The sequence below is a fragment of the Corallincola platygyrae genome, from assembly GCF_039544265.1.
Lineage (GTDB): Bacteria > Pseudomonadota > Gammaproteobacteria > Enterobacterales > Neiellaceae > Corallincola > Corallincola platygyrae.
Genome location: NZ_BAABLI010000017.1, coordinates 1 through 57,671, shown reverse-complemented (window position 1 = coordinate 57,671; position 57,671 = coordinate 1). Strand labels below are relative to the sequence as shown.

The window sequence follows — 57,671 nt, the reverse complement described above, 5'->3', positions numbered from 1 at the left end:
TTATAGGTACCAGCCCTGAAATGACCCGGGTCGTACGATTAACTGAGCGCGTTGCCCCAACGGAGGCAACCGCACTGCTTTTAGGTGAAAGCGGAACGGGTAAAGAGGTATTCGCTCGCGCAATTCACCAGCTGAGCCCTCGTAAGAATGCGCCTTTTGTTGCCATTAACTGTGCTTCAATTCCTGAAAATTTGCTCGAAAGTGAGCTGTTTGGGTTTGAAAAAGGTGCGTTTACCGGAGCCCACAAGAAAACACCTGGGAAGATCGAGTGTGCTCAGGGCGGCACGCTGTTTTTAGATGAAATCGGCGACATGCCAGGCGCTCTCCAGGCCAAATTACTCAGATTCTTGCAGGAACGAGTCATAGAGCCTGTCGGTGGCCGTACGGAAATTCCTGTGGATGTTCGCGTGGTTTGCGCCACCAACAAGGATCTTCAGGAAATGGTCGCGAATGATGAGTTTCGTGAAGACCTGTTCTATCGCATCTCCGAGATCACCTTTAACTTGCCAGCCCTGCGAGAACGCGAGGGTGATGTTGTGTTATTGGCTCGTTCATTTTTGCATAGCTACAACCAGGAGCTGGGACGCAATATTCTAGGGTTCAATGATGATGCGCTGAAAGCAATATGTAATTACTCCTGGCCGGGAAATATTCGTGAGCTGCAGAATAAGGTCAAGTCGGCCGCCATCATGGCAGATGGCAAACTAATCACAGCTGAAGATTTGGGCTTAGACGCGCTGGCTGAAAAAGATATGGCGTTTAATCTGCGCGCTGTGCGTGAAGAAGCAGAGAAGAAGCTGATATTCAAAGCATTCAGTTACACTGATTACAATATATCTCGCTCGGCAGAGCTGTTGGGAGTCACCCGTCCAACTCTCTATTCATTGATGGACAAGTACAACATTACCGACGAGCGAAACAAAAAAGCGCAGTAAGCGCAGGCTGGCAAGGAAATGCAGAGGGAGAGATTGAAAATGGTTGCAGGCAAGGGAAAACGTCACTTGTGGCGGGTTAGTTTGTTAGCAGGGGCTATCGCACTGGCCGGTTGTGGCGAAAATAGAACCGAAGAAGATTATTTAAATTCGGCTTCGGGATATATCGAGCAGGGGCAACCCTCCGCAGCCATTATTGAGTACAAAAATGCGCTCAAACTCAATCCGAAGAATGCCCAAGTCCGTTTGCTTCTCGGTAAAGCTTATCTGTTACAAGGTGATGCAGAAGGCGCCAAGAAAGAATTGGAGAGAGCCCTTGAGTTGGGCGTTGAGCGATCTGAAGCGCTTGTTCCCTTGGCGAAAGTTTTGAATCAGACTGCGCGTTTGGATGAACTGCTTGAGCTTACTCAAGACTTGAGCGAATTGCCTGCCGATACTCGCCTTTTACTTCATGTGATGCGCGGACAAGCGTTGGTCAATCAGAACAAACCTGATGATGCGCGATTAGAATTCGAGCTAGCCAACGAGATGGATCCCAGAGCGCCAATGGGACAGCTGGGTGGGGCCTATCTGAGTACATTAGACAACAAGCTAGAAGATGCTCTCGCCAGTCTGGATAAGCTACTTGCTGAACAACCCAATTTTATTGAAGCCTTGGTACTTAAAGGGCGATTGTTGCTGGCAGGTGGTGAGTCAGAAAAAGCCGCGGTTACCTTTGCTCACCTGGTCAGTGTTGAGCCAAAAATCATGGGTTATCGCTTGCTGCAGAGCGAAGCTTTGATTGCGGCTAAACAGTACGACAAAGCTTCGGAAGAGCTGACTACCATTCGCAAGACGTTACCCAAGCATCCTGTCCCTATCTATTACGAAGCCGTTATTGCATTTGAACGTAAAGACTGCCCCTCAGTGCTTGAGCGAACGACCGAAGTCCTTCAGATCCTCCCTGAGCACTTCAACAGTCGCATGCTGTCAGGTTATTGCCACTTCCTTGAAGGTAATAATGAACAGGCATATCAGCTGCTTAGCGGTGTCGCGCCGCTAACGCCCTCTAATCATCTCGCGCGCAAAACATTGGCGATAACCCAGTTCCGGTTGGGCTATCACGACCAGGCAGCGGACACCTTGCGTGGTTTAGAGTTAGATAATGAAAACGATATGGCGTTGCTCTCGCAGATGGGCGAAGAGTTCATGAAAAGTGGCGAACATGAGCAGGCCAAAGAATTGTTTGAGCGAGCTCTTGGTGGGAATAGCGACCCGGCCAACATGCTTCGACTGGGCATGGCCAAACTGTCGATGGATGATGCCGGTGGGCTGGCTGACCTTGAACAGGTTTTGGAACAAAATCCGGAGATGAAGAGCGCTCGGTTGTTGCTGGCACTGAACTTGGTAAAACGAGACCGGGCACCAGAAGCGCTGGAAGTGGCTCAAAAGTGGGCCAAAGAAGCACCAGAAGAGATTGATGCTGCCAATTTACTGGCAACAATTTATCGAAGCATGGGTGATTTCGATAAAGCTAAGCAGGAGCTGGATCGTGCTCTGTTGTTAGAGGGTGACAAACGCAATACCTACTATCAGGCTGCGCTGGTTGCTGCAGAGCAAGACGATGTCGCTACTGCAAGAGATATGTATCAGCGTTTGCTCAACGACGCTCCACTTAATCTCAGGCTGCTCCGTGAGTGGTTTCTGGTTGAAAGAGACAACGGTAACTCTCAGTTGGTTGGCGAGTATTTGGATAAGGCCGTTGCTGAAAACCCTGAATTAGCGCAGGGCTCTCTGGTTAAAGCGCAGTTTTTGCTTTCTCAAGGGAAGCGAGATGAAGCCGTCGACCTGCTTGATAGCTATAAGCCTGGTGCTGAGTTTTACGGCGAGGCGGCAATGGCTAAAGGGCGATTGTTAACCAAAGAGAGGAAGTTAGGCGAAGCGCAACAGGTGTATCAAGCCTGGCTGGAAAATGCGCCAGATGATTTTCGTCCTTCGCTGTTCCTCGCTGAAAATCACGAATTCCAGCAGCAGTTCGATAAAGCGATCAACGTGACTCGGGGGGCGTTAACTAAGTTCCCTAATGAAACGCTGCTGTCGCTGATGATGGCAAACCTGCAGTTGAAAGCGGGCAAGATCCCTGTCGCGGCTCAAGAAATTGAATCACTCAAAGCGAAAGGTGTAGACAGCACCTATATGCAGGAGCTTGAGGGGCGGCTGGCAATGCACCAAGGGCAATGGGTAAGTGCCATTCGCATTTTAAGCAACGTGCAACGGGAAGAACCGACTGCACAACGAGCGCTTTATCTGGGCCATGCATATATTCGCTCAGGCAACACTGAACAGGCGCAGCGCCACTTGGAAGCCTGGTTGAAAGATCATGAGAATGATCAAGGTGCACGTAGCTTGTTAGCCCAGCTCTATCTGCCAAAAGACCAGGACATGGCGATTGACCAGTATCGAACCTTGATTGAACAAAACGATGGCAATGTTATTGCGCTGAACAATCTGGCTTGGCTTCTATCTGAGAAAGGCCATTTAGACGAAGCTGAAAAGCACGCCCGTAGCGCAATGGCGAAGGTGAGTGGCAACGCCATGATCCAGGATACGCTGGCAACTATTCTCCTCGCCAAGGGTGAAAACGAAGAAGCTTTGGCTCTTTTACAAAAAGCGGCGACATCAGCCAGTGACGACTTGGGGATTCAGTTTAATTATGCCAAAGCGTTGGCAGCAGTAGATAAACCAGAGGATGCGGAGAAAGTGCTCGACTCCATGCTGGCAAAACCTGCCGCTGCCCAGTTCCAGAAACGAGAGGAAGCGCTGGCATTATTGGAAAAGGTTCGTGCAAAAGGATAGCCCTATGTCGCAGTTGCAAGGCGCGATGACTATCGATGTGGAAGACTATTTCCAGGTAGAAGCGTTTGCAGGCATTGTAAAGCGAAGCGAGTGGGACAACTATGAGCGTCGTGTGGCTATCAGCACCCGCAAAGCGCTCGCTTTGTTCGCTGAGCATGACGCCAAAGCTACCTTCTTTATTCTTGGTTGGGTGGCTGAGCGAGAGCCCGAGTTAGTTCGAGAAGTTGTCGCGGCAGGCCATGAGGTCGCCAGCCATGGCTACGGGCATGAACGTGTATGTGGGCTAACGCCAGAGCAGTTCGCCGCAGATGTAGGTCGTGCAAAAAAGCTACTAGAAGATATCAGTGGCAAAGCGGTAGAAGGGTATCGAGCGCCTTGTTTTTCCATAAGTCAGGACAATCAATGGGCACACGATATTATTCTGGAAGCCGGGCACAGTTATAGCTCCAGCATCTATCCGATTAAACACGACCTTTATGGCGTCCCCGATGCACCGACGACGCCATTCAGGTTGCCAAATGGATTAATCGAGATCCCTGCCAGTACCTTAAAGATGGGTGGCCATAACCTACCCATATCGGGCGGCGGTTATTTTCGTCTGTTGCCATTATCTCTTACCCGTTGGGCGTTGAAAAAACATGCCAGAGAACAGGGACAGGTAGTTTTCTACTTTCACCCCTGGGAGCTCGATACCGCCCAGCCTCGAATGATACAGGCTTCTCGAAAATCAAAGTTCCGGCACTATTTGAACTTGGAGCGCATGGAGCCCAGATTATCGGCATTGCTGTCAGAGTTTAACTGGCAGACCATGGCGGATTTGTATTTGCAGCAAAGGGATAAATACCCTGTCGTAGATTGGCAGAGTCTGTCGCCAGCGTGATGTAGCGGCGTATGAAGGAGGATATCGGTCATGGAAACGGCTAAGAAAATCCCTTGGAATGTGATAGTGCCACCCATGCTAGTCGTACTGGTGGGTTGGCTTTATTGGTCTACCATGGGCACGCTTTGGCAGCGCTGGTGGGAGTTTGATGAAAGCTACGGCCATGGCTTGCTACTTATGGGGGTGATCCTCTGGTGGTGTCATGACCAGAGAGTCGTTTTTCGATCTCTGCCCTTATCTCCTCTCCTCATTGGTGTCGTGCCTTTACTGATAAGTGTGGGCTTATGGTGGGTAGCTGCGGCAACTGATATTTTGGTTGTTCAACAGGTGCTTTTACCTTGGATCTGGTGGTCTGCTGTATTATTGGTGGCGGGCCCACACATAGCTAAACAGTGTTTCTTCCCCGCATTACTGTTTTGTTTTGCTGTACCCATCTGGGATCACATCAACGATTATTTGATTGATCTAACCGTGGTAGTTACCACATCTCTACTCTCTCTGCATTCAATGCCGGTTCTGATTCAGGGAAATGAAATTCACCTTCCCAGCGGCATTATTACTGTCGCGGATGGCTGTTCTGGCTTGCGCTATCTCATCATTGGCATGGCGTTTTCACTGCTTAGTGGTCAACTGTTCTTCAAGAGCTGGCGTTGGCGACTGAGTTTACTGGGTTTGGGCTTGTTTCTCGGCCTGTTTACCAACTGGTTACGCGTCTATAGCCTGATTATTATCGGTTACGTAACCGAGATGCAGAGCGGTTTGCTTGAGGATCATGAGCTATACGGCTTTGTGCTGTTTGGCATTATCTTCAGCATCATGTTTTTCCTTGTTCGCTGGCGAGGTGACAATTCAGCGCCTAAGCCAGTCGAAGGCATGCCAGCTTCCCGCACACCCGGCTTGCCACAAACCATCATGGGATTCGTCATTGTGGTTGTGGCACCCCTATCGCTCGCTGTTTTAATCAAAACACCTCCAGTGGCAGAGTTCAGGTCGCCAGTCTTGGTTTCAGAATATCCTGAAGTCATTCAGCCTCCCGCTGCCATGACGCCGGCTTATTTCAGACCGATTGAGCGAGCAGAGCGCGTAACGCAATGGTTTAAAGTGGCCCAGCAGCCTGTGTTGCTTGAGCGGTTTTATTACTGGCAGCAGCAGGAGCGTCAGGACTTTATGCCGTATCGCTGGCTGTTTGCGCGCAATCAGTGGGTGACGCTCGCTTCTGAGCAGAGATTACTGGCTGATGGAACGCCCATTATTGTTAAAGAGATGGAGCCTCGAACTGGTCCACGCCAGGTATGGTTGGTTGGGTATTGGATGACAGTAGGGGGGGCGCCACAGACCAACCCTTATATGGCGAAGTTAGCAGAGTTGCCGGCGCTTTGGCGGCAACGGCATGACGCTGCGTTGGTCTCTTTACAGCTGCCATGCAAGTTTGATTGTAGTGAGGCCCGTCAGGCGTTGGCGCAAGTATTATCATCCCAGGGCGAACAGTTGCAGCAGCAATTGGCGTCTCGTTGGCAGTTAAAGCAGTAGTATGGAATGACATGATGGAACTTCTCTTTTGGCTACTCTTAGCACTACTGATTTACATCTATTTTGGTTATCCGACGCTGGTTGCCTGGATGGCAGAATTCAAACCGCGTCCAGTTGCCAAAGCAGAGATAACACCCAAAGTGTCAGTGCTGATTGCTGCATTCAACGAAGCTGACCATATTGAAGAAACGGTCAGAAACAAACTGGCACAGGATTACCCCAACGAATCCCTTGAAGTGATCGTTATTTCTGATGGGTCAGATGATGGCACAGATGAAATTGTTCAACAGATCTCCAATGAAGACGCCAGAGTGAAACTTCTGGTACAAAGCCCCCGAGCGGGGAAAACGTCAGCATTGAATATGGCGGTGCCGGAAGCGAGTGGTGAGTTGATTGTGTTTTCAGATGCCAACTCTGTGTACCGACATGATGCTATTCGCAAGTTAGCTGCCAATTTTGCCGACCCAGAGGTGGGATATGTCACCGGGCAGATGATCTACGGTAATCCTGAATCGAGCATGACGGCAGATGGTTGCAGTGCATATATGAAATATGAGAATGCATTGCGTCGCTGGGAAACCGGTATAGGCTCAGTAGTAGGGGTCGATGGCGGTATCGATTGCATGCGCAAAGCGCTCTATCAGGAGATGAATGCCGATCAATTGCCGGACTTTGTACAGCCATTGAAAGTCGTTGCACAGGAGCATCGGGTCGTTTACGAGGCTGATGCATTGCTGGGAGAGGATGCTCTGGACGATAGTGGTCGCGAGTATCGCATGCGCGTTCGCGTTGGGCTAAGAGCTTTGTGGGGTATGTGGGATATGCGGGCGTTGTTCGACACCAGTAACAACGCCTTGTTCAGTTGGCAGCTTTTCAGTCACAAGCTGCTGAGGTATCTGGCATTTATTCCGCAAGCATTGCTACTGCTGGTGCATCTTCCATTGTCTGTGCAGGGCGGCTTTTTTGGCTTCACATTTATCCTGCATTTAGCGTTTTATGGATTGGCTCTGATTGGCCATCTTCGACCCGGTGGTGGGGCGCTGGTCAGTATTCCTTACTACTTTACGCTGATTAATGTGGCATCAGCTCATGCTTTTCTTCGATTTGTGAAGGGAGAAAAAGTGGTGCTGTGGAAACCTCGCGTAGGATAAGTCGATGCATGTGATGCACTTGATCGACAGTGGCGGTCTTTATGGCGCTGAAAAAATGCTGCTTGGACTGGCTAAGGCATCCTTAGCCAAAGATGCGCAAGTGACGCTGCTCAGCGTTGGCGATATCGGTGTGCCTGAAAAGCCGATAGAAACCATGGCAAAGTCATTGGATCTGCCTTTGATTTGCTTGCGGATGAAGAATGGCCTGAATCTCGCTCTGGCGCGCAAGGTGGTTGATGAGGCTCGCCGCCTGGGAGTCGATCTGCTGCATAGTCATGGCTACAAGTTCAATATCCTGATGGGGCTGCTACCCAAAACGCAACGTCTCCCCTGCCTGTCTACGGTACATGGCTATGTGCACTCTCCTGTTGGGACCAAAATGTGGTGCTACGAATGGCTTGACCGCAAGATGCTCAAGCGACTGGAGCGTGTAGTTTTTGTCAGCGAAGAAACCTGCAAGCATCCAAGGGTGCGGTCTCTGAAAGTGGCGGGTGGTCAGGTGATTGCCAATGGTATGGATTGGCAGTCAGAGATAACTCCTTATCCGTTGCCCAAAGATATTGAAACGTTTATCCAGGGTGCCGAGCATCTGTTGCTTGCTGTTGGGCGTTTATCTCGCGAAAAAGGCTTTTCACATCTGTTGCACGCGATGGCCGACATGGAGCAAAGCCACCCCGGTACTAAGTTACTTATTGTTGGTGAAGGTGGTCAGCGAGAGTTTTTAACTGAGTTAACTGATCGGCTCGGATTAAATCAACGAGTGTTGATGCCAGGTTTCAGTGACCAGATACCAGCACTTCTGCAACGAGCAGACCTGTTTGTCATGCCCTCCCTAACCGAAGGTTTGCCGATGGCCTTATTGGAAGCCATGGCCAGTGGCACCCCTGTGGTGGCATCCGCTGTGGGTGGCATTCCTGACGTGCTGGAACAGGGAAAATGTGGTGTGCTGGTCCCTCCTGCGGATGATGTTGCGTTGAGCAAAGGGATTGCGTCTTTACTCGACGATCCAGAGAAAGCTGCCATTACCGCAGCAAAGGCCAGGGTTCGTCAGCTGGAAAACTACAGTGTTGGTGCAATGACAGACGCATACCTGGCGCTCTATCAAGATCTGCTGGCAGGGAGTCATTAGATTCATGTCTCCCTGGATGGAAAAACTCTATTATGCGTCACCAGTTTGGTGCCAGAATCTGCTGGTCTCCATGTATGGCCTGAAACTTCGAAAGGAGCGTTTCAGCCCTGATGCCGAACGCTACCTGAAATCCTTGCTTGCCAGTGAAAATCGCGATCAAGAGGCGATGAAACAGCTGCAGTCCGAGAAGTTTGTCGCACTGGCAAAAATGGCCGTTACCCATGTTCCCTACTATCGAAACTGGGCAAAAGGAGAGGGGCTGGCGGCTGACGACATCAGGGATTTAAGCGCACTCGAATGCTTTCCGATTTTAGAAAAGCAGCAGCTAAGAGAAGATCCTCAATCTCTGGTGGATGAGCGTGTAATTGCCAGTGGTCGTTATTTTACGCTCAATACCAGTGGTAGTAGTGGCTCTCCTATTACGATTTACAGCGACGTTGATAGTCGCACAGAGCATTATGCTTTCTGGAGCCGATTAAGACATTGGTTTGGTGTGGGCCCTCTCGGCAGAAGAGCTACACTGTTTGGCCGCATTATCATGGCTCCTGAACAAAGTCAGCCGCCTTTCTGGCGCTATGACAGAGCCCAGCGAAATCTACTGATGTCTTCTTACCATCTGGCCGATGAAAATCTCGCGGCTTACTATCAGCAACTGGTCCGCTATCAACCAGAAGAGATCGTTGGTTATCCCTCCAGTATTTACCCGATTGCCAGATACATAGCGCAGAACAAGTTACCCAGGTTAAAGCCGAAAGTGGTTTTTACCACCGCCGAAACCTTATTGGGGCATCAAAGAGAGATGATAGAAGCCAGCTTTGATGCTCCGGTGATAGACCAATATGGCTGCACAGAAATGGCACTATTTGTTTCTCAATGTGAGCACGGTGGTATGCACCTGCACCCAGAGCACGGCATCTTGGAAATACTCAATGATGAGGACCAGCCAGTGGCGCCGGGTGAAACGGGCCAGGCGATATGTACCGGCTTGGTAAACAGAGCCATGCCCCTGATCCGTTACCGCTTGGGTGATTGTTTGACGCCCTCTGATGTTGATTGTGAGTGCGGCCGTGCTTTTCCAGTGTTGCAGCAGTTAGAGGGCCGAGTGGATGACATTCTGGTTACCCCTGACGGGCGCCCTCTTGGTCGCATGGACCCTATCTTTAAGGGGATGCGGGGGATTTACGAAACGCAAATCATACAAAAAGCCAGAGACCAACTATTGTTCAGGCTGGTAAGAGATGAGCAATATGACCAGTCTGCGGAAGATGAACTTCGTTATGAAATCACTAAACGCACGGGTCCTCAGATGCAGATACAGTTTGAATATCTGGAGAGCATACCTAAGAACAGCAATGGCAAGTTTAAAGCCGTGATTTCGGAGCTGGCATCATGAGTTCCAGTTCCACTGCGCCAGCCATTCTTCATTTTGTTCATTGGCCAGTCAGCGGCATCATTGCACTACTAAAAGCATTGCTTCAGCAGTCAGATATGCAGAAGTACCGCCATTATTTGCTGTTATGTGAAGGAAACAAATCTCACCTGGAGTTTTTTGATGGACTGATAGAGGCCGGCGCTGTTCTGGAAAGCCATGGCAAACTCGCTGTCATGACCAAATTGCCAGAGCTGTTAAGACAGTGGCAACCTTCATTGATACACAGTCACTCTTTCCAGCCGTCATTCTGGACCCGTTGCTGGCGAACTGCAGATGTTCCACATCTCCGAACCATACATAACTGTTATCCCTACTTCACCGACAAGGGGGTGGCTGCGGCAGTCAAACGAAAGCTAGAGCATTGGGCGCTGTCTGGAAGTAACACTAAAACGGTTGCTGTGTCAGATCAGGCAAGTCAACAATTTGCTGATGCCTATCAGCTGCCAGTGGAAACATTGGTGAACGGCGTTAATCGCCGTGCGGTACTTGAGGCCGCTACGCATGCGCCAACTGACGCAGATCAATGGTTGGCGCGCCGCAACGACAAACGCGTCCTTGTCAGCTGCGGTCGTTTGCATCCTCAAAAAGGCTTTGATCTGGCGATTGAGGCGTTTGCCAGACTGCGGGAGACCCATCCCAAACTGGAGCTTTGGTTGATTGGAGAAGGGGAGCAGCGCACGCAATTGGAAAGTAAGGCGTCGGCTCTGGGTATTGAGAACCAAATCGTATTGTTGGGTCATCAGAGCAATCCATACTGGTTCTTGTCGCAAGCGGATATTTATCTGGCCTGTAGCCGTTATGAAGGGTTTGGTTTGGCGACTCTGGAGGCCATGTGTCTGGGACTGCCCGTCGTGGCATCTCCTGGTGCCACTGAACCATTGGGGCTGTCTAGCGAAAGTGCTTTTTGCTTAAGTGAACTCACAGCGACAGATCTCGCAAAAGGGATCAGTGAAGTGCTAAACAGTGATCAACTGCAGACAAAACTAGCAGAGCAAGCCAGAGTGTTTTCGCAACACTATAGTATTAGTTATACCGCTGATGCGTATTTGCAACATTATGCTGGCATGATGGGCGAAGCGTTGGCTGAATCAGGGAGTGTGTAGTCCGTGTTACCCTTTGTATCCATTGTGATCCCCGCCTTTAATGAAGAGCGCTACATTGCCCGTTGTCTGCAGTCTCTGGCTAAACTGGATTACCCCAGGGACCGTTTTGACATTCGTGTAATAGACAATGGTTCACAAGATCGTACGGCTGAGATCTGTCGCGAGCACGGTGTTGAGGTTGAAGTGCTGGAACGCTGTCTGGTGGGTGCCGTACGCAATCACGGGGTGGCTGAGAGCAAAGGCGAAATTGTTGCCTTTGTCGATAGTGACTGCGAAGTGGATCCGCGCTGGCTTTCTGCGGCGGTGGAGGAACTGAACAACCCTGAGACTGGCGCCGTGGGCGGTGTTTATCTGGTTGAAAAAGATGCCTGCTGGGTAGAAAAAGCCTGGATCACTGAGCAGGTGTCGGAACGACGTGAAACCGACTCTCTGGCGGGTGGTAGCTTTATCATGCGTCGTGCATTGTTTGAGGAGCTCGGTGGCTTCGATACTTCACTGTCTGCAGGGGAAGATGACAACCTATCCCATCGAGTGCAGCTTGCAGGCTACAAAGTGATACAGCTGAAAGATTGCGCTGTGGTACATCTGGGATATCCGAAAACGCTGTCAGGCACTATGCGTCGTCAGATGTGGCATGGCAGTTATCAAATCGAATCGGCACGCTCATTGTCAGATAAACTACTCTGGCTAACCCATCTCTACACACTCGCTGGCCTGCTCCTCATTCCTACTATATTGGCATCCTGGTTTGTACCAGCGATGGCCGTTGTTGCTTTGCTTTGCGCTCTGAGTTTACTGGGAATTCCCGGGTTGGCAGCAACTCACAGGCTTATTAAGTATGAGGGCAATCGTTTAGAGTTGGTGAAGTTGGCGCAGCTTTACGTCATCTACCAAGCCTATTTTGTGGGACGTATGTTTGGTTTGATTAAGAACTATCGTCGCCGCTGGTTCAGCCCGCGCAATTCTGCGGTGGGAGCAGGCGGATGACCTTTGCCTCCAAAGAGTACCTGTTCTTTTTTGTCACCGTATTAGTTTTGTACTGGTTATTGTCCCGTCGTCGGCAGAACCATATGCTGCTGGTGGCCAGCTATGTCTTTTACGCAGCGTGGGATTGGCGTTTTCTTAGTCTGATTATTATCAGCACATTGGTTGACCACTATGTCGGCCATAAGATATGCGATGAAAAGCGTACTCGGATCCGCAAGCTCTGGTTGACCTCCAGTTTGGTGATCAACCTGTCAATACTGTTTTACTTCAAGTACTGCAACTTCTTCATCGATAGTCTGCAAGGCATGCTTCAAGGCTTGGGCATAGAGACTGGGCTGCAGACGCTTAACATCATCCTGCCTGTGGGGATTTCCTTCTACACCTTCCAGAGCCTGAGTTACAGCCTCGATATCTATCGTGGGAAACTCACCCCCCACAAGTCATTGCTCACGTTTGCTACCTTTGTTGCTTTCTTCCCGCAATTGGTGGCGGGCCCCATCGTAAGGGCGCGGGAGTTTTTGTATCAATTAGATGCGCCTCGGAAATTCCACTGGGCGACGTTTGAAGATGGTGCGCTTCGCTTCCTGAAGGGGTTGTTCTGTAAGGTCTTTATTGCCGATAACCTGGGGATCTACCTGGTGGACCCTGTTTTTGTCGATACCGCCGGTCACAGTACAGGTATGCTGTGGCTTGCAATGATTGGCTATGGTGTTCAGATCTATGCCGACTTTTCGGGTTACTCGAATATGGCAATCGGTAGCGCCAAAATGTTGGGCTTCTCATTGCCGGAAAACTTCAACTTCCCTTACCTAGCTACCAGCATTGTTGATTTCTGGCGCCGCTGGCATCTGACTATGTCCCGCTTCTTCCGCGACTATGTCTATATCAGCCTGGGAGGCAACCAGTGCGGGCCCTGGCGAAACTTTTTTAATGTCACTGTGACCACTTTGATCAGTGGTTTGTGGCATGGTGCGAATTGGACCTTTGTTATCTGGGGTGGCCTGCATGGCCTGTTGGTGTCGCTGACCCATGTGTGGCAGCGATTGACCGATGGCAGTGTGATTGGACAGTTCCTGACAAAAGCCTGGTGGCTCCGTTGGGCTATTACTCAGTTGGCTGTGATGCTGCTTTGGGTGGTGTTCCGCAGTGATTCCATGGTGTCTGCTGTCGATTTTTACACAGGCTTGTTTGTGGTGCAGCAGGGGGCAGTATTGGCGTTGCCTGCCATTGTCTGGTTAGCATTTGTTGCGTTTTTGATTGAGCATGGGGTTGGTTGGTCTCAGGAGCATAGCTCCGATAAGTCGGATAATGTATCGGCCAGACCAGTGATGTGGGTGCGAGCAGGTGTTTATGTGGCGATGATGGTCGCCCTCACCCACGGCATGCCCAGCGGGCAGACCCCCTTTATTTATTTTCAGTTTTGAGGTCGGCAGTGTTTAGGTTTTGGCAACGATTATCACTTGATGCTCCGCTTCTTAAACGGGTGTTACTGGTCTGGATCGGCCTTGAGCTCTGCGTTGCATTCATCTTGCCGTCGGTATTGCCTACCCGTTGGTATTTTGATCTTTATCTACCGGACAAGGCAGTAGAAAGCACGCATAAGTTTTTAGCAGGCGAAGGTTATTTGAAGCCTGATGTGAATGTTGGCTGGGTAAACCAAAGTAATCTGCATGAGCATCACTGGCAGACCGATCAGTTTGGAGCGCGCACCACGGCAACATATGCCATGGAGCGTAATGGTCGTGGTCGTGTGCTGTTTGCCGGCAGTTCGATGATTAACGGTGGCCATCTCGCTTCCAACGCAGAAACTATCTCAGGTTTTCTTGCCAGCAATGAGCTGGAAACCATGAATTTTGGCACCATGTTGCACGAGATGGATCAGGTGCTGATCTACTACCGGCACTACCTCAAACAGTTCCAACCTGACCTGCTGGTGGTGGGGATCAATCCGGACCCAGTGTCTGGCTTAAAAAATTTGTACATTCCTTTGCGGCGTCCAAAAGAGGTTTACATGCCTTACCTGAAGCCGCGATTTGAATACAAGTTGGGCGTGCTCGCTCTGCTAAGCGTTGACCCACAGTGGTTATCTCCACTACCAAACCAACAACTACTGCATATTTTAGGCGAACACGATGCCTACTATGGCCGATTCGAGCGATATCAGCGCACACACTTTATGCCACTTTCCCGTTCTGTGGATTATCTCCGCAAGCAGTTTTCAAGGGTGTCAAAGCTGTGGCAAGGCAGCGACGAAAATGCTGAGCACCTGCTGGAGCTGTTGATGCAGCTTCTAATCAATGAAGCTGCTGCTGCCGGCACCAAGGTGGTATTCCTGGCAATGCCTGATGCCGCGCAATTTCGCGGTGGCTGGAAACAGAAGTTACACGATGATTATGGTGACCGCCTGGCCCGATTGAAAAAACGTTACCCGGTTATCGACGTGCGGAAACTGTTTAGAGAGAGTGGTTGGCGTCAAAAGCAGCTGTTTCAAGCGGATAGAGTGCACTATCAGCCAGCAGCGAACGAGTTGATTGCTGATGCCTTGCGTCAGTCAGATTTAAGTTGCCACATCCTGCATAGCTGCCAGCAACAAGCAGTTAGACAGTAAGCGTAAGCAAATAGGAAGAGGTGAAAGATGGAACTTGCGGCACCGCAATTGGCCGATAAGATCCGAGCCGCCAAGCCAGCATTGGTGCAAGCCTGGTATGAACATCAGTTTTCTCCATCATGGGTTGCCAACTGGCAGATCTCTGGTGTCAGAGAAGGTGATCGAGAGCGGCTGACAGAGCGTTTTCTTGCGCCCTTGGTCGAGCTGTTGTGTCGCTGTTTGGGTGGCGACCAGACTATGTCAGCCATCTATCTGGATGAACGCCTCAGGTATGCCCCTCATCGCGAGGCCATGTCTCGTCGTGCTGAATTTTTCCAGCAGCTATTAAATCAGGATCTGGCATCCCTGAGAAAGACATTGTCTCTGGCGCCTCCTGAAGAAGCCGTACTGGAACAGTATTGGCAGGAGCTGCATGCTCCGTTGCTGCGAGCATCAGAGCTGCCTGTATCACTGCTGGCATTAGGTGACTGTCTAATGAACGAGATCCGCGTGTTTCTGCCTGCGTTATGCGCTCAGCAGAATATCGCTTTGGATATGCGTTGTATTTACTTCAGTAATGCGCAGCAGCGAGGCTTGTCTCTGGATGATGTGAAAGCTTTTCTGTCTGTTAATCAGGTTGATCTTATCGGTATCAGCTTTTTTAGCTTTTCTGGCATCCCGGCTTATTCGTTAGTCCTGCGAGAAGCTGACCAACTCGATCAAGATGGCCTGCAGTCCAGAGTCGACATGCTGCTGGCGCAAGCGAGGGATTTTATCGCTGAGCTGCGCAAGCTAACCAATGTGCCGGTGCTACTGCATAACGTAAGTGGCTTGCCGCTGACCCGTTGGCGCCATCACCTGCCGGTTTTGCCTCCTCTCTCCAGAGGTCGAAAGCGTTTAATGGCGCTGCTTAATCAGGGGTTAGGTGATCTGGCAGAACATACTGAAAATTGCCTGTTAATCGATGAATGGCAAGCGGTAAACCAGTATGGCTGGCGTCCGGCATCCAAAAATTTGTTGCCAAAAGCACTCCGCACTATGGCTCATACGTCTGCATTTGGTCAGATGCTCTCACCTCAATATCTGAAGCCAATTCGGGCATTTCAGCACCTTAAGAAAACCAAGGCATTGTTGCTCGATTTTGATAATACGCTTTGGCGAGGCGTGATGGCGGATGAAGAGGTAGAACAATTTCATGGCCGACAAAAGCTGCTAAGAGAACTGAAAAACGCGGGTCTATTGCTAATTGCTGTAAGCAAAAACAGCGAGGAAAACATACGTTGGCAGGAGATGACGCTGCAGCCTGAAGATTTTGCTGCAACTAAGATCAACTGGCAGATGAAGCCACAGAATATCGCTGAAGTGGCTCATGAGCTTAATCTTGGGCTAAACAGTTTTGTGTTTATCGATGACAACCCGGTTGAGCGTGAGTTAGTTGCTAACGAACTCCCCGATGTGGTGTGCCTGGATGCTGAAGCTGATTGGGTTTGGCAGTCCCTCGAACTACTGTTTGAGTTTCCCAATACTCAGCAAACTGAAGAAGCCAGCAAGCGTACCGAGATGTATCAGCAACAAGTGGCGCGGAAACAGAGTATGGGTGGTCAGTTAGACTATCCGGCGATGATGGCTTCTCTTGGACTAACGATGCGCTTCAGCGAGGCGCTGGATAAAGATCTCGATCGCGTCAGTGAGTTAGTGTCACGAACCAACCAGTTCAATACTACTACCATTCGTTATGACAAATCAGAATTGGCAGAGATGATGACAAGCCCTAATTTCCGGATTTTTGTGGCTGAGCTGGGCGATAAATTTGGGGAGCTGGGTATTGTTTGTGTGGCTGTGATCGAGTGTAAGGACAATACTTGGTATATCGCTAATTTCATAATGAGCTGCCGCGCGATGGGCTTTAATCTCGAGCTTGCCATGTTGCATCAGGTTGTGAAATTAGCCCAAGCTGCTGATGTTTCAGCAGTAACTGGGCGCTATGTCGCCAGTGACAGAAACCTGCCTTGTGCACAGCTGTTCGCCAATGCAGGATTTGAAAAGAGCAACGACATTGATTGGCAATTGGAAGAGGCGTCTTTTGATGCACTTCAAGCCGTCGAATGGATTACACAAAAACCGCGAAGTTGAAGCCGCGAGTTGGTGATGCTTTGCTAAACTGAGCATAAGTAGAGACAGGATGTAGGTGATAACTATGGGTCCATTGAGTGGGTTAAAGGACCGGGCGTGGCATGTATGCAGTTGCACACTGGTCCTGACGTTAATGACCGGAGTGGTGAATGCGGCTCCGACCATCAACAGCGTTCAAGTCGAAGGCGATGATATTCAGCAAGGCGTTAAAATCACTGTCATGGGCAGTGGCTTTGGTGAGAAAGATCAAGCAGCGCCAAAATTGTATGATAAAACCGATCTGGTGTATGAAAATGGGGTACCTAATGACCATTACACCAGCTATGCCAATGGTGCAGATATTGTCAGGGACAACGTGGACCCTGATGCGCTCTGGACCAAATCCAGTGAATATAACTGGGATGGGGTGCCGCCGCGAATCGAGCGAAGCACGGCACGTACCGAACATCTCTCGGCCTATTACTCTATGCCAGGCATTAAGTCTTATCTTGGCTGGCCAAGGGCTATATCTGGTGCGAACACGGTAAGAGGAGCTCGCCACTTCTATATCTCTTGGTGGATGCGAGTAAAAGCACATCCACAGAACTACTACCAACACGTTATTTCTCCACCTGAAGGCGGCATGTTTGAAACCGGCGCGCCTGAAGATGTGGGTGAAGAGGTGCTGGTCATCGATACCACCGGCAAGAAACCCGATAAGACGGCGCGTCTGCTTCACTATGAGGTGATCGAGGATGCTGACGGGCGCCGTGAAGTGGTACATATCGATATTGACGATGCCAAGAAGACAGAAGACCTGGGGCGTTTGATCCAGACGATTCGTCCTTCTGGTGATCAAGTGACTGCAACTATCCTCGACCAGGAGAAAAGTTACGGTTCTAACAAGTTTATTCGTGTTTGGGATAACCCCGGTGGCGAAAACCTGCGTATCTCCTGGACCAACGACGAAATGAGCGGTATGGGTGGACGTTCATATACCGACTGGATAGGTGTCTCAGGAAAATGGACCCATATGGAAGTATGGGGCAACCTGGATACGCGTCAGCTGGTTGCGTTGGTGGACAATGAAGTCAACCACGACATCCAGATGATTGATGTGAAAGAAGATCCGAATTTCAGCGCTAACATTGGTCTGATTGGGTTTGACGGCAAGGTGCAGTACCTGCAGCAGACTGATGTTTCCGAGATTTACCTGGATTATACCTTCCAGCGCATCATGATTGGTGACGCACCTAACTGGTCAGAAGTGAAACATGCTGAGATCCAGTTGCCCACCGAATGGACGCCAACAAACATCAGCTTCAACCTTGATCAAGGCAGCTTCGAGAAGGTTACTGGCTCACTGTTTGTTTACGTGTTTGACAAAGGCAATCTGGTTAATGAAACCGGATTCAAGTTGTGCCTGGACTGTAAGGCAAAGCCCAGCCCAGTTGAGTTTAATTAGCTTTCAGCTGCTGTTATCATAATGTTAAAAATGCATCAGGCCCGTATTTAGTCGGGCCTGATGCATACTGGAGCGGCATTAAAAGGAGTTGTGCGTGTCAGTGTTGGTATCTGTGATCATTCCCGCCTATAACCGGGACAGCTATATTGCTCACACCGTAGATTCTGTACTCAACCAGACTCTGACTGATCTTGAGCTCATTGTGGTCGACGACGGCAGCAGTGATGACACGCGAGCCATCCTCGATGCCTATCAGGATGAGCGTCTGACCGTCCTGGAGCATCCGGGGCGTGTCAATAAAGGTCAGGCCGCGGCTATCAATGTCGGCCTTCGTCATGCCAGTGGCGAATATCTCGCTATTCTCGACAGTGATGATTATTGGGCTCCGGAAAAACTGGAAACTCTGGTTGGTTATCTGCAGCAGCATCAGGATATTGGCCTGGTCTATAGCAATGGATTTGCAGTGGATCCGGAGAACAAGCCTATCTATCCGATTTATCGCGAGGGTCATCAGGAGCTTAACGAACCCTCACGTGTGCTGATCGACTGCTACTTCCTGCTGCCAAACAACGCGGTATTGCGCAGGGATATTATGACTCAGGTGGGGGAGTTCGATGAGTCGCTGCGAGCAGCACAGGATCATGATATGGCGATCCGGGTTGCTGAGGTTACTAAGATGGCATATCTGGATCTTCCCCTATTTTTCTACCGCCGTCATCCTGACTCCATCAGCAGCAAACGTAAGCATATTCGCTGGCAGAATGGCTTCTATATTCTTGATAAAGCGGTTAAACGTTTTGGCTATCCCAACGGCGTCATACGCCAGCGCAAAGCCGTTTTGCATTACCGTCTGTATCAATGCCGCAAACAGGGCGGTCAATGGCTAGCTGCAATTGGTCACTTGTTAATGGCAGGTCTATTGGACCCGGCAAGGGCCACTCGAATCATTACTCGCAAGGAAGTGGCCTACTAGGCTCGCAGGAAGTTGTTGATCCATGGACAAGCTCAATATTGCATACCTGATTGATACCTTGGGGAACCCTAATGCGGGTACCGAAGGGCAGTTTATCAAGTTGGTGCAGGGGATGGCTGAACGAGGCCATAACGTACGCGTCTATGCGCTGCGAGGCAGTGGTTTTCTCGCTAGTGGCAGTCTTGGAGTGGAAGTTGAGATACTCAATGTTACTCGCATGGCATCCCCCGCGACATTTTGGAAAATGTTCCAATTAGGCCGTCAACTCAAGCGCCAGAAAACTCAGCTGGTCCAGACGTTTTTCAACGACGTTTCAGTTATCGCGCCGCTGTTTCTAAAACTCGCGGGCTGTCGGGTGCTGATTTCACGTCGAGATATGGGTTTTTGGTACTCCGATAAGCTACTCAAGTTGCTTCGTTGGAATCGACGTTGGGTTGACGCTGCTGTGGTTAACAGTGAAGCCGTAGGTAAACAAACGTCCACTCAGGAGTTGATTCCTGCAAAGCGGGTTCATGTGATCTATAACGGTTACCTGCCGCCAGCAGAAGCAGAATCAGAGGTCGAGATACCTGAGGGGCCGGTGCTTGGAATTGTTGCGAACATTCGGCCTATCAAGCGCATGCAGGATGCTGTTTCCGCATTGGGTGCGCTGCAGCGCGAATTTCCAGCGTTGCAGTTGGTGATTGTCGGTGCTGGTGAGCCAGGCCTGCTCCAGCAACAAGCGAAAGAGCTGGGGGTGGCAGACCAACTTCATTGTGTTGGCGGCCAAAAAGCACCTCAGAACTATATCCGCCGCTTTGATATCGCCTTGCTGTGCAGCGAATCTGAAGGGTTTTCCAACGCCATTATTGAATACCTGCAATGGGGCAAACCCGTTGTTTGTAGTCGCACGGGCGGAAATCCGGAGATCATTGTCGATGGCGATAATGGCTTCCTGTACGAAGTGGGTGATGTTGAAGCTCTCACTGGCCATATCCGTTCAATATTGTCCGACCAGGATTTTTATCAGCGGTTAAGCGACGGGGCGCGTCGCAGTGTCGCCACCCGTTTTTCTATGCCAAACATGTTGAACAGACACGAAGCACTCTATCAGCAAATGCTGCAGGGAGAATGTTGATATGGTCCGTCAGCTAAAAAAAAGTAAATCCTCCCTGGTACGCATGCTCTCTGCAATGGGTGGTTATCGTGTTGCCCGTTGGTTAGTGCGTCATCGACCTAGGATCCTGATGTACCACAGGTTTTGTGCTGAGCCCAAGCGTGGCTACATGGATGTGGCAGCACTGCGCAGCCAATTGGCTCAATTAAAGAAAGAATTTAATGTCGTGCCGCTAGCTGATGTTGCAAAAGCACTCAACGAAGGTAAGGCCCTGCCTGAACATGCGATAGTGCTGACCGTTGATGACGGATATCGAGACTTTTATCGCTACGCTTTTCCCGAGTTTAAAGCAGCCAATGTGCCAGTCAGCTTCTTTGTTACCAGTGGTTTTGTCGACGGCAAGACCTGGTTGTGGCCGGATATGCTTAGTGACCTTCTGGAGCACGTCTCTCCGGCAACGGCGCAGTGGCCAGAGTCCACACCAGAGCATCTGACGCAAGAGCTCTCCCGTTGCACTGAAAAGCGATCAGCATGGCATCACTTGAACCGATTTCTTATGCCGATGGATCTTGCTGCTAAGTTCCAATGGTTGCAGCAAGCCGCTGCGATGAATGGCCATGAGATCAACGAACATGCGCCGCCACACTATGAAGCGGTTAGCTGGCAAGAGTTAAAAGAGATGGCTGATTCAGGGGTGGTAGATGTCGGTGCTCATACGGTTATGCACCCCACTTTAAGTGGCATCTCCCTTCCCCAGGCAATAGAAGAGGTGAAGCAGAGCAAGGCGCGGTTGGAGCAACAACTGGGTATTGAGGTGAAACACTTTTGCTACCCAAACGGACAGCCCGAAGACTTTACTCCTCAAGTCGCTTCTGCAGTTGCTGACGCCGGCTTTGACTGTGCTGTGGCAGCACACTGTTATTACGTCACTTTCCACGATACTTTTGCCCTGCCACGATTCTCGGTAACTACCAATCCATTTCAGTTCAATAAAATCGTCTATGGCGTGCAGTGGCTTTCTAAGCGCTTAACTCAGTCTGGTCAGCTCAAAAGGATTAAGGAGTTGCAGTCATGAACATAGCTGCGGCTCCTGCTAAATTTGGTGCTCGATTGGGGCAGAAGATATACAGCGCGCCAGTGCCATCTTTGGTGTTTTTTCTATATCTGGTATTCACCCTGGATTTCTTTGTAAGGGTGTCAGCCCGAATTCCCGGCGTGAGCCAGATCCGTCCAACATTGCTATTGGTTGGACTTATCTCCCTATTGCTGCTGTTTAACCTTGGGCGGTTGAAAGAAAAACTGCAAAGCCCGACAGCAAAAGCGTTGGGGATTTTGCTGCTTTACATCTTTATTACCATGCCCTTGGTGAAATGGCCGGGCAGTGCCCTGCGCGACAATAGTCAGGAGTTCATCAAGGCATTTGTATTCTTCTATTTTACGCTGCTGATTGTCGATACTGACAAACGTTTGAAGTGGTTTCTGATCTTCTTTCTGGGTACGCAGTTGTTCCGTGTTCTGGAGCCGCTTTACCTGAACATTACCCAAGGCTATTGGGGTAGCAGTACTTTCATGGGCGGCGCGTCTCAGTATCGCTTGGCGGGTGCGCCGCATGACGTGATTAACAGTAACGAACTGGGCTTTGTGATTGCGACCCTGGTGCCTTTTCTGCACTACCTGCTGATCAAAAAAGGCTGGTTGCTCAAGCTTATCTACTTTGCTTTGCTGGGTGTTTTGCTCTGGGCGCTAGTGCTTACTATGAGTCGCGGGGCATTTATTGCTTTGCTGGTAGTACTCTGGTTTATCTTCAAGCAGTCGAGTAAGAAGCCTTTGTTAATTGCAATTGGGTTCGTTGTGGCGGTGGCTGGTTGGAGCCAGATGAGCGATGTTCAGAAGGACCGCTATCTATCGCTGACAGGTGCTGATGTGCGGGGATCTGGCTCAGCGTCGGGACGTTTGTCTGGTATTGTTGATGAATTAAAGCTGGCCATGGATTACCCCCTGTTTGGTCACGGGGTGGGCACCACCAATGAAGCTAAATACCACAAGTTTGGCAGGGCACAGGCTTCGCACAGCCTTTATGCTGAGCTGGTGATTGAGATCGGCATTGTTGGCTTTATCCTGTTTATGCGCTTTTTGCATAGTATTTACATGAATTTCAAACGGTTGCAGGAACAAACTGAGAAAATCGTTGAGGATGAAGCGCTGGCTGAAAAGCTGGCGTTTGAAACCGATCTATCCAATGCAATGCGCGCCTGTTTCTGGATGTATGTGGTCTACAGCATCAACTATTGGGGATTGTCAGTGTACTACTGGTACCTGTTTGGCGGCTTGTGCGCTGCCATGATGCTGTTGACTGAGCGTAAACTTGAACGGATCAAACAGGAAGACGATGGCGAACCAGAGTCAGTAAAAGGGACCTTATGAAAAAGTCTGTGTTGTTAGTGGTTCGCTGGCCAATCAGTGGCATTCGCAATTACCTTAGGTACGTTTACCAGACCCCTTACTTTGAAGATTATCACTTCACCATTGTCGCGCCAGATCTGGATTTCTCACGTTATTTTGGTGAACACCTGCCAGACTCGCGATTTAGCCTGAAAGTGGCAGAGAACAGCCTGAAAGGCTTGATGAAAGCAACAAAACAGGCGTTGTCTGAACAAGAGTACAGCCTGGTGCACTCGCACGGATTCACGTCGGCTGTGGCGGCGGTGATGCCAGCTAAGCTGGCAGGTAAAAAACATATCTTGACCGTACACGATGTGTTTCAGCCGGGCCAGTTTCGGCACTGGTATGCCCCTTTCAAGAAGTGGGCTCTCACTCGACTTTTCCGACAAACCGACCAACTCCTGACAGTAAGCGAAGACTGCGAACAAAACCTGTATGAATTTTTGCCTGGAATGCGTGGCGCACCGGTCAAACCGATCCTCAATGGTGTCAACTCCCAGCATTTTAAAGAGGCCGTTGCGGTAGATTTAGGCGAGGAATCGCCGCAATGTAAAGACCGCTTCCTGATCGGATTTATGGGACGATTTATGTCTCAGAAAGGCTTTCGTTACCTGATTGAAGCAATAGAAACTCTGTCTAAAGATGACTCGCTGCCGAAAAAGCCTCTGGTAGTCGCATTTGGCGGTATGGGCGGATTTGTTAGGGAAGATAGGGCATTTATTGAAGCCAAGGACCTGCAAGACTATTTCTTTTTCCACCCATACACAGACAATGTGGGTGGCTCTATGAAAGGCTTGGACATGATGGCGATGCCCTCACTTTGGGAGGCCTGTGGTCTGCTGGCAATGGAAGCTTTGTGCGCAGGTGTGCCTCTGGTCGCGACCAACTGCATCGGCTTACGTGAGGTGCTCAAAGACACGCCAGCCTGGCAAACGGAACCGCGTAGTGCAAATCAAATTGCTGATGCGATCAAAGAGTTGATGCTGCAGCCGGAGAAACGGCAAGTGTTTGAGGATTATGCTCAGACTGCCTGTGACAGATACGATGTCAGCAATGCGGCTGAGTCTCTGGCTGACAGCTACGTTTCACTAGAGGCCAGGCAGTGAAGCGTGTTGTAAAGAATACCTTCTCCAATGTTGGGGTGCTGTTCATTAAGTTGGGCATCACCTTTGTCATGACGCCAGTGATCGTTCTCAACCTGGGCAACTATGACTACGGTATCTGGGAGATCATCGGCTCTGTCTTAGGTTATATGGGCATGCTGGATCTGGGGCTGAAGCCTACCATCAGCCGTTTTGCCGCGAGATATAACGCCCAGCAAGACAGGGAATCGATGACCAAGGTCTATTCTACCGCGCTGGTATTTATGCTTGCCATTGGTGTTTTTCTCTCGCTGATGTTTCTTGGTTGGGCCCTGTTCTTCCCCGGTTCGATTGCAGCACCAGAGAGCGATGTCAGCCGTTACGCACTTTTGCTGATGATATTGGGTGCCCAGTTGATGGTGATCTTTCCGGGGTATGTGGCGGTCAGCTTTCTGGAGGGGCTACAGCATTACCAGATTAAGAACAACATATTGCTGGTAAACTCGTTGATCGGTGCAAGTGTTATTTACTGGCTGATCAATCCTGAGAACGGCATCATTATTCTGGCGTTGATTAACGCCATAGGCACTGTGACCAAGTTCCTGCTCTATTTTTGGCTGTTATCCCGGCCCAATTATGGAGAAATGCATTTCTCAAGATCCCACTGTGAATGGGCAACGCTACGAGAGTTGCTGCAGTTTGGCATTAAGTCTTTTGTTCAGGGGGCGGCGACAAGAATAAGCAACAACGCAGACAACTTTGTCATCGCAGGTTTTTTGGGGCCAGCCACGATTATTTTCTACGCCCTGCCGGCCAACCTGATCCGCCACATTCGGATGCTGATCATGAGTATTACCCATGCCTTTTTACCCCTGTTCAGTGATCTGCAAGCGCGGGATAACAAAGCGGCCAGCCAGCGTTACTACCTGACAGCCTCACGTTATGTGGTCGCGATTGCTTTGCTGCTAACACTGTGTACCGCGGGTTTAGGCCCAGATTTTATTGCCGTATGGATTGACCCTCAGTATCGAGAGCCAGCAAGAATAGTGCTCTATCTGCTGCTGGTGACAGTAATGATGCCCCTGTTTAACCCACTTTCAAGTCGTTATCTTACCGCCTTGGGTGAGCACGGCATCCTGGCGAAACTGGCAGTCTGGTCGGCATTGATTAGTCTTGGTCTGAGCCTGACCCTGGTTAATTTCATGGGGCTGGAAGGGATTGCACTGGCCAGCGTTATACCCACTCTATTCATTCAGTGGCGTATCTTGGGCAAGACATGTGAGCAACTGGCACTATCCCGAGGGGATTACCTGCGACAGGTGGTAGGCCCTAATCTTTTACCTGCGTTGGCAGCAATTGCTACCTTGTATGGCTTGCAGCAATTGTGGGCTTTCGATGGTTATCTGGTTATTCTGCTTACAGGAGCCGTGGTCGGCTTGGTTTATCTGTTACTTTTGGTCTGTTGTGTGCCAGCGTCAGACAGGCAGATATTGCGCCGCAAACGGGGCCAACCAGCCAAGATGGAGGGGCAGTAGATGTGTGGGATAGCCGGATTTGTCGATAAGCGCGCCGATGAGGCTACAGCGCAGAATACCATTCACAAGATGGTGGCCCAGTTAAATCATCGGGGACCCGATAGCCAGGGAACTTGGCATGCTGCACATGGTGGTGTCACCTTAGGCCACGCCAGACTTGCCATCGTTGAGTTATCTCCCTTGGGTGCGCAGCCGATGCACTCCCCATGTGGCAATTACTCTCTGGTGTTCAACGGAGAGATATACAATTTCCAGGAGCTGCGCACAGAACTGGAGCAGTTAGGGATCAGCTTCTTAGGTCACAGCGATACCGAAGTGCTACTGCATGGATTTATCCGTTGGGGCTTTGAAGCCACGTTGCAAAAAGCGGTTGGCATGTTTGCGTTGGCGTTTTATGACCAGGGCAGTCAGACGCTGGAGTTGGCACGAGACCGTTTTGGTGAAAAACCGCTTTACTATGGCATGCAACAGGGCGTGTTTCTGTTTGCGTCTGAGTTGTCTGCGGTGCGGGAAACCCCCTATTTTCAAGCGGAGATCTGTCCGCAGGCATTGGCTGATTATTTGGTGTACAACCGTGTCAATGCACCGCGCTCTATCTATCAGAATTTATTTAAGCTGCGACCTGGTCATTGGCTTCAATTTGACCTGAGTACCCCCAATAAACTGCCAGAGCAGCGCTGTTATTGGTCTGTCAGGCAGGTAGCAGTAGAGGCCCGCAAACAACCCGTGGCATCACGTCAGGAAGCGATAGCCGAGGTTGATGTCCTGCTTCAACAGGCTGTCAGGCAACAGATGATTGCCGATGTTCCCTTGGGCGCATTTCTGTCGGGGGGGATCGACTCTTCATTGGTCGTTGCAGCCATGCAGCACCAGGCGAGTCAGCCGGTCAAAACCTTTTCAATTGGGTTCAATGAGCCAGAGTTTAATGAAGCTGAGCATGCTAAAAAGGTGGCTCAGCATTTAGGGTGTGATCATACTGAGCTTTATGTCAGTGCTGATGATGCGTTGGCGCTGGTTCCCAAAATGGCTACCGTCTATGACGAACCTTTTGCCGATTCCTCACAACTGCCCACTTACCTGGTTTGCCAGCTGGCCAGGCAGCATGTGACCGTCTCCTTGTCTGGAGATGGTGGAGATGAACTGTTTGCGGGTTATTCCCGCTATCATGGCATGGCCGAACGCTGGCATTCACTTCAGCGCTATCCCAGTGGAGTAAAAAAAGTGGCGGCACAGCTTTTTTCTGGCGCTGCAAAGGTAACCGGTTCAGCCAAGTTTAAAACCCGTCAGCAATGGCTGGATGCGCCAGATCTGATCTCACTGTATGAGCAAAGCATTTATCCCAAAGGCATGCTTGGCTTAATGAAAGAACCGATTGCTCCAGAGACTGAGTTCGATCTACTTCCTGATGACGAGGCAGCCATGCCGCTTTATGACATCGGCAGTTATATGGTTGATGACATTCTGGTGAAAGTGGATCGCGCCGCTATGGCCCATAGCCTGGAAGGGCGAATACCTTTGCTCGATCATCGACTGGCGGAGTATGCGCTCAGGATCCCCTATGCGATGAATCAACAAGATGGTGTAGGTAAACAGGTATTGCGGCAACTCCTCTATCGCTATGTTCCTCAAGGCTTGGTTGACCGTCCTAAGCGCGGTTTTGCGGTACCTGTTGCGAAGTGGCTTCGTGGTCCGTTGAAACACTGGGCTGAACAATTGGTAAGAACCCCTGATCCTTATCTAAAGCAGGAACGGGTAGAGCAGATGTGGCAGGCACATCAGTCAGGAAAGGATATGAGTCGAGGCCTTTGGACCATACTGATGTTCCGGGATTGGCACCGACAAGTGGCGTTGGGAGGGGAGCGTGCAGTATCCGCTGCCTGATATCGACCAGCAGTTATATGTTGATGATCATGCCGACAAGGTGATTGGTCTGCTGGGTAACGCAGAGTTTAAGACGACACTCTGGCGCTGGCAGTTTCATCAACGGCATCAATCTCCACCCATTGTCATGGTTGATAGCCAAGACAAGGTAAAAGGGTTTAACGGTGTTATGCCGGTAAAGGTCGCTATCAACGGCGACGTGGTTAATGCTGTCTGGAGCTGTGACTTTGTGGTTGCAGCGGACACCCGCGGCAAAGGTGTGGGGAAGCAGGTCAAACTGGCGTTGCAGGCGGATTATCCCAGGCTGATGTCATTGGGGATCAGTGATTCCGCGGTGCGGGTGCTCAGTCGGATGGGTTGGAAGCAGGGAGATCGTGTTGTCACCATGCGTAGACTTGGAAGTCAGCGTCAATGGCGTGATCTGGTCTGGTTGGGATGCCAGAAACTGTTGCAGTACTGCTTTCGGCAACAGGTTTGTGCTGAGGGAGATCTTAGTTGGAGCGATGAACTCCCGGCAAAACCCCAAGTGGACGCGTTGAGTGGCCGGATAGTGCAAGATTACCCGCGTATGGTAGTGCGTGACCATGACTATCTGCATTGGCGTTATCAGCGCCACCCCTTTGTCAGCTACCGCTATCTGACGTTAACAGACCAATCAGGCTTAATTGCCTTGTTAGTGGTTCGTGATGCCGCGGAACACCTACGCATCGTGGATTATGTCGGACCGGGTAATGAACGTGCCATCCGTTGCCGTTTGGTAAAAGAGGTGGTTAGCCGTTATCCGGCATCAAGGGTCTTCAGCTGTACCACCAGCGATCCCGATTGGATTGACGTGCTTTGGCGAGAGGCGTTTTTGCCGACGGGACAGCAAAGATTTTATGTTTATAGCGAAACAGATGGCGAGCCTAAAGGCTGGTTTTTGATGGCTGGCGACTCAGACGGTGAGTTGTTACAGGCGGCAAGAGGAGCGACGCAGCGGTGACAAAGACAGAGCAGGAAATGCCAAAAGTATCCGTCATTATTCCCACTTATAACCGTGAAGGATTCATTCAGGAAGCGCTCGACAGTGTGTTGGCGCAGGACTATCCGAATATTGAAATTATTGTCGTCGATGATGGCTCGACGGATAACACCGCCGAACTGCTTCGCCCCTATATCGAACAAGAAAAAATCATCTATCGATATCAGGAAAACCAGCGTCAATGTGTGGCCCGGAATCACGCAATGTCAGTCGCCTCTGGAGAGTTTTGGTGTTTTCTTGATTCGGATAACCGATGGCTACCGGGCAAGCTGAAAACTCAGGTTGAATACCTGCTGGCACATCCTCAGGTAGATATCGTTTATGGTAATAATCAGATTATTAATGAAGCCGGAGATATCACCAGCGAACACAATATGCGCCGGTATAGCGGTCGCATCTATCCGCAAATGCTGAGAGATAACTGTGTTTCGATGAATACAGTGATGGCGCGAGCCAGTTGCTTTGAGCAGCATGGCTGCTTTGATCCCAGCTTTAAAGTCGCTGATGATTATGAGCTTTGGCTGCGCTTGTCTGCGCATTGTGAATACGCCTATTTGCCAACCTTTTTTGCTCAGTACCGCGTGATGGAAGATCAGATATCCTCCAACAAAGAGCGGCGATTTACATCGAATGAGCGGGCGTTGCGCAAGTTCCAGCAGCTCAATCCTAACTTGATGCCATCCTCCCAATGGAATGCGGCGTTTGCGTACTTTTATAGCCGCTGGGCGCGACTTAGACTGAGTCGGGGCGAAAGCAAGGCGACATGGGAGATGTTAGCCAAGGCATTGAGTTGCCAGTGGTATCACAAGGACACGTGGCGAGTATTAGTGAAATGGTTAGTGAAGCGATAGCCAGTCAAGTCTCAACATCATCGCTGACGGTTGAGCGCCTTACTGCAGAGCAGTTTTCCCAGAGCCGTAAGGAGTGGGATCAGTTGCTGGCGCGCTCAAATGCAGACCCCCTATTTCTTAGCTGGGCCTGGAATTATAGCTGGTGGAGTTGTTGGCAGGAGGTTTTGGGATTAGAGCTCTGCGTTATCAGTGTGCGCTCGTCGGAAGGTCAACTGCTGGGGATAGCGCCCCTGTACCTGCATACCGTGAATTACTCTGGCCTGACCCAGGTGACTCGATTACAGAGTATTGGCAACGCATGGAAAATGGCGCCGACAGTCCGTAGTGAGTACATGGGATTCATTGTGGACTCTGAGGTTGAGCTGGCTGCTTATCAGGCGATATGGCAGTACCTGAATGACCAGTTGCATTGGGATGAATTAGTACTGTGTGACCTGGATAAGGAGAGCAGAGGTTACCGTGTTTTGGCGGCACTGGCGCGTATGTCCCAATGCCGTTTCTCCGTTGCTTCTGAAGATTCTGGGGTGAAGGTAGGGGTTGAAGGTTCATTTGAGCATTACCTCAGCACTCTGGGGCGAAACACCCGTTTGAAACTCTACAACCGCAGAAATCGTCTCGCTGAAGCGGGTGCCATTGAGCATATTAAGCTTTCAGCCAGTGACTATCCCCAGTTCTTTCAGCAGTTGAATCAGCTGCATGCGACTCGCTGGGGGCGGGGGTGTTATACCGGCTTAAGTGAGCAGTTTCATCTGAAACTGTTGTCATACTTGCCCGAGAAAAATGCCCACTGCCTGTTGATGAAACAGGGTGAACAGGTGATCTCTGCTTTGTACGATCTAGAGCTTGGTGGCAACCGATACAATCTCCAGGCCGGCTATCTCGAGCATTACCATAACAAGGTTTCGTTAGGGACTTTGCACCTAGGGTATGGCCTGGAACAGGCTTGGCAAACGCAGGACTGCCGGGGGTATGATTTGCTGGCCGGCTCCGGTAAACACTCGTTTTATAAGCGACATCTGGGGCGAAAGTTGACACAGTTTGCCACCGTGAGAATTATTCGCTCAGGTAAAAATACCGCCTGGTATCGCTTGTTTGAACGTTTGCCCAGCAAGTGGCGACAGAAGTTGAAGCGAAATTAGCAGGGATTGAAGGTGAGGTGTCATCATTGAAAAAAATCATTAAACAGTGTTTGCCCGCCACGTGGTTAAGAGCGATACAGATAGCGAGAAACCCTTATCCATATCGGAAGTATATGGATAAATACGAGTGTATCTATATTCATATTCCGAAGGCCGCGGGTACCAGTGTGTTATCAGCCTTGATGGATGGTGATCCCAATCCAGATCGGGATCATACGGGATTTAAAACCTATCTTGAGTCAAACCCTGCTAAGTTCAACCGCTACTTCAAATTCAGCTTTGTACGTGACCCATGGGATCGCTTGATCTCTGTGTATACCTATCTCAAAGGTGGCGGGAATGGTGGCGCTGATCGCTATTTTGAACAACTGATAGCTGACAAATACCCCACCTTTGAGGATTTTGTGCTTGAGTATCTGGATAAGGACCGGATCCATCAGCACATTCTATTGCGCCCGCAGTTTCTGTTTCTTTATGACCACAAAGATGAATGTCGGGTCGACTTTGTTGGTAGGTTAGAGTCGATTGATGATGATTTCGAAAATGTCGCTGCCCGATTGAAGTTGGAGTGCAAGCTACCGAAAAGCAATCGCTCCAAAAGGAAAAAGAAAGAAGCGTATTTGAGTAACCCTAAGGTCATCAACAAAATCGCTGACCTTTACTCGCGAGATATAGAATTGTTTGGCTATCAAATGCCGGCTTCGTCCATAGATACATAGTGGAGCTTTTATGAAAGGGCGTCAGATATCAGATCAGCGGTTTCAGGTTGATGCTCTGGATGGATTGAGAGGAATGGCCGTCTTGCTGGTGATTCTCAGTCATACCAGTAATGCTGATCAGCAGATTGTAAGCTGGCTCAATTTTTCCGGCATAGGTAAGAGCGGCGTATTTCTTTTTTTCACGCTAAGCGCATTTTTGCTTACCTACCCCTTTGTTGTAAAAGGCAAGGAGGCGTTGACACGTTTCCAGTTGGCAAATTACTTCGTTCGACGCTTTTTCCGAATCTATCCACTGTACTTTCTCTATCTCCTTGCTGCGGTCGTCAGCACAGCCATGATCGGCTGGTGGTTAACACCAGACAAACCGTTTGGTATTCCGCTTTCAATGGATTTAGCCGGGATGTGGAGGCATCTATCGTTACAAGAAGGGAAAGGTGTGACATGGAGTATCGCCGTGGAATTTCAGTTTTACTTCGTTTTGCCCGTGTTGGTGGCTACATGGGTATTGCTGAAGCGAAACCTTATTCTATGCTGTGCGGTTGTGCTCGCTGCAATTGTCATCTGCTATCAGCTTTGGCCTCCCGAGGAAGTGACTGGAAATGATGTCAGGCTTGGCCCCTACATGGCAGTTTTTCTTTGTGGCAGCATGCTTGCTCTGTTGCAGTTTTATTGGCGAAATAGTGCTGTGGCCGACAGCCGGAAGTGGCAATGGGCAATGGAGTTAATGGCGTTGTTCGCATTTACTGCCGCTATTATCACCATTCCTTCTGTTTATGCATGGGTAACAGGCACGCCCATACCACGAAACTACTTTCATCATAGTTTCATTATGTATGCAGTCATCTGGGGCGCCGTTTTGTTCGGGATCCTGAATGGTGTGGGCTATTTCAGGCGGTGCTTTGAATGGCCACCGCTCCGCTATATGGGATTCATCAGCTTTTCTGCTTATCTCGTTCACCCCACTTGCGTGGGTGTGATGGCCCATCTTGGGCGAGTACTCCCGCTGCCCGGAGTGGTTCAGGTGATGAGTGTGGTAGGTTTGACGGTTCTGATTTCCATGGTGAGTTTTAAGCTAATCGAATCGCCATCTTCACGGATAAAACTGCAACCGAAAAAAATAGTTGGCGCGCGAGTCTAAGTAAAATCAAGTTGATAACAAAATCCCATGCAAAGACGCAGGAAATTCGCCGTTTCCCTGACTAAACTTCGAATATTAGAGGGAAGATGAATGCCCAGAGTGCTGACGGGAGGGCGCATGAAATTGTTCCAACAGGTAAGTATCGTGTTGGCGGTGTTGTTGATGGCGGGTTGTGCCACCACGGAGACATTGGAACCAACGGCTAGCGGTGATGGACCAACCGGTAGTGCTGAAGCGGAGGTATGGGAAAACCTCGGAGGTCGTGATATCGGCGATCTCTACAACTCACCAAATTTCCCAGACAGTCCCAGCATGACGGTGAACATACCCGAACTGAAAGTTAAAAATGGCTACACCAATTATGGTGTCAGGGTTAGAGCCTATCTTTATCCTCCCGAAACGGGGGAGTATCTGTTCAAAATTAACGCGCCTGACGCAGGTGAGTTTTGGATCTCTGCAGATGAGTCGAGCACTGGCAAATATAAACTGATTCAGGTGCCAGATCCCAACGTGTCGGGAAACAACGTCGAAGCTAAGCGTACGGTTTACCTTGAACAGGGTAAACGCTACTACGTTGAGATCCTCAACAAAGGTGATACCAGCTCAGACCAAATAAATACGCGCTGGCAATTACCAAGTCAGCCCGGGACCTGGTCTGCAATCACCGAAATCTCTCCATTCATTCCTGAACTGGACGATGGCCCATCAGACGAATTTATGATGGGATTCAGGTCCGGTTATAGCGAGGGGTATGGAGATGCGGAAACGGGCTTAGATTATGACGACTCTTATCCGCCTGCCGACAGCGACTTTGACGGTGTCCCTGATAAGTGGGAGCTGATGTTTGGCTACGACCCCAATGACTACTTTGATATGGGTTATGACGATGATGGCGATGGCCTCAGTGGTTATGAGGAGTTTGTTTATGGCACGTCACCGCTAAACCCTGATACCAATGGTGATGGCAAATCCGATGGGCAGCATATTGCCGATGGTACAGATCCCACAGAAGGTGGCGGCAGTGACCCAACCGATCCGCCGCCAGATGCCACGGATCCCCCACCAGATGACACGGATCCTCCTCCAGCAGCGGGTGGCTCCTCCATGTATGTTACCTGGGATACGCCAACCACCCGAGCTGACGGTAGTGCATTGAGTGTTGGAGAGATCAGCCACTTTATTATCAGCTACGGAATCTCCCAAGATGCGTTGGTGAATAGTGTTCGAGTGGATGAACCGACGGCGACAAGTTTTACTATCCCTGATCTGGCTCCCGGCGTTTACTATGTATCAATCGTTGTGTTTGATACCGACGGTGTACCCAGCGACCCGTCTGCGGTTAAACCTCATACAGTACAGTAAGACGTGACGTGATTTGGAAAAGAGGGCAAAGCCCTCTTTTCTTTTATGAGTCGATGTTGTTTTTCACGACAACCCTTGTCACCATGCTGTTTTGATTCGCTGAAAGGGTGGTTGAGCAAGCCCCCTGGGCAATGGATGCTGGAGTCTTAATGGAGAAGAAACACCTTCTGATTGTCGGAGCGCCTCGCTCTGGAACAACCATGCTTGCCTCTATGGTAGGTTCTCACCCTGATGTTGCAATGGCCATTGAAACCAGTGATATGGCGTTTAGTCGGATCGTTGGTAAAGCCGTTGTTGGTAACAAGCTGTGTATTCCAAATCAAATCGACTTTGCAGAGAAGCTCAGCTTTAATCGTCGATATCGCTGGCGCAGAACGTTGAGGAGCTTATGGCAGAGCGCTTCGTTCAGCGACGTACCGCCAGATGAATTCTTCGCTGGTTCGGCTTATCCGTTGGAAAAGTACCTGGCGCTTCCCAACCTCCATGTGATTGGCATTATCCGTCATGCAGATGATGTGCTCTCATCCATGCTCAAACGAGGGGGGATTTCAGAGGAAAAGGCCAGACATCGCTGGAGTCGTGCTATTGAGATTATGGCGGCCCTTGAACAAAAGGCACCAAACAACTTAGTTATCAACTACAACGAGTTATTGTTCTCTCCGAAGCAGCAGATGGAACGTGTGGCTGATTTCCTGGGTGTTGAGCGTTGTGAGTCAATGGTAGAGGGATATCAGTCCAATCCTATCTATCCGGATCAGAAGGGTATCGACACTTCTAAAGCGAGAGAATTGTCGGCGGTCTCGAAGTTTGGTGTTGATAGCCAATCACCGGAAGTTTGGCGTCAATTCCTGCATCTCGGTGAGTTATCTAAAGCTTAAATGCAAAAAAGCCGCGCAACTGCGCGGCTTTTTTATTCCCAGTGAGCTCTTTACTAGCGAGCCCCTTTCTTGAACAGAACCACTTCTACTGTTTGTATAAAGATAAAAATATCGAGCAAAAAGCTACGGTGCTTCACGTAGTAAAGATCGTACTTGAGTTTCTCCAGCGCGTCTTCTTCACTGGCTCCGTAGGGATAACAAAGTTGTGCCCAACCAGTCAGTCCCGGCTTCACTGTGTGGCGTTCCGAATAGTAAGGTAGCTTTTCGGCGAGTTGCTCTACGAACTGCGGGCGCTCAGGGCGTGGCCCAACGAAGCCCATTTCGCCTTTAAGCACGTTGAAAAGCTGCGGTAACTCATCGAGTCTGTACTTACGAATAACCTCACCGACCCGGGTGACACGATCATCATTTTTCTTCGCCCACACTGCACCATTAGACTCGGCATCGGAGCGCATGCTTCGGAACTTGATGATATCGAATGGTTTTCCGCCCAGACCGATGCGCTCCTGGCGATAGAGGATTGCCCCGCCTTTGCGGCCATCTTCCAGCCAGATGGCAAGTGTGGTTAGCAACATTAAAGGCCAACTGAAAAACAGCAACACCAGCGCCAGGCTCGTATTTAAGATCCAGTCCAACTGAGATCTCAGATTGTCGGCAGGTTTAAAGCCATTTGAGTAGATCATCCATGAAGGATAAATCAGGTTGACGGCTATTTGACCTGTCTCTCGTTCAATGAAAGAGAGTATATCGGTGATCTCAATACCCCTCAGTTTGCATTCAAAAAGCTCACGCACAGGCAATTGTTGACGACGTTCGTCACAAGCAACAATTATTTCGTCAATATTGTTCTCAATTGCATAGTTAAAAAGAGAACTTGTCAGCTCGATATGTAAATTGGTTGAGATAGCATCATCATCGTCACCTGGCGTCGGGATATAACCGCAGATAACGAAGTTACGGCGATCTACTTTTCGTCGCATCCGCTTTTCAATAATGGATGCTCTTTCGCCGGCACCAAGCACCAATATTCTTCTTCTGAGAACACCTAACCCGGGGATCTTGGGTATAAGCATGCGGAAGGTGCCGATCATGGCAATGGATAAAATGCATGCGAGTAAGGAGCGGGATTGATCAGTTGCTAATGCAGGTAATACAACGTCAATAAAGGCCAATAAGCCAAACGCGAGGATCATAGCTAAGCCGACCCGTCGCAAAACGCCACGGCTGTGCTCTCTCAGCCTTGGGTTGTAGAGTCCCATAGCGAAGGTCGAGAGCATGCCTATCACTGCAAAGGTGATAAACTCAGTGGACGTGACGCCTCCTGATACGAAAGCACGCTCTGTCTGCAATTTTAAAAGCCAAGGCTCAATAAGTACTGACAGGTGAAGCGCCAGCAGCAATAAGAAGCTCTCAACTACGACCAAGGCAAGTACGCCATGGCCACCACTTTTCAAATCGGGTGTCATTCAATTACATCCAATGTAGATCTACTCAGCTCCACGCAGTGACAAGTTTATCTCCTTTGTTAAAGATAAACCATTGGGCGTCAGTATATTGTCACAGTTGATGCTAAATTATGTTTTTATGTCTATGAAATTTAAAGAAAATAATTATTATAATCTTTTGTTACTAGTAACAGCGCAGTGTGCTTTAATGTGTCAAATTGTTGTAGAACAAGTTAACATAGTTCCAGTGAACTGGATGGTTTAGCGTCATAATCACTGTTACATTATAGAAATAGCAATGTTATAAGGATGTTACAAATGGGGGCGGTAAAACAGGACGTCAATGTTGCCATCATTGGCTTGGGGTATGTCGGTCTTCCACTTGCTGTGGCTTTCAGTCGGTATTTCCCAACCATAGGCTTTGATGTCAGCCAGACAAGGGTAAATCAACTGAACGAAGGCCTAGATGTTACCCAAGAGGTCGACAGGGATTCTCTTATAAGTGCATCGGCGCTCAAGTTTACTGCATCTCCTTCTGATTTGGCTCAGGCCAACTTCTATATCGTGTGTGTCCCTACACCCGTTAATCATCATAAACACCCGGATATGAAATTGCTTGAAGCAGCATCTCAGACTGTTGGAGATGTTCTTGCTGAAGGCGACTATGTCATATATGAGTCGACGGTTTATCCAGGCGCTACTGAAGAGATCTGTGTTCCTATTCTGGAAGCCCGCTCCGGACTGCAGTTTAATCAAGGTTTCTTTGTCGGCTATTCACCTGAGCGAATTAACCCGGGCGATAAAGAGCATGGTGTGACAGATATCCTAAAGGTGACTTCGGGATCAACCGCAGATGCGGCGGAATTAATAGACGCAGTCTATAGTCAAGTTATTACCGCAGGTACTCACCTGGCTTCCAGCATCAAGGTGGCGGAGGCTGCTAAGGTTATTGAAAACACACAGCGGGATATCAACATAGCGTTGATGAATGAGCTGGCACAGATATTCAAGCGCGTAGGTATCGATACACAGGAAGTGTTGGCTGCGGCGGGAACCAAGTGGAACTTTTTGCCATTTAAGCCCGGTCTGGTTGGCGGTCATTGTATCGGCGTTGACCCCTACTATTTAACGCATAAAGCTCAAGAGTTGGGCTATCACCCGGAAGTGATACTGGCCGGACGTCGTATCAACGACAATATGGGAGCTTATGTTGCCAAAGAAATAATGGCACTCATGGCAGGGAGAAGCATCGAGATTGTTGGCGCGAGAGTGTTAGTGATGGGCTTTACCTTTAAAGAAAATTGCCCAGACATTCGCAATACCCGTGTGATTGATGTAGTGAAAAAATTAACCAGTTTCAGCCTGAACGTGGATGTTTACGACCCCTGGGCTGATGCTGATGAGATAGAAAGAGAGTACGGCATCTCGGCTATCAGCTCGCCCCAGACTGGCGCATATGACGCAATAGTGATGGCGGTCGGGCATAAGCAGTTTGTTGAAATGTCGATAGAGGATATTAAAGCGCTGGGCAAAGCCCACAGTGTCATCTACGATGTCAAATCTGTGCTGCCTAAACAGCTCACAGATGGACGTTTGTAAGACAGAGTAAGGAGACTTTGAAATGTTACGCAGATGCATTTTTGTTCTGCTACTGGCCTGCTTGACCCAGTTTGGATGCAGTAGCTCAGATCATCAGGCACTGTCTGATGCCACCATTCAACCTTCCCTGACCAGCGATCCGGGCAACTATCAGTACCTGATCGGTGCTGGAGATTCCTTGTCGATCTTTGTTTGGGGTAACCCTGACATCTCAGGTCCGGTCACTGTCCGCCCGGACGGTAAGATCACAACCTCACTTGCAGAAGATTTGGACGCAGCGGGTAAAACACCGTTTGCACTGGCCAGAGATATCGAAGCATCACTGAAAGAATTTATCAGAGATCCGCGTGTGACGGTTTCTGTCGGGGGGTTTGTTGGCCCATTCAGTGAACAGATACGAGTGATAGGTGAAGCTGCCAATCCAAGAGCAATCAACTACCGCAAACATATGACGTTGCTTGATGTAATGATTGAAGTTGGTGGTTTGACAACCTACGCCGCAGGGAACCGAGCGACATTGGTTCGTGTACAAGATGGTGCGCAACAGACTTTTTCTGTTCGTTTAGACGACTTGGTACGTGATGGTGACATTACTGCCAATGCCGATGTATTGCCCGGAGATGTCATTATCATCCCCGAGGCGTGGTTCTAGATCTTAGTTAGGTAGGAATGCAGTAATGCAGGACGCATTAGAGCTCATTCAAGAGAAACTTTTCGCTATTTGGCATCGAAAGCTGTTGGCATTGTTGCTGGCTTGGCCGATCTGTGTTGGTGGCTGGTTGTATGTCAGCAGTATGCCGGATATTTATGATGCCAGGGCACGTGTCTATGTGGATACCGAAACTTTGATTCGGCCACTTTTGGAGGGGCTGACAGTCGAAGTGGACGTAGACACTCAGGTGCGTCTGATGTTTAAAAACATCCTGAGCCGTACAAATTTGGAGAAGGTCGCTCGGTTGTCCGACATGGATTTGTTGGCTAACGACGAGGATGAGTTCGATAACCTGATCTCGCAACTACAGCGAGATATCAAGACCATTAAGCTCGACAAGAAACAGAACCTGTACACGCTTATCTATCAAAACCAGGACCCGCGAATGGCTAAGGCCGTGGTGGAGTCGACCATCAACGTGTTTATGGAAGATATTCTGGGTGAAACACGTACAGAGTCGCAGGCAGCACAGCAGTTTCTGGACCTGCAGTTGGCCGACTATGAAAGACGTTTGATCGAAGAAGATAGAAAGCTGGCTGACTTTAAACGTCAGAATTCGGGCCTGCTGCCCGGTGAAGCCGGTGGTTACTACAACCGGCTTGAGCAGGAAAAAAGAGAGTTGGAAGACGCCACGCTGGCATTAAGGCAAAAAGAGAGTCAGTTAGCCAGTGCCAAAACAACGCTTGCTGATTATGAACAGCAGATGCGCCAGGGTAGCGACGGTGCACAGGTATTCAGCTCCAAGTACGACCAACGTATTGAATCCCTGGGGCAGCGATTGGATGACCTGACGTTGCGTTATACCGAACAACATCCAGATGTGATTGAAACTCGTCGCCTACTGGAGCAACTAGAGCAACAACGTGCGGAAGAGTTAGCCAGTGCGCCGCTGTCTCAAACGGGACAAAACTCTGGAGATATGGGGTATTACCAACAGCTTCAACTAATGGTCACCACGTTGGAATCGGAGGCTGTGTCCCTTCGTATTCAAGTTGCAACGTTTGAATCCAGAGTGAAAGAGCTGGAGGCTTTAGTGTTCAAGGTGCCAGAGGTGGAAGCAAATCTGTTGGCATTGCGTCGTGGCTACGAGATCACCCGTAAAAAATATGAAGAGCTATTGAGCCGAAAAGAAACCGCGTCGTTAGGGCAACGCGCTGGTGAGCAGGCGGATGCGCTTAAGTTTCGAGTAATTGACCAGGCTAAAGTATCTCCCAAACCTGTAGGGCCAAACCGGCCTGTACTCTATACCATGGTGCTGGCTGCTGCCTTCCTGGCTGCCGTAGGTGTACCGATTGTGTTGGGCGAGCTCAATCCACGAGTTTATGGTTCGGGAAGTTTGGTTGAGCTTACAGGCATTCCATTACTTGGAGAGGTGTCAGACATGGATCCGTCGACACAAACAGTTGCAGGCAGAATGAAGGCTGTTGGTTTCATCGCCATGTCTGCGTTCTTGTTGTTTATTTATGGTGTGATTATGTTTACCCAGGTTGCCTCACAGTCACCCGTGGCTACGCGCATCAAGCAGATGTCTGAGGGGGTTCTGTAATGGGGATCATCGATCGAGCGCTTGAAAAGAAATCACAGCAGAACAAAGCCGGTGATATAGAAAAAAAGCCATCAGTTCAGCCAGCAGAAAAGGTGGTTGCCAGTAAACCGACGGAAACGGCACCCATAGAGCCAGCGCCAATCGTTGAAGAATCGATTGCTGTTGAGGCTAATCAAGTGTCGATAAACCTCGATCTGCTTCGAGAAAGAGGGATGGTAGTTCCAGACCAGGAGCGAAGCCGGATCAAGGAGGAGTATCGGTACATTAAGCGCAGAATCCTTAATAACGCGTTTAATGTGGCCGGTCCATTGGCGGACAATGCCAATCTGGTAATGGTCACTAGCCCGAACCCTTGCGAAGGGAAGAGTTTCAATGCTATCAACCTGGCGATGAGCATTGCCCATGAGCAAGACAGAACGGTACTGCTCGTCGACGCGGATGTTGTCAGACCCTCCCTGACAAAGGAGTTGGGCATCGAGGCCAAGCCTGGCCTGGTGGACTACCTGTTAGGCAAAGTCAGCGATATTGGTGAGACTATCTGTAATACCAATATTCCCCGTCTCAAGATTATACAGGCAGGCCAAAGTCACCATTTAACCAGTGAACTCTTGGCCAGCGACAAAATGAGGGCCTTGGTCACCGAGCTCGGCACTCGATACCCGGACCGACTGGTCCTGTTCGATTGCCCGCCACTGTTGGGCGTGACGGAAGCACATGCCATGGCTCAATTGTCAGGACAAACCGTGCTGGTTGTCTCTCAGGGAAGGACCTTGAAGAAGGATGTTCAAGCCTGCATTCCTCTATTAAATCCAGAGAGTGCAGTTGGGTTGCTGATGAATCGCGCCCGTCAGCGGAGTAAAAAGTATTACGCCTATGGATATTACAACGGTTAGAAAATGGAGTGTCCTGCTAGCCTCTGTAGTGGCGCTGCCAGTCAGCGCTGCGCAGTGGGATTTTATCCCAACGATAAAATTGCAGGAGATGTACAGTAGTAATATTGAACGTCGCCGTAGTCATGATGAAACCGAGAGCTTTGTCACTGAGTTGACGCCTGGCTTTATCATGTCTGGCTTCGGCCCTAATTTACAGGCTAATCTGAATTATGGTGTCACTGGGCTTTATTATACGGATGACAGTGATGCCAACACCTCCCACCACAAGGCCAATGGCAATATAAGTTACAGTCCCTGGCGACCATTGACGCTTTATTCAAGTGCACTGTTTGATCAGGCTATCACTGATTTGGATCGCGGCTTATCAAACGATATATCATCCCGGCAGGGCAATATTTCGGACCGCAAGCTTCTGGTCGTAGGAACTCGCTACAGTAACGAGCATGCAGGTTGGGCGATTGTTGATGCAGATGCCAACTATCGTTGGGTTGATGCTGAAGACGAGCTTGATGCGACTGACGGCCATAACATCAACCTGACGGCGAATCAGGGTGACCGCTTTGATCGCGCCTTCTGGCAGCTGACTTACACTGATGCGCGAGAAAGCTCGGACTTGGGCACTGCATTTCATACTGTTTATGGGCAGGCCCAGGTTGGTTATATGTTATGGAAGTGGCTGGGTGCCTATACGCGTTACAGCTATGACGACAATAGCTTTGCAAGCAGCGATGATGAAACTTTAAAAAGCTATGGTGCCGGTGTACGAATCTCTACCGGGCCTCAGTTTATTCTGGATGTTGGCTATAACTCGGTTGATGAGGGTGATCAAGACGACTTCTGGAACGCATCAGTAAGCTGGCTCCCTACGCCACTGACCGCCGTGATCGCAAGTTACGATAGACGCTTTTATGGCGAAACTTATGGACTTCAACTCTCTCACGGAACTCGGAAGCTGCGGAATGAAATCCGCTACGATGAGTCGTTTACAACCTTCAGTCAGTCCAGCAACAGCATTTTTAACCTGAACTTCTGGTGCCCTCTCGGCGTAGATTCCCTTGATGCAAGTTGCTCCTTGGCAGATCCTTCGCAGTCGGTTCCGCCAGATCAGCAACAGATAACTGAAGATATCCCGGTCAGTTCGATATCGAACCAGGTGTATCTTAACAAGCAATGGAGTTGGACCAGCAGTGTCAAAGCGCGCAGCGATACCTTTGCGCTGACAGCGTTCCATTCCAGCCGGGAATATGAGCGAACTGAAGGGGTTAACCAAACCGACAGAGACACTGGGGTTGCTTTTACCTGGGATAAACGCCTGAATGAGCGCTCTAAGCTAAACAACCGAGCGGTTTATAGGCGTTATGATGCAGGAGCCAATGACGGGCATGATAACGAATGGAGCATTCGCAGCGGTTATATCAGGCAGATGTGGCCTTCTGCGTCAGCAACATTTGCAGCTGAGTACAATACTCGAGAGAGTTACAATGGCGGTACCGACTTTGATGAAATTCGGTTAATTGCTTCGATGGCCGCACAGTTTTAGGACGAGTAATGTACGAGCATTTTTATGGTTTCACTGAAAAGCCATTTCAATTAACGCCAGATCCGCGTTTCTTTTTTGCGAGTGATAGTCATCAACGCGCTATGTCTTATCTGCGTTATGGCTTGTCTCAAGGTGAAGGTTTTATTGTCGTTACAGGTCCTATCGGCACGGGTAAATCTACCCTGGTGCGTAATCTCTTGAGCGAATTGAGTGACAACCGCATCGTCGCCGCGCAACTGGTAACCACTAACCTGGAGCCGGGGGATATGCTGCAACTGGTAGCAGATGCTTTCGGAATTAAAGGCGAGTTTCCCAATAAAGCGGCACTGCTGAGAGGCATCGAACAATATCTGTCTGCTATTCATCGCCGCGGTCAACGGGCACTGCTGGTGGTGGATGAGGCGCAGAACTTACCCGCTGAAACAGTGGAAGAGTTGCGCATGCTGTCCAATTTTCAGCGCAACAATAAACCCCTGTTCCAGTCTTTTCTACTCGGTCAGGAAGAACTTAAGGACACCATTGAGTCTCCAGGAATGGAGCAGTTCAGACAGCGGGTGATTGCCAGCTGTCATCTGGAACCGCTCTCTCTGTCTGAGCTGATTGAGTACGTTGAATACCGCCTTACTCGTGTCGGTTGGCAGGGCTGCCCCAAGATCTCCGAGCAGGCGATGAATGCGATTCATGAATCAACCGGGGGGATTCCGCGGCGAATCAACCTGTTTTGTGACCGCTTGTTGCTGTTTGGCTACCTCGAAGAGCTGGCAGACTTTGACTTGGAAACCATTGAAGAGGTCGCTAAAGACCTTCATCAGGAGCCCGCAGCGGGTAAAGAGGTGGCTGCAACAACGTCTGCGCCAGTGCAACCTGGAATGGCGGCTCAACCAAGTCCTGTTCCTGCCTCTGTGACACAGCGAGACGTGGAACTTGTATCTAATATGACGTCGGTGTCGCAGTACCTGGATCAGCAATTGATTGAGAAAGTTGCGTTATTAAAGCAGCTGGATGAACAGATAGCGTCGCGACGTAAAGCGTTGGAAGAGTTTGAAGCTGACTCAGGCTCAGCGCCAGACCCAGACCCAGACCCAGACCCAGACCCAGATATAGAACAACAGCCCGCTGACGCCTCAGCAGAGAATGAAAACAGTGAAACGCTAACAGCGGCAGCCGTTTCCAATAACGAGTAGGCGTCATCTATTAACTTTTATCTTTGGTTCCGTACCCGCCTCCCCCAGGAGTGCGGATCTCCAGACAGTCCCCAGCCTCAACTTCCACCTGGCAGCAGGCTGGTAACTTCATCTGCTCTCCTACTGACGGTAGCAACACATTTTCGCCACAGCTACCAGCCTGACCCCCTTTGAGTCCTTGAGGTGGTACTGTCCTTCGATTACCAAGCAGAGATACTGTCATCGCCTCTTTGAACCGCAAGGTGCGCTGCACGCCATTGCCGCCTGTATGCACGCCTTGTCCGCCGGAACCTTGTCTGATCGAGAAGCTTTCAAGTCTGACAGGGTAGCGACTCTCAAGAACTTCAGGATCGGTCAGGCGGGAGTTGGTCATATGACTGTGGATGGCATCACAACCATTAAAATCGGGGCCTGCGCCCGTGCCGCCACAAAGTGTTTCGTAGTATTGATGTTTCTGATTGCCAAACGTCAGGTTATTCATGGTGCCCTGACTTCCTGCCTGAACACCGAGCGCGCTCAGCAACACGTCCGTAATGCATTGCGATGTTTCAACGTTTCCCGCCACCACTGCGGCCGGGAAGACAGGGGCCAGCATTGAGTCGGCGGGGATGATGATCTGCAGCGGCTTCAAGCAGCCGCTGTTGAGCGGGATTGGTGCATCAACCAGGCTTCGGAATACATACAAAACTACCGCTTTGGTGATCGCTTGCGGAGCATTGAAATTACTCGAATGCTGCGCGCTGGTGCCGCTGAAGTCTAATGTCGCCGTATTCTGCACTCGATCTACGCTGACCTTGACCCTTATTTGGCTACCATCGTCTGTTTCAATGCATGCTTCACCATCTGAGAGTTTCTCAATGGCTTGGCGTACACAAAGCTCGGCATAGTCCTGAACATGCTTCATATACGCCTGCACGCCAACAACGCCAAAATGGTCGAGCATAGCGCCAAGCTCTTTAATACCGCGTTGGTTAGCAGCTAACTGAGCCTTGAGGTCGGCAATATTCTGTTCAGGATCCCTTGCTGGGTATGGGGAGGCAGCGAGCTTCGACCGAAGCGCCTCTAACTCAAGATCGCCATTTCGAACCAGAAAGAAGTTTTCGAACAGGATCCCCTCTTGTTCGATGGACTGGCTATGGGCGGGCATTGAGCCCGGTGTAATCCCGCCAATATCAGCATGATGGCCACGACTGGCAACATAAAAAAGGATCTGTTCTCCCGCTTCATCAAACAGTGGTGAGACCACGGTAACATCGGGCAGATGAGTGCCGCCATGGTAGGGACTGTTAAGCATGACGCTGTCACCGGGGCGCAAAGTGGATGCATTTTGTTCGCATACGTGGCGAACACTTTCACTCATCGAGCCCAAATGCACAGGCATATGCGGTGCATTGGCCACCAAGTCACCCTGGGTATCAAAAATCGCGCAGGAGAAATCCAGCCGCTCTTTAATATTCACTGAACTGGCGGTTTGCTGAAGTGTGGTGCCCATCTGCTCTGCGATGTGCATAAACAGATTGTTGAACACCTCCAGCATAATGGGGTCAGGTCGCGAGCCTATCGTCAGGTCTTCACTGCGATAATGCGCTTTTGAACGGACAAGCACTAGCTGTTCACTGTTTTTTAGCTGTGCGACCCAGCCAGGTTCAACCACCACAGTGGTTGAAGGTTCTAACAGGATCGCTGGTCCCGAGATAGTTGTGCCGACACTGATCTCTGACCGTTTGTAAAACGGGGTTTGATACCACTTATCGGTAAAGAAAACTGGGCGAACATCCGTTGCCTTAAGCGCGTCGCTAACCGGCTGCTGATTATCTGCTGCGTGGTTTAACGAAACGGTTTTGCCTTCCCGAGATTCGACTTCCACAGCCGCCAGAATCAGCGGTGCCGATTGCACAAATCCGAACTGGCTGAGATGTTGGTGGTGGAATGCCTTGGTGATTTCCTTATTGGTGCCCAGTGGGATCCGAAGTTGTGTGTCAGAGCCTTGATAGCGCAGCCTGAGATGCACCGACGTTTCTATCTCTGCTTTGGCTATGTCTTGCTGGGACAGCGCAGCTTCTGTTGCGGCACTAAGCTCGTTTATCAGTGAGGACAAACTGCTTTGTGACAGCGAGGATAAAGGTAATTCTACCGTCTTTTGCTGGATTTCAGTCACCTGGGCCAGGCCCATGCCGTAGGCTGATAACACCCCTGATAAGCGATGAATAAATACCGTTGGAATGCCTAATTGCTCGGCGACCAAGCAGGCATGTTGGGCACCTGCACCACCGAAACAGGCCATCGCGTATTCAGAGACGTCATGACCACGCTGGGTAGAGATCTTCTTAATGGCATTGGCCATATGGGTGACAGCAATGCGCAGAAAGCCAGACGCGACCTGTTCGGGTGTCAGAGACTTGCCTTGTGCCTGGCTAACCTGTGCTGCCAACGCGGCAAATTTGTCGGTAACAGTCTTGTGGTCCAGAGCCTCGTCGCTGTTTGGACCAAACAGCTTGGGAAAGAAGTCTGGCTGTATCTTGCCCAACAGCACATTGATATCAGTAACTGTCAGTGGGCCGCCGTTTCGATAACTTGCAGGCCCGGGAAACGCACCGGCAGATTCAGGGCCCACTGTAAATCGCGAGCCATCATAGGACAGGATTGAGCCCCCGCCCGCAGCCACCGTATGAATGCTCATCATCGGTGCGCGCATTCTGACGCCAGCTACTTCGGTATCGAAACTGCGCTCATATTCGCCATTAAACAGCGACACATCGGTACTGGTGCCGCCCATATCGAAACCAATCACCTTGTCAAAGCCAGCCTCGCGGGCGGTCTCTACCATGCCGACAACGCCGCCAGCAGGTCCTGAGAGGATCGCATCTTTGCCTTGAAAGCGGTGTGCTTCGGTGAGTCCACCACTACTCTGCATAAACTGCAGCTGGCTATGGCCGAGTGCTTGATCAATGCGGTCAATATAGCGGCGCAAGATTGGTGATAAGTAAGCGTCCACTACCGTCGTTTCGCCACGGCTGATCAGCTTGATTAACGGACTGACCTGATGGGAGACAGAGATCTGGGTAAAGCCAATTTCTTTGGCTAGCTGTTCGGCAGCGAGCTCGTGAGCGGGAAATTCATAGCCATGGATGAAAGCAATGGCGATGGCGCGGATCCCTTGTTGATAGACCTTTTCCAGATCCTGCTTGAGCGCGATGAGGTCCAGTGGTGTCACCACAGTGCCATCATGGTCAACACGCTCTGCCGCTTCCACCACGATTTTGTATAAAGGTTCAGGTCGTGACACGCGCAGGTGAAACAGCTCTGCCCTATGTTGATAGCCTATGACCAATGCGTCTTTGAAGCCCTGAGTGATCACCAGCGCTGTGTCGTCACCCTTGCGTTCCAACAAGGCATTAGTGGCAACCGTAGTTCCCATCTTTACTGAGTCTATGGCGGCGTCAGTTAATGCTTGCTGCCTGTCCAGTTGGATGAGATCGCGGATCCCCTGCAGTGCCGCATCCTGGTACTGGCTGGGATTTTCTGAGAGTAACTTGTGCTGGTGAGCATGACCTTGAGGATCGATGGCGACAATATCAGTGAAGGTACCGCCGCGATCGATCCAGAACTGCCAGCCTGTGGAATGCATATGACGCCTTGCTCTTGTCCGTTAACTGTTGTCGTCAGTCAGGAACGTCAGCAGGTCAGTAAATGGCATTGGCCGTGCGTAGAGGAAGCCTTGTGCTTCGTCACAGCCAATCTCAAGCATATGCTTGGCTTGCGCTTCAGTTTCAACACCCTCGCATACCGTGGTGAGTTTGAGCTTTTTGCCCAATGCCACAATGGTTTCAGCGATAATCGCCCCTTGGTCCTCTTCAACAGCAGTGACAAAGGCGCGGTCAATTTTAATGCGATCGAGTGGTAACTGTTGCAGATAGCTCAGTGATGAGAAGCCAGTACCGAAGTCATCAATCGAGACTTTCACTCCAGCCTCTCGCAGTTTGCTCAGGGTATCGATGACCACGGAAGGATCATCCATGACCACACTTTCGGTGATCTCAAGCTCAAGGCAATCCGGAGCCATATCAAACTGCTGCAGTGTGTTCAGTACCGTATCCAGGAATCTGGGGCTACGGAACTGCTGCATAGATACGTTGACACCAACTGTCAGGCTGCTGAGACCTTTTTCCTGTAGTTGTTTCAGCTTACGCAGCGACTCTTCCAGCACCCAGGCACCAATATCAACGATAAGGCCGGAGTACTCGGCAAGTGGGATAAACTGAGCGGGCGAGATATAACCGCCATTGCCGTCAGGCCAGCGCAGCAGCGCTTCCATACCTGTGACTTTTCTATCTGCAAGTTTGAGCTGTGGCTGGAACCACACCTGCAAACGCCGCTCTGAAAAGTCGTGGCGCAGGCTGCGGATCATGTTCAAACGCTCAGAGGTGGATGCCTCCAGCGCTTGTTCATAATAGGCAAACTTCTCGTTAAGATTCTTTTTCGCCAGATTCAGTGCGATATATACCTGTTTCAGCAGGTCTAACCCCTTGCCAGAAGCTTGCTGCTGGGTGCAAAAGCCGAGCGCGGCCTTAATCGGCAGCATGTTCTCGCCAGCATGGAAAGGGTGATTGAACACTGAAAGCAAACGCTCTGGATTCACCAGTGACTGTTTACCAATAATGCCGAATACGTCTGAGCTGATGCGTGAAACTACACAGCTCTCGCCCAGGGTTTGGGTTAAGCGTTCGGCAACTGCCTTGAGTAGCTGGTTACCTGCTTCCTGCCCCAAGCCATCATTGATATCGGAGAACTGGTTCAAATCAACCAAAGCCACTACCTGTTCGGCGTCTGCCGAAGCCATAAATCCATCCAGGCACTGAATAAAGCCCGCACGGTTAGGCAGCCGGGTCAGCTCATCGGTGTAGGCAGCGTGTTGCAGACGTTGGAAAAGGCTGACATTTTCGTAACCCACGCCGATATTGCCGAGGAACACCTCAAGCAGATTCTGATCCATCTGCGGCATGGGTTTGGCGGAATCAATAAAAATGGCCGCTTCGTAATCACTACTGCTGATGTAGAGCGCAGTATCCTCTTCATCATGCTGGTGAGCGCGCTCTGACAGGCAACGTTCAACCATGGAGCAGATACGAGGATTTGGCAGCTCGTTTAGTGGTTGATTCACAAAGGATGCGAAGTCGCCCGCGGCACCCAACACGTAAATATTGTCATCGGGTTGCTCATATTCCGAACTGACCTGACCTCGACGGGCACACAAAATACCTTCGGGTTTAACGCCAAAGATAGATGCCAGTTGAGTCAGCACGCCTTCTGCGAAGCCCTTCATGGCATGGTGTTCCATCAGGTTAGCGCTGGACTTGATGATCATCTCCAGGCCGCGACGGCTCTGGTTAAGCATTCGGATCTGATGGAACGAACGTATGGCAGTAATGATGGAGGTGACCAGGCGGTTGCGGGTGAGCTCGGTTTTGGTTTTGTAATCATTGATATCGTAATCTTTGATTACCTGTTCTTCCGGCGCGTAACCCGGCTGACCGGTGCGGAGAATAATTCGGACCTCATCCTGCTTCAGGTCATCACGAATGTAACGGGCCAGCTTTAAACCAGCATCGTCCTGCTCCATCACTACATCTAACAGTACGATAGCGATATCTTTTTCGCTCGTGAGGATGGTTTTGGCTTCGTCTGCAGAGTAGGCGTGAAGAAACTCCAATTCCCTGTCGAGAATGGTTAACCCGTTGAGTGCCAACTGGGTCACTGCATGAATCTCATGGTCGTCGTCAACGATCAGGATGCGCCAATTGTCTTGAGCAGGCGTCTCTGATGTTAATTCCTCTTCTTCGTCGGCGAAAAAGAGCAACTCATCATTATCCAGATCCTGATTTTCTGTGGTCATATTGCTCGGAGGCACCTTAATCTACGGCCAAGTGCTAACTGTCATCATTTGTTAGCTTAAGTATCAACATCTTGTTCTATTTAACAATAGTCGAGGAATAAAACCTAGGCCCAGCTTACACGGTCATTTCACACTTCTAAACTTGATTTTGCTGACAAGTGCACAAAGGTCGCAGTGGATTTGCCCGGTTACATAGCTAATCAGTATAGGGCAGGAGAGAGGAGTTGGTTGAATAAGTCTTGTAACTAAATGAAAAATAAAAAAAAGCCGCTTGCTTCCCCATTTTATTGGCCCTGTCGGAAGCAAGCGGCAACCTGGAGTCGGTTCCTCAATTGAGGGTAATAAATCTTTTATCAGGCTGTGATTGATTCCTCGCTGGTTTCAGGTGTTAGCGGAGTCACCTTCTTCGCCGCTTCTTCTGCTTTGTAAACGTTCTGGTAAACGTGGTTGGTCGCTTCGATAAAGCCATCTACGCTACCGCAGTCAAAGCGCGAGCCTTTAAATTTGTATGCCAGAACACAGCCGTCCTGGGCCTGTTTCAGGATTGCATCCGTCAGCTGAACTTCGCCGTTTTTACCGGGGGGGGTCTCTTTGATCAGGTCAAAGATATCGGGAGTCAGGATATAGCGACCAATAATCGCCAGGTTTGACGGAGCATCCTCTGGGGCTGGTTTCTCAACCATGTCTTCGACACGGAACAAGCCATCTTTCATCTCTGTGCCCTTGATAACACCGTACTTATAGGTTTCATCCATAGGGACTTCTTCAATCGCAACGATTGTGCAGCGGAACTGGCGATACAGTTTCGCCATTTGACTCAAAACGCCTTCATCTTCACCAAGACAAAGGTCATCGGCCAGCACCACAGCAAAAGGTTCGTTACCAACCAGGGTCTCACCTGAAAGAATGGCGTGACCTAAACCCTTCATATGATTCTGACGGGTGTAAGAAAAGTCGGTGGTATCGATCAAGGTGCGAATATCGGTGAGATATTCTTCTTTCGATGTACCTGCAATCTCGTTTTCCAGCTCGTAGCTGATATCAAAATGGTCAGCAATCGCACGCTTACCACGGCCGGTAACGAAACCGATCTGATCCAGACCTGCTTCTACCGCTTCCTCAACGCCGTACTGCACCAACGGCTTGTTAACGACTGGGAGCATCTCTTTGGGCATAGATTTGGTCACGGGTAAAAAACGTGTGCCATAACCTGCCACTGGGAATAAACACTTGCGTATCATCTGGGGCACTCCTGAATCGCAATAAACAAACTTGATTGGAGTAGAGCAAGCAGGATGCCAAGTTGAAAAAAAACTATGATTGGCACAGCGAATGCTTTGTCATTGCTGTGTTTTGTCGAAAGAGGGAATTATCTCTTTTGGCCTAATGTACGGAAAATAAGAGATGGCTGTTGCACCAACACGCCATCCCAAAATGCGCTTTATGCACTAAAATGATGCATCGGGAGGTAAGCGAATGCTTGAACCACGGCCGACGGGTGAGTTGTCACAGACTCTGGCTCAACGTTTAACGCGAATTTATGGCGATCAAGCCAGCTTGCCAAAGCTGCTTAACGTTATCGAAGCGAGAGCAAAGCAATATAAAGGACTGGATGCCAGCAGTTGGGATCAGTCCGATATTATTCTTATCACCTACGGCAATAGCCTGGTCAGTGAACCCAAGCCACCACTGCAGGTGCTATCGCAGTTTTTAAATAAGCGATTATCTGAAACTTTTTCTGCCGTCCACATTCTGCCCTTTTTCCCCTATAGCTCAGACGATGGTTTTTCGGTGATCGATTACCGCGCAGTCAACTACAAGTTGGGTGACTGGAAGGACGTGGGTGACATTGCTGGCAATTTTGACCTGATGGCCGACCTGGTGTGTAACCACACCTCTCGCCAAAGTCTCTGGTTTATCGACTTTATTAACGGCGAAGGGGAAGGCAAAGACTTCTTTGTTGAATCAGACCCTGCGGCTGATTACAGCGCCGTGGTGCGACCCAGAACCAGCCCACTGATTGTGGATGTATACACCCGAGAAGGGGTGAAACATGTATGGGCCACGTTCAGTGATGACCAGATCGACCTGAACTTTGCCAATCCCGACGTACTGATCGAGATGATCGACATTCTGCTCGAATACATAGTGCGTGGTGCCAGATATATCCGTCTCGACGCCGTGGCATTTCTTTGGAAAGAGTTGGGCACCAACTGTATTCACCTTGGGGAAACCCATGAAGTGGTGAAAATGATGCGGGATATTTTCACCTGGCTCGATCCCGGACTGGTGCTGATCACCGAAACCAACGTACCCCACGAAGAGAACATCAGTTATTTTGGTTTGGGTGACGAAGCGCAGATGGTTTATAACTTCGCGTTGCCACCGTTGATCCTGCATGGTCTGAACCGTGGTAACGCCAGCTACCTGACCCGCTGGGCTCGCTCGCTGCCTCCTTTCCCGAAAGGCTGCACCTTCCTGAACTTTACCGCCTCCCATGACGGTATTGGTGTGCGTGCTGTTGAAGGCATCATCCCTAAGCATGAGATCAACGACTTGATCGAATCGGTCCACCAGTTTGGTGGTTTCGTTAGCATGAAGGCCAATGGTGATGGCACCAAGAGCCCGTACGAGCTGAACATCTCACTGTTTGAGGCGTTGCAGGGCACACGTAATGGCCCGGATACCTTCCAGATCCCGCGCTTCCTCTGCTCACAAACCATTATGCTGTCACTGCAGGGGATCCCGGCGACCTACATCCATACCCTGACCGCAACACCAAACGATCTGGAGCAGGTCGAGCTGACCGGCCGTACCCGCTCCATCAACCGCCATACCTGGCAGTATGAAGAGCTGGAGAGTTTGCTCGATGACCCGGCCACCAACCAGAACCGGGTATTTGAGTTGCTTACCAAGGTGATCCAGAAGCGCCGCAAACAACCGGCATTCCACCCGGAAGCACCCCAACAGGTGCTGGCGTTGTCGGATACTTTGTTCGCCATTGTTCGTGGTGATGAGGAGACGGGGATGATCCTCTGTCTGCATAACCTCACGGCCTATCCACACGAGGTACATACCATCGAAAAGGTACCGGAATACTTTACCGGAGGCCCTTGTTTGGATTTGCTCTCTGAGCAGGAGATCTCGTTGGATACCTTCGAACTGACGCCATATCAGTGTGCGTGGATCATCGCGAAATAATCTCGAAAGAGAAACGCTAAAAATGCAAAAGCCACTGGATGAGCCAGTGGCTTTTTTGTTGGATGTATAGTCCCGAGCTGTTTTGGATTAGTCGAGCCGTTTGACCAAAAAGAAAGTGGCGTGGCCGACGGGCAGATCATCGATAGTGCCTACCAGTTGATAACCATTGGCTTCATAAAAGGGACGCGCCTGAAAGCTGGTGGTTGAAACCACAGATTGAACACAGCCATTCTCAACAGCCAACTGTTCCGCCTTTGTCAGAACCCGCTTACCGATGCCATTGCCGCGCGCGTGTTCGGGTAACCACATCTCCTCTAGACGCAGGTTGCCACAACTGCAAGATGCCGTCAGGCCGCCGATCACCTCGCCCTCTTCACTGCGTACAAATACCGCCAAATCAATGCTTGTTTTGCTATGTTTGTCCTCAGAGCAGGCCTCTTGGTTAAAGCGGGTAAGTCCTTTGCAGATAATCTCAATTTCTGTGTTTGCAGGGGATAGCTCTGCGGAGATCTCCATACTCATCAACTCTTTTCTTTTATCCATTGCTTCACCGGTCCAACCCATTCAGGAATTGGCCGATAAAACGCACCATGCTCTTTGCCGGTAGAGATCGACCATTCATCGAAAGAGGTAATACGCGAGCTTCGGTTACGCAGTTTGTCACAACTACCGGCACCATCCGATGTCTCGTAGACAGACAAAAAGGCACCATTCATTTTTATGTCAGCATACTTGCTGGAAATAATACGACCACAGCCAGCTAACAGAATGGTGTTGACCGGAGTTTGTTCCAGATTGTGGGAGGTTAGTGCAGTAATAAAAGCGCCGCGAGAGAACCCCATAATCGTGATCTGGTTAGCAGGCACACCGCTTTTCAGAAGCCGTCCGACGTCATTTGCCAACCGCTGAGCATGCGCAAAGGGATCGGTTCCTTTCGGACGGTGATAGGCAATCAGATGATAGTCACTGTCAGCCAGTGCGGCTTTAATGGCCGGAAAGTCATACACGCCCCATCTGTCATGTACGGGAGTGGGGTTTGTCCCTTCAACAATAAAACCATGGGAATAGAAAACATATTTTCCGTTTTCATTAATCTGCTCGGGGAAACTATCGAACACTTCGCCTGCGATGGAGGAGAACGAAAAGAGAGTACAGAGAAAAAGTATAAATTTGATAGTGGCTATCCTTGGATTTCTAAGCCCCAAACAGCCCAGAGAAAAGGGCTGTTTGGGATTTGCATGGGCAGGTTAAGCGCTTTCAGCTTCAGCCTCTTCCTGCGTGCTGGTGCCACCTGACAGTTTAAACATAAAGTAGCCCAGTGCGATCTCAAGATAGGCTGAGTACTTCCAGAGTAAGTCTGGCAGTTGAACGCCAATGAACTCACCCCAAAGGTCAAAGCCTGCAAAGCTACCGATAATATCAACCAAACCAAATACCACCAGCAATGCACCTACAATTTTCAAAACGATACTCATCTTTACTACTTCCCTTGTGTTGATATAAATCGTCCAGGTTGTGCTGTAGCAGCGGCTTCAAAAAGTAGATGTGACTTATTGAATGCTAGCCTGCAAAAGCACCACAAGATTTGAAAAGGTTCCCGAATTGGAAGGGAAAAGAGAGTAACCAGAAGAGCGCCACTTCCTTTCGGCGATAAGAGTGAATATACCCCGACAAAACATATGGAAATACTGTTTTAGTCAAACTTTATGAAGTTGAGTTAAGCTCCTCTGTTTAGGAGTGATGGCTTTGAAAGTAGTTGTGGACGCCCAGATATTTACCGACTTAATAAGTGCCTCGGGTCATTTGTTTACCAGATAAGGCCTTTATCTAGCGCTCTTTTTTTGGTTTGACCCACCTGGCTTTGGAAACAACCATATATGAAAATCCATTCTCACCTGGCGTGCGATAGGCACCAATAGCATTGGTTAATTTTGCCATAATACCTGCCATTTCCCAGCCATCCACTTCATCAGCTGGCCAAAGCGCACACGCGAGCTTCAGATAGTTGCTCTCTTCACCTAGCTCTCGAACACTCTTGGATCGCGTTTTAATAACATCGGTCAGAGAATCGTTTGCCCAGGCCCACATCCAAGTATCTGAGCGAGTAGAAACTGTACCCACGAAATCAACATCGCATTCCACTACGGGCTCTCCATCCTGAGAGAAGACCAATTTTCCCGTTTCTTGATACCAGTCCCATCTTTCATAATTGCCAATACCGTAGGTTTTCATGAAAGACTCTTGAACCTCCTGAAGGTATTCAAAGCTCGATACTATTAGATCTGTTAAAGCCTCATTGTCTTGTGACCAGTTTCTCTCTCTGATCTCTTGATAGCAGCCAGAGCAAACCATTTTAATATTTGCAAAGGCTTCGGACACATCATTCCACTCCCCCTCTTTTTCAAGAACCTCGTCGCACTTATCGCACCAAGCGTCGGGATAAAGTGCATCTGGATCGTCCGGGTCAAACCCCATATGAAACCCTAAGTTTTCTCCCTCACTCAGGTGATGACAAATGAATGTTGTAGAGTTTTTACCATGAGTACTACATTCCATTTTATTCTGTTCATCGCTCATTATTCGTTTCCTTACCAAACGCCGTCTTATCGTTCGACGATTGCGACTTCGCTCTAATGTGGTTCCTATCTAAGCTCAGAGGGCTGCAAAGTAGTTGTGATTTGCCCTGCTACGCTTACCTAGTAAATGTACTGGAGTTTACCTTTGAAATAGTCGACCCCTAAAACCTCGCATTGCTCTGAGACAGATACCTCAAGGCTTCTTTCATAGTGACTACCACCGTACTCTTGGTGCGAAATCTTCTTGAAGCCAAGAATGCTCTTGTAGGTGTAGCGCCACATTTTCTTTCCTCTATATTCACCGTAGATTGGAGAATAAAGGGAAAAGCCTTTTTTCAAAAAATCTGAATAGTACTCAGGAAATTCCATTTGTATGGCTTCCCGGGATAATTCTATGGCTACTTCGTTGGGACAGCTAAGGTTGTGATGTCCGTCCATGTCGCTAGATGCAAAGTATGTATCTTCCCATGGCTCATCTGGCAAGGTTGAACAGCCGAGCACAACGTGCAGTATACAAAATGAGGAGATGAGTTTTTTATGCATGTTTTCAGGTAAATGGACCGCCTTAACAATTGGCAAGTATAAAGGCTCTGCCGCCTCGCGAGTTTCAACAGACGTTGGCTGCGTTGTTGTTTGTTCCGCTTCGTTAGACCTTGCTGGCCCATTGAACTTTATATCGTTCAATGTCTGTAGCAACTATTTCTGCTGGCCAGTGAGAGAGATGTCCGCAGCCACCAAGTTCTGGGTCTGGTGCTAGTACTAAACCTTCAACTAAAACAGGTTTGTGCCCGAGCTTTTTCATTGCCCTAGTTTCAAATTTAAGCAGCGGGCTGCAGCTAAGCCAAATACTGCTTTGATTGAAGCCATCTTTTCTTTCTCCTGCGGGGAGATGGCTAATGCACTCATTCTCGAACTCCCAAACAAGAAGTCCATAAAGGTAAACATTTTTCCCTGCATACTTGTTCAGGTTTTCAATAACTTCGTTAACGCTCAATATTTCCATCGATTTCTACCGCCGCAAGCATGGGCATACTCCAGAGGCTCACTGCGTCGTGTTAGACGTCCCCGGGAGGAGAGAAGCGGCGAGTTAGTGACTTTGATTGTTATATGCTAACTAAGTTTCTTTTCCAATTTCTCTCTTTGAGCCTGGAACTGTGTTCTCGTGCTCTTCATATCTGCGGAGCGAATAATGGCACGGGTGTGCAAGAAGCAGAGGCCGGAAGCCACAAATGTAAGCCATGCCCCTACTCCATAACCGTACTTGAGCAACTGCAGAGGAGTCGAGTAAGTGAGAAAGGTGAGAATGATTGTGGCAGCGGCAAACCCCATTGCCATTGATATCAATATTGTCGCGAAGGTTGAACGAAGTAGTTTCGTACTACCTTTGCTCAGTTTCTCAACGAACTCTTCCTCTGAGTTTATAGCATCAATCTTCCTTAGTATTTGTGAGTCTCTGTAGCGAATGAAGTAGAACACTACGATTCCACCAAGTACTGAGGTAAGAAGGGATACCAGTATTCCTGTTGGTGTCATAAATACTCTCCTTGCATACAACGCCGCAAGCACGGGCAACGGACAGCGGCTCGCCGCGTCGTGTTCGTTGTCCCCGAGGAGCGTAGCGACGAGTTAGTGACTTGCATTGTTAGCCACCAACCGCGCGAATAAACTGTGCGGAATTGTTCAGTTGCAAGCGAATTTTACGATCGCCGCTTTCACCAGCAAAAACGATTTCGGTGGAAGAGCCAGCCTTGGCCACTGACTTAATGCAGGACAATGGAACTCGATGGGTTAAGTCATATTTGGTTCCAATGTACGTGAACGGCGGAAAGATCCCCTTAATACACAGTTCGGTGTCAGTAACGATTACATCCAGGACCTTTCGAGCCCCGCCCAACCTGGTTAAAGCAGATTTAGTGGAGTACCCAGAGGCACCTTTCTCTCTGAACTTTGGGTTAGACAGGTCGACGCTTTGGAACATTCTTTCCGCTTTTTTACCGAACAGGTAAAAGAGAGACAGATTAAACAGACCTATAAAAACTACTACAACCACAAAGACCAGCGGACTTTCGTTCAGGAATACTAGTATTTCGTTCATATTTCTCTTTGGTGGCTAACGCCCCAATCATGGGCGGATTGAGCTGGCTATACTTAGGAGCATAGCGACGTCAGCCAGCGAAAAGACGTCCTTGTGAATTGGTTTGTTAGGTGCCAAGACGCTTAATTTTAAAAGTACCCAGGCTCTTTCTCTGCTCCCACCCCCACTCATCGTAAGAGCCAACCACTTCTGAATCATTCAAACTGCCTTTCAAGTATTTCCCATAGTCGCAAATACTATTCATCCCAATTGATAAATTTTCAGATTCAATTCGATAGGACAACTCTTGGTAAAGAATTCCTAAATCAACATCGGGGAAAAAGCTGTTTTTGGTAGGTGAATAGGATATGACCTCAATTTTTTTCCAATCTCCAACCACTGAACAAAGCTCTTCTGTATCATCATTCGTAAATTCGATTACTAATGTTGCAATGCGCACTTTGCTTAGGTTGTAAACGGTCAGCTCCCATGTTCCTTCTAACCTACTATCAATCGCGAACATCTCAATATAAATGACTATTGAGAGAGCAATGACGCAAACAAAACGAAGAAGAATTCTCATGGCACCTAACGCCCACACTAAGGGGCTTAATAACAGTTTGCTAAAATTGTGAGCGTAAGCGAAACAGCAAACTGTTTTAAGTTGATGTTCACCCGATAAAATAGACACCCTTCTCATCTACCGCGTCACTGCTTCGTATTCGATTGGACTCATGTAATTTAAGCT

General features: G+C 49.6%; 47 protein-coding genes (1 of these 47 running past the window's edge). 34 read left to right on the top strand and 13 right to left on the bottom strand.

Features of this window, described 5'->3' with window-relative positions; genetic code table 11:
* The 27 genes from prsR to ABEA14_RS14780 form a co-directional block, all read left to right on the top strand.
* Nucleotides 1-935, top strand: partial view of a PEP-CTERM-box response regulator transcription factor gene (gene prsR / locus ABEA14_RS14910; RefSeq protein WP_345340891.1) — the 3' portion only. It extends 439 nt beyond the left edge of the window; 935 of the gene's 1,374 nt are visible here — the last part of the coding sequence; its start codon lies off the left edge, out of view; its stop codon occupies nucleotides 933-935.
* 39 nt (nucleotides 936-974) lie between these two features.
* Nucleotides 975-3,767: an XrtA/PEP-CTERM system TPR-repeat protein PrsT gene (gene prsT, locus ABEA14_RS14905; protein ID WP_345340889.1), complete on the top strand. Its 2,793-nt coding sequence runs from the start codon at nucleotides 975-977 to the stop codon at nucleotides 3,765-3,767.
* Nucleotides 3,768-3,771: 4 nt separating this feature from the next.
* Nucleotides 3,772-4,647, top strand: a complete 876-nt coding sequence (locus tag ABEA14_RS14900) for an XrtA system polysaccharide deacetylase (protein WP_345340887.1) — start codon at nucleotides 3,772-3,774, stop codon at nucleotides 4,645-4,647.
* 30 nt (nucleotides 4,648-4,677) lie between these two features.
* A complete protein-coding gene (gene xrt / locus ABEA14_RS14895; RefSeq protein ID WP_345340885.1) occupies nucleotides 4,678-6,177 on the top strand; it encodes an exosortase in 1,500 nt (499 codons plus the stop codon).
* Nucleotides 6,178-6,191: 14 nt separating this feature from the next.
* The gene (locus tag ABEA14_RS14890; protein ID WP_345340883.1) at nucleotides 6,192-7,328 is read left to right on the top strand and encodes a glycosyltransferase family 2 protein; all 1,137 of its coding nucleotides are present in this window, start codon (nucleotides 6,192-6,194) and stop codon (nucleotides 7,326-7,328) included.
* A gap of 4 nt (nucleotides 7,329-7,332) precedes the next feature.
* A complete protein-coding gene (locus tag ABEA14_RS14885) occupies nucleotides 7,333-8,457 on the top strand; it encodes a glycosyltransferase family 4 protein (protein WP_345340881.1) in 1,125 nt (374 codons plus the stop codon).
* A 4-nt stretch (nucleotides 8,458-8,461) separates the two neighbouring features.
* Nucleotides 8,462-9,850, top strand: coding sequence for a phenylacetate--CoA ligase family protein (locus tag ABEA14_RS14880; RefSeq protein WP_345340879.1), 1,389 nt, complete (start codon nucleotides 8,462-8,464; stop codon nucleotides 9,848-9,850).
* Nucleotides 9,847-10,992, top strand: a complete 1,146-nt coding sequence (locus ABEA14_RS14875) for a glycosyltransferase (protein ID WP_345340877.1) — start codon at nucleotides 9,847-9,849, stop codon at nucleotides 10,990-10,992. Before ABEA14_RS14880 ends, ABEA14_RS14875 begins: the two co-directional genes overlap by 4 nt.
* A gap of 3 nt (nucleotides 10,993-10,995) precedes the next feature.
* A complete protein-coding gene (locus ABEA14_RS14870) occupies nucleotides 10,996-11,979 on the top strand; it encodes a glycosyltransferase family 2 protein (RefSeq protein ID WP_345340875.1) in 984 nt (327 codons plus the stop codon).
* Nucleotides 11,976-13,403: an MBOAT family O-acyltransferase gene (locus ABEA14_RS14865; RefSeq protein WP_345340873.1), complete on the top strand. Its 1,428-nt coding sequence runs from the start codon at nucleotides 11,976-11,978 to the stop codon at nucleotides 13,401-13,403. The genes ABEA14_RS14870 and ABEA14_RS14865 overlap by 4 nt, the downstream gene beginning before the upstream one ends.
* Nucleotides 13,404-13,411: 8 nt before the next feature.
* Nucleotides 13,412-14,587 carry an SGNH/GDSL hydrolase family protein gene (locus ABEA14_RS14860; RefSeq protein WP_345340871.1) on the top strand — a complete coding sequence of 392 codons (1,176 nt, stop codon included), beginning with the start codon at nucleotides 13,412-13,414 and terminating at the stop codon, nucleotides 14,585-14,587.
* A gap of 27 nt (nucleotides 14,588-14,614) precedes the next feature.
* Complete coding sequence (locus ABEA14_RS14855; protein WP_345340869.1) at nucleotides 14,615-16,699, top strand: HAD-IIIC family phosphatase; 2,085 nt, start codon at nucleotides 14,615-14,617, stop codon at nucleotides 16,697-16,699.
* Between the two features lie 64 nt (nucleotides 16,700-16,763).
* Nucleotides 16,764-18,143: a hypothetical protein gene (locus ABEA14_RS14850; RefSeq protein ID WP_345340867.1), complete on the top strand. Its 1,380-nt coding sequence runs from the start codon at nucleotides 16,764-16,766 to the stop codon at nucleotides 18,141-18,143.
* A 94-nt stretch (nucleotides 18,144-18,237) separates the two neighbouring features.
* Nucleotides 18,238-19,116, top strand: coding sequence for a glycosyltransferase family 2 protein (locus ABEA14_RS14845; RefSeq protein ID WP_345340865.1), 879 nt, complete (start codon nucleotides 18,238-18,240; stop codon nucleotides 19,114-19,116).
* 22 nt (nucleotides 19,117-19,138) lie between these two features.
* On the top strand, nucleotides 19,139-20,233 hold the full coding sequence (locus tag ABEA14_RS14840) for a glycosyltransferase (RefSeq protein WP_345340863.1): 1,095 nt from the start codon (nucleotides 19,139-19,141) through the stop codon (nucleotides 20,231-20,233).
* A gap of 1 nt (nucleotide 20,234) precedes the next feature.
* Nucleotides 20,235-21,287 (top strand): polysaccharide deacetylase family protein, encoded by a 1,053-nt coding sequence (locus tag ABEA14_RS14835; RefSeq protein WP_345340860.1) that lies wholly within the window; start codon nucleotides 20,235-20,237, stop codon nucleotides 21,285-21,287.
* Nucleotides 21,284-22,636, top strand: a complete 1,353-nt coding sequence (locus ABEA14_RS14830; RefSeq protein WP_345340857.1) for an O-antigen ligase family protein — start codon at nucleotides 21,284-21,286, stop codon at nucleotides 22,634-22,636. Before ABEA14_RS14835 ends, ABEA14_RS14830 begins: the two co-directional genes overlap by 4 nt.
* The gene (locus ABEA14_RS14825) at nucleotides 22,633-23,760 is read left to right on the top strand and encodes a glycosyltransferase family 4 protein (protein ID WP_345340855.1); all 1,128 of its coding nucleotides are present in this window, start codon (nucleotides 22,633-22,635) and stop codon (nucleotides 23,758-23,760) included. The genes ABEA14_RS14830 and ABEA14_RS14825 overlap by 4 nt, the downstream gene beginning before the upstream one ends.
* A complete protein-coding gene (locus tag ABEA14_RS14820) occupies nucleotides 23,757-25,271 on the top strand; it encodes a lipopolysaccharide biosynthesis protein (protein WP_345340853.1) in 1,515 nt (504 codons plus the stop codon). Before ABEA14_RS14825 ends, ABEA14_RS14820 begins: the two co-directional genes overlap by 4 nt.
* On the top strand, nucleotides 25,272-27,152 hold the full coding sequence (gene asnB, locus ABEA14_RS14815) for an asparagine synthase (glutamine-hydrolyzing) (protein ID WP_345340851.1): 1,881 nt from the start codon (nucleotides 25,272-25,274) through the stop codon (nucleotides 27,150-27,152).
* Nucleotides 27,133-28,134 carry a GNAT family N-acetyltransferase gene (locus tag ABEA14_RS14810; protein WP_345340849.1) on the top strand — a complete coding sequence of 334 codons (1,002 nt, stop codon included), beginning with the start codon at nucleotides 27,133-27,135 and terminating at the stop codon, nucleotides 28,132-28,134. The genes asnB and ABEA14_RS14810 overlap by 20 nt, the downstream gene beginning before the upstream one ends.
* Before the next feature lie 17 nt (nucleotides 28,135-28,151).
* Nucleotides 28,152-29,024, top strand: a complete 873-nt coding sequence (locus ABEA14_RS14805) for a glycosyltransferase (protein WP_345340847.1) — start codon at nucleotides 28,152-28,154, stop codon at nucleotides 29,022-29,024.
* Nucleotides 28,937-30,163 carry a GNAT family N-acetyltransferase gene (locus ABEA14_RS14800; RefSeq protein ID WP_345340845.1) on the top strand — a complete coding sequence of 409 codons (1,227 nt, stop codon included), beginning with the start codon at nucleotides 28,937-28,939 and terminating at the stop codon, nucleotides 30,161-30,163. The genes ABEA14_RS14805 and ABEA14_RS14800 overlap by 88 nt, the downstream gene beginning before the upstream one ends.
* Nucleotides 30,164-30,276: 113 nt before the next feature.
* The gene (locus ABEA14_RS14795; RefSeq protein ID WP_345340843.1) at nucleotides 30,277-30,882 is read left to right on the top strand and encodes a sulfotransferase family 2 domain-containing protein; all 606 of its coding nucleotides are present in this window, start codon (nucleotides 30,277-30,279) and stop codon (nucleotides 30,880-30,882) included.
* Between the two features lie 10 nt (nucleotides 30,883-30,892).
* The gene (locus tag ABEA14_RS14790; RefSeq protein ID WP_345340841.1) at nucleotides 30,893-32,020 is read left to right on the top strand and encodes an acyltransferase family protein; all 1,128 of its coding nucleotides are present in this window, start codon (nucleotides 30,893-30,895) and stop codon (nucleotides 32,018-32,020) included.
* 117 nt (nucleotides 32,021-32,137) lie between these two features.
* A complete protein-coding gene (locus tag ABEA14_RS14785; RefSeq protein WP_345340839.1) occupies nucleotides 32,138-33,382 on the top strand; it encodes a PA14 domain-containing protein in 1,245 nt (414 codons plus the stop codon).
* Nucleotides 33,383-33,531: 149 nt separating this feature from the next.
* Nucleotides 33,532-34,260: a sulfotransferase family protein gene (locus ABEA14_RS14780; RefSeq protein WP_345340837.1), complete on the top strand. Its 729-nt coding sequence runs from the start codon at nucleotides 33,532-33,534 to the stop codon at nucleotides 34,258-34,260.
* 53 nt (nucleotides 34,261-34,313) lie between these two features.
* Here the strand turns inward: ABEA14_RS14780 and ABEA14_RS14775 are convergent, their stop codons facing one another.
* Nucleotides 34,314-35,726: a TIGR03013 family XrtA/PEP-CTERM system glycosyltransferase gene (locus ABEA14_RS14775; RefSeq protein WP_345340834.1), complete on the bottom strand. Its 1,413-nt coding sequence runs from the start codon at nucleotides 35,724-35,726 to the stop codon at nucleotides 34,314-34,316.
* Between the two features lie 297 nt (nucleotides 35,727-36,023).
* Here ABEA14_RS14775 and tviB point away from each other — a divergent pair, with 297 nt between their 5' ends.
* Genes tviB through ABEA14_RS14745 form a run of 6 tightly spaced genes read left to right on the top strand, consistent with a single transcriptional unit; the run spans nucleotide 36,024 to nucleotide 43,179 of the window.
* Entirely contained in the window at nucleotides 36,024-37,304 is a 1,281-nt protein-coding gene (tviB, locus tag ABEA14_RS14770; RefSeq protein ID WP_345340832.1) for a Vi polysaccharide biosynthesis UDP-N-acetylglucosamine C-6 dehydrogenase TviB, read from the top strand.
* Nucleotides 37,305-37,326: 22 nt separating this feature from the next.
* The gene (locus tag ABEA14_RS14765; protein ID WP_345340830.1) at nucleotides 37,327-37,956 is read left to right on the top strand and encodes an XrtA/PEP-CTERM system exopolysaccharide export protein; all 630 of its coding nucleotides are present in this window, start codon (nucleotides 37,327-37,329) and stop codon (nucleotides 37,954-37,956) included.
* A 25-nt stretch (nucleotides 37,957-37,981) separates the two neighbouring features.
* Entirely contained in the window at nucleotides 37,982-39,562 is a 1,581-nt protein-coding gene (locus ABEA14_RS14760; protein WP_345340828.1) for an XrtA system polysaccharide chain length determinant, read from the top strand.
* Nucleotides 39,562-40,455 carry an XrtA-associated tyrosine autokinase gene (locus tag ABEA14_RS14755; protein ID WP_345340826.1) on the top strand — a complete coding sequence of 298 codons (894 nt, stop codon included), beginning with the start codon at nucleotides 39,562-39,564 and terminating at the stop codon, nucleotides 40,453-40,455. The genes ABEA14_RS14760 and ABEA14_RS14755 overlap by 1 nt, the downstream gene beginning before the upstream one ends.
* Nucleotides 40,436-41,995 carry a TIGR03016 family PEP-CTERM system-associated outer membrane protein gene (locus ABEA14_RS14750; RefSeq protein ID WP_345340824.1) on the top strand — a complete coding sequence of 520 codons (1,560 nt, stop codon included), beginning with the start codon at nucleotides 40,436-40,438 and terminating at the stop codon, nucleotides 41,993-41,995. The genes ABEA14_RS14755 and ABEA14_RS14750 overlap by 20 nt, the downstream gene beginning before the upstream one ends.
* Nucleotides 41,996-42,003: 8 nt before the next feature.
* Entirely contained in the window at nucleotides 42,004-43,179 is a 1,176-nt protein-coding gene (locus ABEA14_RS14745) for an XrtA/PEP-CTERM system-associated ATPase (RefSeq protein ID WP_345340822.1), read from the top strand.
* Between the two features lie 10 nt (nucleotides 43,180-43,189).
* Here ABEA14_RS14745 and ABEA14_RS14740 read toward each other — a convergent pair whose 3' ends face one another.
* The 3 genes from ABEA14_RS14740 to galU all read right to left on the bottom strand — a co-directional run bounded on the left by ABEA14_RS14740 (nucleotide 43,190) and on the right by galU (nucleotide 50,313).
* Entirely contained in the window at nucleotides 43,190-46,807 is a 3,618-nt protein-coding gene (locus tag ABEA14_RS14740) for a hydantoinase B/oxoprolinase family protein (RefSeq protein ID WP_345340820.1), read from the bottom strand.
* Between the two features lie 21 nt (nucleotides 46,808-46,828).
* A complete protein-coding gene (locus tag ABEA14_RS14735; RefSeq protein WP_345340818.1) occupies nucleotides 46,829-49,072 on the bottom strand; it encodes a bifunctional diguanylate cyclase/phosphodiesterase in 2,244 nt (747 codons plus the stop codon).
* A gap of 353 nt (nucleotides 49,073-49,425) precedes the next feature.
* A complete protein-coding gene (gene galU, locus ABEA14_RS14730; RefSeq protein WP_345340816.1) occupies nucleotides 49,426-50,313 on the bottom strand; it encodes a UTP--glucose-1-phosphate uridylyltransferase GalU in 888 nt (295 codons plus the stop codon).
* A 235-nt stretch (nucleotides 50,314-50,548) separates the two neighbouring features.
* Here galU and ABEA14_RS14725 point away from each other — a divergent pair, with 235 nt between their 5' ends.
* The gene (locus ABEA14_RS14725; RefSeq protein WP_345340814.1) at nucleotides 50,549-52,273 is read left to right on the top strand and encodes a sugar phosphorylase; all 1,725 of its coding nucleotides are present in this window, start codon (nucleotides 50,549-50,551) and stop codon (nucleotides 52,271-52,273) included.
* Between the two features lie 87 nt (nucleotides 52,274-52,360).
* Here the strand turns inward: ABEA14_RS14725 and ABEA14_RS14720 are convergent, their stop codons facing one another.
* From ABEA14_RS14720 to ABEA14_RS14680, 9 genes are all read right to left on the bottom strand, one after another.
* Nucleotides 52,361-52,816, bottom strand: a complete 456-nt coding sequence (locus tag ABEA14_RS14720) for a GNAT family N-acetyltransferase (RefSeq protein WP_345340812.1) — start codon at nucleotides 52,814-52,816, stop codon at nucleotides 52,361-52,363.
* Nucleotides 52,795-53,391, bottom strand: coding sequence for an alpha/beta hydrolase (locus ABEA14_RS14715; protein WP_345340810.1), 597 nt, complete (start codon nucleotides 53,389-53,391; stop codon nucleotides 52,795-52,797). Before ABEA14_RS14715 ends, ABEA14_RS14720 begins: the two co-directional genes overlap by 22 nt.
* 129 nt (nucleotides 53,392-53,520) lie before the next feature.
* Nucleotides 53,521-53,748 carry a hypothetical protein gene (locus tag ABEA14_RS14710; protein ID WP_345340808.1) on the bottom strand — a complete coding sequence of 76 codons (228 nt, stop codon included), beginning with the start codon at nucleotides 53,746-53,748 and terminating at the stop codon, nucleotides 53,521-53,523.
* 352 nt (nucleotides 53,749-54,100) lie between these two features.
* Nucleotides 54,101-54,850 carry a DUF6882 domain-containing protein gene (locus ABEA14_RS14705; protein ID WP_345340806.1) on the bottom strand — a complete coding sequence of 250 codons (750 nt, stop codon included), beginning with the start codon at nucleotides 54,848-54,850 and terminating at the stop codon, nucleotides 54,101-54,103.
* 119 nt (nucleotides 54,851-54,969) lie between these two features.
* Nucleotides 54,970-55,545 carry a hypothetical protein gene (locus ABEA14_RS14700; protein WP_345340804.1) on the bottom strand — a complete coding sequence of 192 codons (576 nt, stop codon included), beginning with the start codon at nucleotides 55,543-55,545 and terminating at the stop codon, nucleotides 54,970-54,972.
* A complete protein-coding gene (locus ABEA14_RS14695; protein ID WP_345340802.1) occupies nucleotides 55,496-55,852 on the bottom strand; it encodes a hypothetical protein in 357 nt (118 codons plus the stop codon). The genes ABEA14_RS14700 and ABEA14_RS14695 overlap by 50 nt, the downstream gene beginning before the upstream one ends.
* A gap of 107 nt (nucleotides 55,853-55,959) precedes the next feature.
* Nucleotides 55,960-56,382 (bottom strand): hypothetical protein, encoded by a 423-nt coding sequence (locus ABEA14_RS14690; RefSeq protein ID WP_345340800.1) that lies wholly within the window; start codon nucleotides 56,380-56,382, stop codon nucleotides 55,960-55,962.
* 109 nt (nucleotides 56,383-56,491) lie between these two features.
* Nucleotides 56,492-56,944 (bottom strand): hypothetical protein, encoded by a 453-nt coding sequence (locus ABEA14_RS14685; protein ID WP_345340798.1) that lies wholly within the window; start codon nucleotides 56,942-56,944, stop codon nucleotides 56,492-56,494.
* Between the two features lie 106 nt (nucleotides 56,945-57,050).
* Entirely contained in the window at nucleotides 57,051-57,506 is a 456-nt protein-coding gene (locus ABEA14_RS14680) for a hypothetical protein (RefSeq protein WP_345340796.1), read from the bottom strand.
* Nucleotides 57,507-57,671: the final 165 nt, after the last annotated feature.

Coding starts and splice junctions, on each gene's coding strand:
- ABEA14_RS14800 (WP_345340845.1), top strand. CDS start 28,937: ATGGGAGATGTTAGCCAAGGCATTGAGTTGCCAGTGGTATCACAAGGA.
- ABEA14_RS14875 (WP_345340877.1), top strand. CDS start 9,847: ATGAGTTCCAGTTCCACTGCGCCAGCCATTCTTCATTTTGTTCATTGG.
- ABEA14_RS14850 (WP_345340867.1), top strand. CDS start 16,764: ATGGGTCCATTGAGTGGGTTAAAGGACCGGGCGTGGCATGTATGCAGT.
- ABEA14_RS14760 (WP_345340828.1), top strand. CDS start 37,982: ATGCAGGACGCATTAGAGCTCATTCAAGAGAAACTTTTCGCTATTTGG.
- ABEA14_RS14690 (WP_345340800.1), bottom strand. CDS start 56,382: ATGACACCAACAGGAATACTGGTATCCCTTCTTACCTCAGTACTTGGT.
- ABEA14_RS14785 (WP_345340839.1), top strand. CDS start 32,138: ATGAAATTGTTCCAACAGGTAAGTATCGTGTTGGCGGTGTTGTTGATG.
- ABEA14_RS14805 (WP_345340847.1), top strand. CDS start 28,152: ATGCCAAAAGTATCCGTCATTATTCCCACTTATAACCGTGAAGGATTC.
- ABEA14_RS14825 (WP_345340855.1), top strand. CDS start 22,633: ATGAAAAAGTCTGTGTTGTTAGTGGTTCGCTGGCCAATCAGTGGCATT.
- ABEA14_RS14790 (WP_345340841.1), top strand. CDS start 30,893: ATGAAAGGGCGTCAGATATCAGATCAGCGGTTTCAGGTTGATGCTCTG.
- ABEA14_RS14840 (WP_345340863.1), top strand. CDS start 19,139: ATGGACAAGCTCAATATTGCATACCTGATTGATACCTTGGGGAACCCT.
- ABEA14_RS14765 (WP_345340830.1), top strand. CDS start 37,327: ATGTTACGCAGATGCATTTTTGTTCTGCTACTGGCCTGCTTGACCCAG.
- ABEA14_RS14750 (WP_345340824.1), top strand. CDS start 40,436: ATGGATATTACAACGGTTAGAAAATGGAGTGTCCTGCTAGCCTCTGTA.
- ABEA14_RS14740 (WP_345340820.1), bottom strand. CDS start 46,807: ATGCATTCCACAGGCTGGCAGTTCTGGATCGATCGCGGCGGTACCTTC.
- galU (WP_345340816.1), bottom strand. CDS start 50,313: ATGATACGCAAGTGTTTATTCCCAGTGGCAGGTTATGGCACACGTTTT.
- ABEA14_RS14830 (WP_345340857.1), top strand. CDS start 21,284: ATGAACATAGCTGCGGCTCCTGCTAAATTTGGTGCTCGATTGGGGCAG.
- ABEA14_RS14780 (WP_345340837.1), top strand. CDS start 33,532: ATGGAGAAGAAACACCTTCTGATTGTCGGAGCGCCTCGCTCTGGAACA.
- ABEA14_RS14705 (WP_345340806.1), bottom strand. CDS start 54,850: ATGAGCGATGAACAGAATAAAATGGAATGTAGTACTCATGGTAAAAAC.
- ABEA14_RS14880 (WP_345340879.1), top strand. CDS start 8,462: ATGTCTCCCTGGATGGAAAAACTCTATTATGCGTCACCAGTTTGGTGC.
- ABEA14_RS14885 (WP_345340881.1), top strand. CDS start 7,333: ATGCATGTGATGCACTTGATCGACAGTGGCGGTCTTTATGGCGCTGAA.
- ABEA14_RS14795 (WP_345340843.1), top strand. CDS start 30,277: ATGGATAAATACGAGTGTATCTATATTCATATTCCGAAGGCCGCGGGT.
- ABEA14_RS14735 (WP_345340818.1), bottom strand. CDS start 49,072: ATGACCACAGAAAATCAGGATCTGGATAATGATGAGTTGCTCTTTTTC.
- ABEA14_RS14720 (WP_345340812.1), bottom strand. CDS start 52,816: ATGGATAAAAGAAAAGAGTTGATGAGTATGGAGATCTCCGCAGAGCTA.
- ABEA14_RS14890 (WP_345340883.1), top strand. CDS start 6,192: ATGGAACTTCTCTTTTGGCTACTCTTAGCACTACTGATTTACATCTAT.
- tviB (WP_345340832.1), top strand. CDS start 36,024: ATGGGGGCGGTAAAACAGGACGTCAATGTTGCCATCATTGGCTTGGGG.
- ABEA14_RS14680 (WP_345340796.1), bottom strand. CDS start 57,506: ATGAGAATTCTTCTTCGTTTTGTTTGCGTCATTGCTCTCTCAATAGTC.
- ABEA14_RS14835 (WP_345340860.1), top strand. CDS start 20,235: ATGGTCCGTCAGCTAAAAAAAAGTAAATCCTCCCTGGTACGCATGCTC.
- ABEA14_RS14900 (WP_345340887.1), top strand. CDS start 3,772: ATGTCGCAGTTGCAAGGCGCGATGACTATCGATGTGGAAGACTATTTC.
- xrt (WP_345340885.1), top strand. CDS start 4,678: ATGGAAACGGCTAAGAAAATCCCTTGGAATGTGATAGTGCCACCCATG.
- asnB (WP_345340851.1), top strand. CDS start 25,272: ATGTGTGGGATAGCCGGATTTGTCGATAAGCGCGCCGATGAGGCTACA.
- ABEA14_RS14685 (WP_345340798.1), bottom strand. CDS start 56,944: ATGAACGAAATACTAGTATTCCTGAACGAAAGTCCGCTGGTCTTTGTG.
- ABEA14_RS14855 (WP_345340869.1), top strand. CDS start 14,615: ATGGAACTTGCGGCACCGCAATTGGCCGATAAGATCCGAGCCGCCAAG.
- ABEA14_RS14755 (WP_345340826.1), top strand. CDS start 39,562: ATGGGGATCATCGATCGAGCGCTTGAAAAGAAATCACAGCAGAACAAA.
- prsT (WP_345340889.1), top strand. CDS start 975: ATGGTTGCAGGCAAGGGAAAACGTCACTTGTGGCGGGTTAGTTTGTTA.
- ABEA14_RS14725 (WP_345340814.1), top strand. CDS start 50,549: ATGCTTGAACCACGGCCGACGGGTGAGTTGTCACAGACTCTGGCTCAA.
- ABEA14_RS14745 (WP_345340822.1), top strand. CDS start 42,004: ATGTACGAGCATTTTTATGGTTTCACTGAAAAGCCATTTCAATTAACG.
- ABEA14_RS14695 (WP_345340802.1), bottom strand. CDS start 55,852: ATGGAAATATTGAGCGTTAACGAAGTTATTGAAAACCTGAACAAGTAT.
- ABEA14_RS14865 (WP_345340873.1), top strand. CDS start 11,976: ATGACCTTTGCCTCCAAAGAGTACCTGTTCTTTTTTGTCACCGTATTA.
- ABEA14_RS14710 (WP_345340808.1), bottom strand. CDS start 53,748: ATGAGTATCGTTTTGAAAATTGTAGGTGCATTGCTGGTGGTATTTGGT.
- ABEA14_RS14775 (WP_345340834.1), bottom strand. CDS start 35,726: ATGACACCCGATTTGAAAAGTGGTGGCCATGGCGTACTTGCCTTGGTC.